This is a genomic window from Vibrio pacinii DSM 19139, assembly GCF_000711795.1.
Lineage (GTDB): Bacteria > Pseudomonadota > Gammaproteobacteria > Enterobacterales > Vibrionaceae > Vibrio > Vibrio pacinii.
On record NZ_JONH01000002.1, the window covers coordinates 1 to 57,671 of the forward strand.

General features: G+C 43.6%; 51 protein-coding genes, 1 other RNA gene and 1 pseudogene (1 of these 53 running past the window's edge). 13 read left to right on the forward strand and 40 right to left on the reverse strand.

What is annotated here, in order from left to right; genetic code table 11:
- Window positions 1-1,619: 1,619 nt before the first annotated feature.
- The 9 genes from BS19_RS02230 to BS19_RS02280 form a co-directional block, all read right to left on the reverse strand.
- Complete coding sequence (locus BS19_RS02230; protein ID WP_051686473.1) at window positions 1,620-2,321, reverse strand: abortive infection system antitoxin AbiGi family protein; 702 nt, start codon at window positions 2,319-2,321, stop codon at window positions 1,620-1,622.
- A 793-nt stretch (window positions 2,322-3,114) separates the two neighbouring features.
- Window positions 3,115-3,330, reverse strand: a complete 216-nt coding sequence (locus BS19_RS02235) for a TIGR02450 family Trp-rich protein (RefSeq protein WP_038173084.1) — start codon at window positions 3,328-3,330, stop codon at window positions 3,115-3,117.
- A 1,160-nt stretch (window positions 3,331-4,490) separates the two neighbouring features.
- Window positions 4,491-5,261: a hypothetical protein gene (locus BS19_RS02245; protein WP_038173085.1), complete on the reverse strand. Its 771-nt coding sequence runs from the start codon at window positions 5,259-5,261 to the stop codon at window positions 4,491-4,493.
- 168 nt (window positions 5,262-5,429) lie between these two features.
- A complete protein-coding gene (locus tag BS19_RS19590; protein ID WP_051686474.1) occupies window positions 5,430-5,927 on the reverse strand; it encodes a superinfection exclusion B family protein in 498 nt (165 codons plus the stop codon).
- A 1,067-nt stretch (window positions 5,928-6,994) separates the two neighbouring features.
- Window positions 6,995-7,318, reverse strand: a complete 324-nt coding sequence (locus BS19_RS20350; protein ID WP_169738999.1) for a hypothetical protein — start codon at window positions 7,316-7,318, stop codon at window positions 6,995-6,997.
- Between the two features lie 276 nt (window positions 7,319-7,594).
- Complete coding sequence (locus BS19_RS02265) at window positions 7,595-8,248, reverse strand: GIY-YIG nuclease family protein (protein WP_038173087.1); 654 nt, start codon at window positions 8,246-8,248, stop codon at window positions 7,595-7,597.
- A gap of 418 nt (window positions 8,249-8,666) precedes the next feature.
- An RNA gene (locus BS19_RS19720) (hammerhead ribozyme type II) lies at window positions 8,667-8,727 on the reverse strand.
- Window positions 8,728-8,873: 146 nt separating this feature from the next.
- Entirely contained in the window at window positions 8,874-9,527 is a 654-nt protein-coding gene (locus BS19_RS02275; RefSeq protein ID WP_038173091.1) for a hypothetical protein, read from the reverse strand.
- A 594-nt stretch (window positions 9,528-10,121) separates the two neighbouring features.
- Window positions 10,122-10,481 carry a VOC family protein gene (locus BS19_RS02280; protein ID WP_038173092.1) on the reverse strand — a complete coding sequence of 120 codons (360 nt, stop codon included), beginning with the start codon at window positions 10,479-10,481 and terminating at the stop codon, window positions 10,122-10,124.
- Window positions 10,482-10,729: 248 nt separating this feature from the next.
- Here BS19_RS02280 and BS19_RS02285 point away from each other — a divergent pair, with 248 nt between their 5' ends.
- On the forward strand, window positions 10,730-10,972 hold the full coding sequence (locus BS19_RS02285; RefSeq protein ID WP_038173093.1) for a type II toxin-antitoxin system Phd/YefM family antitoxin: 243 nt from the start codon (window positions 10,730-10,732) through the stop codon (window positions 10,970-10,972).
- Window positions 10,973-10,980: 8 nt separating this feature from the next.
- Entirely contained in the window at window positions 10,981-11,280 is a 300-nt protein-coding gene (locus BS19_RS02290) for a type II toxin-antitoxin system RelE/ParE family toxin (protein ID WP_038173094.1), read from the forward strand.
- Between the two features lie 138 nt (window positions 11,281-11,418).
- Here BS19_RS02290 and BS19_RS19595 read toward each other — a convergent pair whose 3' ends face one another.
- From BS19_RS19595 to BS19_RS02305, 3 genes are all read right to left on the reverse strand, one after another.
- On the reverse strand, window positions 11,419-12,207 hold the full coding sequence (locus BS19_RS19595; protein WP_051686475.1) for a hypothetical protein: 789 nt from the start codon (window positions 12,205-12,207) through the stop codon (window positions 11,419-11,421).
- Complete coding sequence (locus BS19_RS02300; protein WP_038173095.1) at window positions 12,207-12,386, reverse strand: hypothetical protein; 180 nt, start codon at window positions 12,384-12,386, stop codon at window positions 12,207-12,209. Before BS19_RS02300 ends, BS19_RS19595 begins: the two co-directional genes overlap by 1 nt.
- Before the next feature lie 658 nt (window positions 12,387-13,044).
- Window positions 13,045-13,875: a hypothetical protein gene (locus tag BS19_RS02305; protein WP_038173096.1), complete on the reverse strand. Its 831-nt coding sequence runs from the start codon at window positions 13,873-13,875 to the stop codon at window positions 13,045-13,047.
- Between the two features lie 250 nt (window positions 13,876-14,125).
- On the opposite strand from BS19_RS02305, the gene BS19_RS02310 reads away from it, so the two are divergent.
- Window positions 14,126-15,088, forward strand: coding sequence for an integron integrase (locus tag BS19_RS02310; RefSeq protein ID WP_038173097.1), 963 nt, complete (start codon window positions 14,126-14,128; stop codon window positions 15,086-15,088).
- A 61-nt stretch (window positions 15,089-15,149) separates the two neighbouring features.
- Here the strand turns inward: BS19_RS02310 and rplT are convergent, their stop codons facing one another.
- The 8 genes from rplT to BS19_RS02350 all read right to left on the reverse strand — a co-directional run bounded on the left by rplT (window position 15,150) and on the right by BS19_RS02350 (window position 22,319).
- Window positions 15,150-15,503 (reverse strand): 50S ribosomal protein L20, encoded by a 354-nt coding sequence (rplT, locus tag BS19_RS02315; RefSeq protein WP_009602381.1) that lies wholly within the window; start codon window positions 15,501-15,503, stop codon window positions 15,150-15,152.
- 41 nt (window positions 15,504-15,544) lie between these two features.
- Window positions 15,545-15,739 (reverse strand): 50S ribosomal protein L35, encoded by a 195-nt coding sequence (gene rpmI / locus BS19_RS02320; protein ID WP_038173098.1) that lies wholly within the window; start codon window positions 15,737-15,739, stop codon window positions 15,545-15,547.
- A gap of 116 nt (window positions 15,740-15,855) precedes the next feature.
- A complete protein-coding gene (infC, locus tag BS19_RS02325) occupies window positions 15,856-16,407 on the reverse strand; it encodes a translation initiation factor IF-3 (RefSeq protein WP_084185927.1) in 552 nt (183 codons plus the stop codon).
- Between the two features lie 3 nt (window positions 16,408-16,410).
- The gene (thrS, locus tag BS19_RS02330) at window positions 16,411-18,339 is read right to left on the reverse strand and encodes a threonine--tRNA ligase (protein ID WP_038173101.1); all 1,929 of its coding nucleotides are present in this window, start codon (window positions 18,337-18,339) and stop codon (window positions 16,411-16,413) included.
- 226 nt (window positions 18,340-18,565) lie between these two features.
- Entirely contained in the window at window positions 18,566-20,071 is a 1,506-nt protein-coding gene (locus BS19_RS02335; protein ID WP_038173102.1) for a bifunctional ADP-dependent NAD(P)H-hydrate dehydratase/NAD(P)H-hydrate epimerase, read from the reverse strand.
- 93 nt (window positions 20,072-20,164) lie between these two features.
- The gene (locus BS19_RS02340; RefSeq protein WP_038173103.1) at window positions 20,165-20,605 is read right to left on the reverse strand and encodes a PAS domain-containing protein; all 441 of its coding nucleotides are present in this window, start codon (window positions 20,603-20,605) and stop codon (window positions 20,165-20,167) included.
- Complete coding sequence (locus BS19_RS02345; protein WP_038173105.1) at window positions 20,605-21,609, reverse strand: response regulator; 1,005 nt, start codon at window positions 21,607-21,609, stop codon at window positions 20,605-20,607. The genes BS19_RS02340 and BS19_RS02345 overlap by 1 nt, the downstream gene beginning before the upstream one ends.
- A 248-nt stretch (window positions 21,610-21,857) precedes the next feature.
- Window positions 21,858-22,319, reverse strand: coding sequence for a TetR/AcrR family transcriptional regulator (locus tag BS19_RS02350; protein WP_038173106.1), 462 nt, complete (start codon window positions 22,317-22,319; stop codon window positions 21,858-21,860).
- A 492-nt stretch (window positions 22,320-22,811) separates the two neighbouring features.
- Between BS19_RS02350 and BS19_RS02355 the strand changes: the two genes are divergently transcribed.
- Window positions 22,812-23,105, forward strand: coding sequence for a YfcZ/YiiS family protein (locus BS19_RS02355; RefSeq protein WP_038173107.1), 294 nt, complete (start codon window positions 22,812-22,814; stop codon window positions 23,103-23,105).
- A 124-nt stretch (window positions 23,106-23,229) separates the two neighbouring features.
- Complete coding sequence (locus tag BS19_RS02360; RefSeq protein ID WP_038173108.1) at window positions 23,230-23,829, forward strand: hypothetical protein; 600 nt, start codon at window positions 23,230-23,232, stop codon at window positions 23,827-23,829.
- A 76-nt stretch (window positions 23,830-23,905) separates the two neighbouring features.
- On the opposite strand, the gene BS19_RS02365 is transcribed toward BS19_RS02360, so the two are convergent.
- Window positions 23,906-25,006 (reverse strand): lysophospholipid acyltransferase family protein, encoded by a 1,101-nt coding sequence (locus BS19_RS02365; RefSeq protein WP_038173109.1) that lies wholly within the window; start codon window positions 25,004-25,006, stop codon window positions 23,906-23,908.
- A gap of 188 nt (window positions 25,007-25,194) precedes the next feature.
- Here BS19_RS02365 and BS19_RS02370 point away from each other — a divergent pair, with 188 nt between their 5' ends.
- On the forward strand, window positions 25,195-25,812 hold the full coding sequence (locus tag BS19_RS02370; RefSeq protein ID WP_038173110.1) for a hypothetical protein: 618 nt from the start codon (window positions 25,195-25,197) through the stop codon (window positions 25,810-25,812).
- A gap of 96 nt (window positions 25,813-25,908) precedes the next feature.
- Window positions 25,909-27,777, forward strand: a complete 1,869-nt coding sequence (locus BS19_RS02375; protein ID WP_038173111.1) for a methyl-accepting chemotaxis protein — start codon at window positions 25,909-25,911, stop codon at window positions 27,775-27,777.
- Between the two features lie 48 nt (window positions 27,778-27,825).
- Here BS19_RS02375 and BS19_RS02380 read toward each other — a convergent pair whose 3' ends face one another.
- Window positions 27,826-29,178, reverse strand: a complete 1,353-nt coding sequence (locus BS19_RS02380; RefSeq protein WP_038173112.1) for an alpha-amylase family protein — start codon at window positions 29,176-29,178, stop codon at window positions 27,826-27,828.
- A gap of 210 nt (window positions 29,179-29,388) precedes the next feature.
- On the opposite strand from BS19_RS02380, the gene BS19_RS02385 reads away from it, so the two are divergent.
- Window positions 29,389-30,036: a DsbA family oxidoreductase gene (locus BS19_RS02385; protein WP_038173113.1), complete on the forward strand. Its 648-nt coding sequence runs from the start codon at window positions 29,389-29,391 to the stop codon at window positions 30,034-30,036.
- 71 nt (window positions 30,037-30,107) lie between these two features.
- Here BS19_RS02385 and BS19_RS02390 read toward each other — a convergent pair whose 3' ends face one another.
- The gene (locus BS19_RS02390; protein WP_038173114.1) at window positions 30,108-31,013 is read right to left on the reverse strand and encodes a DUF808 domain-containing protein; all 906 of its coding nucleotides are present in this window, start codon (window positions 31,011-31,013) and stop codon (window positions 30,108-30,110) included.
- 175 nt (window positions 31,014-31,188) lie between these two features.
- On the opposite strand from BS19_RS02390, the gene BS19_RS02395 reads away from it, so the two are divergent.
- Complete coding sequence (locus BS19_RS02395) at window positions 31,189-32,118, forward strand: M14 family metallopeptidase (RefSeq protein ID WP_038173115.1); 930 nt, start codon at window positions 31,189-31,191, stop codon at window positions 32,116-32,118.
- Between the two features lie 124 nt (window positions 32,119-32,242).
- Here the strand turns inward: BS19_RS02395 and BS19_RS02400 are convergent, their stop codons facing one another.
- The 7 genes from BS19_RS02400 to BS19_RS02430 all read right to left on the reverse strand — a co-directional run bounded on the left by BS19_RS02400 (window position 32,243) and on the right by BS19_RS02430 (window position 39,435).
- Window positions 32,243-33,304, reverse strand: coding sequence for a YjhT family mutarotase (locus BS19_RS02400; protein ID WP_038173117.1), 1,062 nt, complete (start codon window positions 33,302-33,304; stop codon window positions 32,243-32,245).
- A gap of 14 nt (window positions 33,305-33,318) precedes the next feature.
- Complete coding sequence (locus BS19_RS02405; RefSeq protein WP_038173118.1) at window positions 33,319-34,479, reverse strand: N-acetylneuraminate epimerase; 1,161 nt, start codon at window positions 34,477-34,479, stop codon at window positions 33,319-33,321.
- Window positions 34,480-34,683: 204 nt separating this feature from the next.
- On the reverse strand, window positions 34,684-35,520 hold the full coding sequence (locus tag BS19_RS02410; RefSeq protein WP_038173119.1) for a MurR/RpiR family transcriptional regulator: 837 nt from the start codon (window positions 35,518-35,520) through the stop codon (window positions 34,684-34,686).
- Window positions 35,521-35,632: 112 nt separating this feature from the next.
- The gene (locus tag BS19_RS02415; RefSeq protein ID WP_038173120.1) at window positions 35,633-36,523 is read right to left on the reverse strand and encodes a dihydrodipicolinate synthase family protein; all 891 of its coding nucleotides are present in this window, start codon (window positions 36,521-36,523) and stop codon (window positions 35,633-35,635) included.
- 81 nt (window positions 36,524-36,604) lie between these two features.
- Entirely contained in the window at window positions 36,605-37,888 is a 1,284-nt protein-coding gene (locus BS19_RS02420) for a TRAP transporter large permease (protein ID WP_038173121.1), read from the reverse strand.
- A 9-nt stretch (window positions 37,889-37,897) separates the two neighbouring features.
- The gene (locus BS19_RS02425; protein WP_038173122.1) at window positions 37,898-38,407 is read right to left on the reverse strand and encodes a TRAP transporter small permease; all 510 of its coding nucleotides are present in this window, start codon (window positions 38,405-38,407) and stop codon (window positions 37,898-37,900) included.
- 62 nt (window positions 38,408-38,469) lie between these two features.
- Window positions 38,470-39,435, reverse strand: a complete 966-nt coding sequence (locus BS19_RS02430) for a sialic acid TRAP transporter substrate-binding protein SiaP (RefSeq protein WP_038173123.1) — start codon at window positions 39,433-39,435, stop codon at window positions 38,470-38,472.
- A gap of 226 nt (window positions 39,436-39,661) precedes the next feature.
- Here BS19_RS02430 and BS19_RS02435 point away from each other — a divergent pair, with 226 nt between their 5' ends.
- Window positions 39,662-40,375 carry an N-acetylmannosamine-6-phosphate 2-epimerase gene (locus BS19_RS02435; RefSeq protein ID WP_157631119.1) on the forward strand — a complete coding sequence of 238 codons (714 nt, stop codon included), beginning with the start codon at window positions 39,662-39,664 and terminating at the stop codon, window positions 40,373-40,375.
- Window positions 40,372-41,235, forward strand: a complete 864-nt coding sequence (locus BS19_RS02440; RefSeq protein WP_038173126.1) for an N-acetylmannosamine kinase — start codon at window positions 40,372-40,374, stop codon at window positions 41,233-41,235. The genes BS19_RS02435 and BS19_RS02440 overlap by 4 nt, the downstream gene beginning before the upstream one ends.
- Window positions 41,236-41,606: 371 nt before the next feature.
- On the opposite strand, the pseudogene BS19_RS02445 reads toward BS19_RS02440, so the two are convergent.
- A pseudogene (locus BS19_RS02445) lies at window positions 41,607-42,272 on the reverse strand (tryptophan--tRNA ligase); the annotation flags it as partial.
- Between the two features lie 615 nt (window positions 42,273-42,887).
- On the opposite strand from BS19_RS02445, the gene BS19_RS02450 reads away from it, so the two are divergent.
- Both BS19_RS02450 and BS19_RS02455 read left to right on the forward strand, forming a co-directional pair.
- Window positions 42,888-43,829, forward strand: coding sequence for an SMP-30/gluconolactonase/LRE family protein (locus BS19_RS02450; RefSeq protein ID WP_038173127.1), 942 nt, complete (start codon window positions 42,888-42,890; stop codon window positions 43,827-43,829).
- Between the two features lie 70 nt (window positions 43,830-43,899).
- A complete protein-coding gene (locus BS19_RS02455) occupies window positions 43,900-44,685 on the forward strand; it encodes an IclR family transcriptional regulator (protein WP_051686491.1) in 786 nt (261 codons plus the stop codon).
- A 22-nt stretch (window positions 44,686-44,707) separates the two neighbouring features.
- Here BS19_RS02455 and BS19_RS02460 read toward each other — a convergent pair whose 3' ends face one another.
- The 9 genes from BS19_RS02460 to BS19_RS02495 form a co-directional block, all read right to left on the reverse strand.
- Window positions 44,708-45,493 (reverse strand): IclR family transcriptional regulator, encoded by a 786-nt coding sequence (locus BS19_RS02460; protein WP_038173129.1) that lies wholly within the window; start codon window positions 45,491-45,493, stop codon window positions 44,708-44,710.
- Window positions 45,494-45,676: 183 nt separating this feature from the next.
- Entirely contained in the window at window positions 45,677-48,376 is a 2,700-nt protein-coding gene (locus BS19_RS20530) for an NPCBM/NEW2 domain-containing protein (RefSeq protein WP_245609248.1), read from the reverse strand.
- Window positions 48,376-50,241, reverse strand: a complete 1,866-nt coding sequence (locus BS19_RS20535; protein WP_245609249.1) for an Ig-like domain-containing protein — start codon at window positions 50,239-50,241, stop codon at window positions 48,376-48,378. Before BS19_RS20535 ends, BS19_RS20530 begins: the two co-directional genes overlap by 1 nt.
- A gap of 162 nt (window positions 50,242-50,403) precedes the next feature.
- Window positions 50,404-51,927 carry a CoA-acylating methylmalonate-semialdehyde dehydrogenase gene (locus BS19_RS02470; RefSeq protein WP_038173130.1) on the reverse strand — a complete coding sequence of 508 codons (1,524 nt, stop codon included), beginning with the start codon at window positions 51,925-51,927 and terminating at the stop codon, window positions 50,404-50,406.
- A 60-nt stretch (window positions 51,928-51,987) separates the two neighbouring features.
- Window positions 51,988-53,145, reverse strand: coding sequence for an iron-containing alcohol dehydrogenase (locus tag BS19_RS02475; RefSeq protein WP_038173131.1), 1,158 nt, complete (start codon window positions 53,143-53,145; stop codon window positions 51,988-51,990).
- Window positions 53,146-53,259: 114 nt separating this feature from the next.
- Window positions 53,260-54,741, reverse strand: a complete 1,482-nt coding sequence (locus tag BS19_RS02480; RefSeq protein WP_038173132.1) for an FGGY-family carbohydrate kinase — start codon at window positions 54,739-54,741, stop codon at window positions 53,260-53,262.
- Window positions 54,742-54,756: 15 nt separating this feature from the next.
- The gene (locus BS19_RS02485; protein WP_038173133.1) at window positions 54,757-55,602 is read right to left on the reverse strand and encodes a class I fructose-bisphosphate aldolase; all 846 of its coding nucleotides are present in this window, start codon (window positions 55,600-55,602) and stop codon (window positions 54,757-54,759) included.
- Complete coding sequence (locus tag BS19_RS02490; protein ID WP_038173134.1) at window positions 55,586-57,358, reverse strand: glycerol-3-phosphate dehydrogenase/oxidase; 1,773 nt, start codon at window positions 57,356-57,358, stop codon at window positions 55,586-55,588. Before BS19_RS02490 ends, BS19_RS02485 begins: the two co-directional genes overlap by 17 nt.
- 44 nt (window positions 57,359-57,402) lie before the next feature.
- On the reverse strand, window positions 57,403-57,671 hold the 3' portion of the coding sequence (locus BS19_RS02495) for an aldo/keto reductase (protein WP_038173135.1). 718 nt of this gene lie beyond the right edge of the window; the window shows 269 of its 987 coding nt (coding positions 719-987); the start codon falls outside the window, past its right edge; it ends in the stop codon at window positions 57,403-57,405.

The window sequence follows — 57,671 nt, forward strand, 5'->3', positions numbered from 1 at the left end:
TTCCGCATGACGCCGTAAACACGAAATTCAACGCAAACCAAAAGTGCTAAGCGTTGAGGGTCTGCTTGAATTGTTTGTTATGTTTTACCACAAATGACTGATTTATTTGGCAAAGAACTACATTATTGACCGCATTTCAAGAACCGAATCACAAGCCAAAACTCACTTGGCAGCCAAAGGCACGAAACACAAAGCACGTAAGTCCACTTCCCTGCACAATGAGGCAACCCGACAAAGGTTCAACAAGCGCCCTCTCTTTCCAACCACAGCGCAGAACAATGGCAAATTGCCGAGGCAACTGCCAAGCCGACATGCTACTTGGCAAATACGCTGAAAGCGCCTTAAAGCCAGTGAAACTTAAAACCAGCCACCACGACCTGCAAATGAAGCAACCCACGAATATTGGCATGTTTTACGGGCTAAGAAATTCAAGAATTTAGGCCGACAATGTAGATTTGCTGAGGTAACTCGAACGAATGGCTAAAGGGACAAAGAACATAGATCGAAGAAGCTTTAAGCCACTGAAATACAAGTAAACATAACGCCGCGTTAAGTAGTGAGCAACACTGCCACCTAACCTAAACCATTGTGCCGTAAACACTAAATTCAACGCAAACCAAAAATGCCTAGCGTTGCGAATCTGCCTTAAACGCCTTGTTAGTTGCCATTCTAAACCTTTGATTTTCAGTTCATTACCACTTTGCCAACACCGTTTTTGATGCGCTTTGAAAACTCAAATCAGGCGCAGTTTTAAAGCGCCTGTCACTGAAACCACTTGGAACTAGCAACGGCGTAGAAAACTGGCTAAAAAGCACCAAAATACCTTTTGGGAAGGTAATGTCACAAAGCTGACTTTCAACGAGTACATTCGCGTCTGAAACGGCAAAACAAAACCACAATGTTAAAAATCGAACGCAATTCTAGCAAGCTACACCAAAGTACAAAACCGAGCAAAATCACACGATTCATTAGCCCGAAACTTTCTGCTTTAGCCGCATTTTTACCGCTGGCAACTAACGCTGCGTTAAGTAGTGAGCAACATTGCCACTTAACCTAAACCATTGTGCCGTAAACACTAAATTCGAAGCAAACCGAAAATGCCTAGCGTTGCGAATCTGCCTTAAACGCCTTGTTAGTTGCCATTCTAAACCTTTGATTACCAGTTTATTTCCACTTTGCCAACACCGTTTTTGAGCGCTTTGAAAAACTCAAATCAGGCGCAGTTTCAAAGCACTTGTCACTGAAACCACTTGGAAGTAGCAACGCCGTAGAAAGCTAGCTAAAAGCACCAAATAGACCTTTTGGAAAGACAATGTCACAAAGCTGACTTTCAACGAGTACATTCGCGTCTGAAACGGCAAAACAAAACCACAACATTCAAAATCGAACACAATTTCAGCAAACCACACCCGGACACAAAACCGAGTACAATTGCACGATTCATTAGCCCTAAATATTCTGATTTAGCTGCGTTTTTACCGCTGGCAACTAACGCTGCATTAAGTGGTGAACAACGCGACCACCCAACCTTAAACCTTGCCACATTCAGCACTGAAGCCGACCTAGACTGAAATTGCCTAGCGTTGAGAATCCATCTTAAATGCTTTGTTAGCATTGTACTAAAAATCTCGCGATAGTTTAGAGAGCGTAAACAATTTTGTTTTTAAAACATCCATTTGTGACGGTAAATACTTACCAGACGCAGCCATCGAATTTAGAAAATCTAATATCGACTGTATCGCACGATCATCTTCAACAAAGATATACTCTATGTCATCTAACGTAAATTTTAAGAGGCAATTTTCATATGTGTAGCTATTATATTCATCCCTTTCACTTCGAAATTTCTGTGATGGTATGCAGATTCGCCCTTCAGATAAGCGCGGCACAAAACGCCACTCATTTTCAAGATAGAAGTCCTTCGCCGTTAGATAAGGTGGTGAACCAATTTCCATATAACCATCTAAAGGTTTAATCATAGATATTAAATTAAGTAATGAGTCAATATGAGTAGCTTTAGCACTTTCATCGACGAACTTTGGTTCACCTGGTTGACTTAATCGAGCTAAATTAAGTACCTTTCCCTTTAACGGAGACTGTTCGGTCAAGTACATCACTGGGTTTAACCCCGATTGTATAGCCCATTCTCGCTTCATACCTATTCCGAAGCGTCCATAGAAACTCGTATGTTCGATAATTCTTGTAAGCGGAATATCGCAAAAGCAAACCATCGGGTAAGCAACGTTTTCAAGCTGTGGGTTGTACCACCGGAAATCTTCTAGGCAATATCTTGGCCAAAAGCCAACTTGAATAATTTTCATGAGGCTATCTAAACTAGATGTAAAATGAAATAAAGTATGTGATTTTGGGTTCAAACGACCTCCAAAAATGCTAACGCCCAATTAAGGGGTGAACAACGCCTTCTCCCAAACCTAAAGCATTGTGCCATAAACACTAAATTTGAAGTAGAAGCAAAAATGCCGAGCGTTGTGAATCCCTCTTAAATTGCTTGTTATGTTTTACCACAAACACATGATTTACTTGAGAAAGAACTGCCATTTCTGACTAGTTTTCTGAACTAAACCACAAGGTAAGAACCGACTTGGCCACCAAAGGCGACCAACCAGAAACGAATAATTCCACTTCCCTGCCCAATGAGGCAACCCGACTAAGCTCCAACAAGTGCCCTTTCTTTCCAACAAAAGCGCAAAACAATATTGAATTGCCGAGGCAACTGCCAAACCGAAATGCTAATTGGCTAAGGACCTAGAAGCGACTTTGATCCAGTTAAACCCGAAGCCAATCGCCACGACCTGACAATGAAGCAACCCACGAACATTGGCATATTTTACGGGCTGAGAGATTCACGAATTTAGGCCGACAATGCGGATTTGCTGAGACAGTTCGAACGACCTGCCAAAGGGGCAAAGAACATAGATCGAAGAAGCTTTAAGCCACTGAAATACAAGTAAACATAACGCCCAATTAAGTAGCCCGAAACGCACTGGCTCGCTTTCCGCATTGCTCGGCAACGCAAAACCCGATGCAAACCAAAATCGCCGAGCGTTGAGGGTCTGCTTGAATTGCTTGTTAGGTGTGTAGCCCGAGAGTTCATCATTTCCAGCCTTGGAGCCATTTACTTTGATCTTTAAGCTCTACCCAGTTAATTGAGTACTCATTATTTGAGAGCACCGCTTCAACTTTACACACCAAAACTGAACCATCTTCATCAAACTCTACCTCTGACACAAGGAAGTGCTTTTCTCGGTTGAGAGGGCTCACCGCTGTCCACTTACTGTTGTACAACTTAGCAGGGTTAATTCTATTCATAGTTACTCCATAAAACTCTGACTTTGCCCGATTTTTACGATGTGACAATTAAGCGAGTTCACTAATCTATGATTTCTAAGAAAAAACACCTAACGCCGCGTTAAGTAGTGAGCAACACTGCCACCTGACCTAAACCATTGTGCCGTAAACACTAATTTCAAAGCAAACCGAAAATGCTAAGCGTTGCGAATCTGCCTTAAACGCCTTGTTAGTTGCCATTCTAAACCTATGATTTCCAGTTCATTTCCACTTTGCCAACACCGCTTTTGACGCGCTTTGAAAAACTCAAATCAGGCGCCGCTTCAAAGCGCCTGTCACTGAAACCACTTGGAACTTACAACGCCGTAGAATGCTGACTGAAAGCACCAAAAATACCTTTTGGAAAGGCAATGTCACAAAGCTGACTTTCAACAAGTGAATTAGCGTCTGAAACGGCAAAACAAAACCACAACATTCAAAATCGAACGCAATTCTAGCAAGCTACACCAAAGCACAAAACCGAGCAAAATTGCATTATTCATTAGCCCGAAATTTTCTGCTTTAGCTGCGTTTTTCTCACTGGCAACTAACGCCGCGTTAAGTAGTGAGCAACGCTACCACCTAACCTAAACCATTGTGCCGTAAACACTAAAGCCGATTCAAACCAAAATTGCCAAGCGTTGCGAATCTGCCTTAAACGCCTTGTTAGTTGCCATTCTAAACCTTTGATTTCCAATCCATTACCACTTTGCCAACACCGTTCTTGAGCGTTTTAAAAACTCAAATCAGGCGCAGTTTCAAAGCGACTGTCACTGAAACCACTTGGAACTAGCAACGCCGCAGAAAGCTGGCTGAAAGCCCCCAAAAAGACCTTTTGGAAAGGCAATGCCACAAAGCTGACTTTCAACGAGTAAATTAGCGTCTGAAACGGCAAAACAAAACCACAACATTAAAAATCGATCACAACTTCAGCAAACCACACTCAGATACAAAACTGAGCACAATTGCACAATTCATTAGCCTTAATTTTTCTGCTTTAGCTGCGTTTTTTCCACTGGCAACTAACGCCGCATTAAGGTGTGAGCAACGCTACCACAAAACCTAACCTTACCACAGTAAACACGAAACCCAACGATGGAATGAAAAATGCCATGCGTTGGGAATCACTCTTAAATGCTTTGTTATACAGTTTCTACTTTAATTTCTTTCAACAGTTCTTCTAAAACTTCATGGCTACTAATATGCCAAACTCGACTTGACCCACTACCCTTCATCATCTTTTGAAATGGGTCTAGTTTATTGTCGTCAACTTCAACACCTAAACTATGCAATACAAAAGATAAGAACTCCTTAATATACCAATGCATGACTCTAGTAAAAAAAGCCATATAGTGGTCAATATAAATCAAGTTGCTTTCTCTTTTGAAGTATCCATGATCTTGTCGTATTCTCTCATTTAAGTTCAAGTCATAAGCTTGAAAAAGAAAACGATTATTTTCTCTGAATGTCTTAATGCTATATCCACCGTGAATGATACGATTTCTAACTTCATTAATTTCTTTGTACCATAAGTAATTCAAACTTGATTCTGTTTCCTCAGTGTACTTTTTAAAGCCATCATCCAACCTCGTGAACTTCTTCTTTTTATCCGGATTATCATCCAAATAATCATATATCTGATAGCAAAGTTCAAAAATTGTATTTACTTTTATAAAAAAATACTCGACCGAGTTAGTAGTAAACATCTGGGTATTCAATGTGTTTGGTTTAGAACTCTCTTCAGCGTAGTCATTCTGTATTTGGACCACATTCAATGTGCAGGAAAATAGCTTGTAGAAGTTCGCTTGTAAATTTTTTGTCATCCATATGAATTCATCATTCGATGCTCGCTCTAAAGGAACATGGTAGTTAAAGTCATTCATCGGATTCTCGATCCCATCACTATTAAACATCAAACTTTCTCTCTATTTATTAACTAATGTTCGATTAAACTGTATAACGCCCAATTAAGTAGCCCGAAACGCCCTGGCTCACTTTCCGCATTCCTCGGTAACACAAAACCCGACGCAAACCAAAAGAGCTGAGCGTTGAGGGTCTGCTTGAATTGTTTGTTAGGCATTTTAGTTAAGTAGCTCGGGATGCTTTGATAAATAGTCCCATGCCCAAGGCTGAATATTAAAAGGGAAAACATCGTGGTAATGTGCCAAGTTAGAGGCTCTCCGTATTATCATTGCTGACTCAAGTTCATTGGCAATGCCATCCGAATAATTCAAAGAAATCGTGCGTGTATTTCCACGAATATACTGTGATAAGACTTGTTTCTCGCCTACGGTGAGTTGATGAAGCCTTTTCTGGTAACCCTTGAGATTAAAATACCAAGTGGCGTGCTTTGATATGAAACCATAAATAGGAAAGACAATCTCTGCCGCTAGAGTTGCAACTGAAACTAACCACACCAAGCCAATCCAAATTTGCAACGAGTTAATTGCTTCTGAAACACCTAGCTTTCCAAGAATTTCGTCACTAGCAAACAGTAAAATACTTGTAATAACGCTTAGTATAAATGCCTGCTTGCCTGACAACTTTACCCAGTCAAATATCTGCTTAGGATCAAACATAGTACCTCCAAATGCCTAACGCCCAATTAAGTAGCCCGAAACGCACTGACTAACCTTCCGCATTGCGCCCTAAACACAAAATTTAACGCAAACCAAAAGTGCTAAGCGTTGAGGGTCTGCTTGAATTGTTTGTTATGTTTTACCACAAATGACTGATTTATTTGGCAAAGAACTGCATTATTGACCGTGTTTTCTGAGCCTAATCACACGCCAAAACTCACTTGACCGCCAGATGCACGAAACACCAAGCGCGTAAGTCCACTTCCCTGCCCAATGAGGCAACCCGACAAAGGTTCAACAAGCGCCCTCTCTTTCCAACCACAGCGCAGAACAATGGCAAATTGCCGAGGCTACTGCCAAGCCGACTGTTACTTGGCAAATACGCTAAAAGCGCTCTAAAGCCAGCGAAACCTAAAACCAACCGACCCGATTTGCAAATGAAGCAACCCACGAATATTGGCATGTTTTACGGGCTGAGTGATTCATGAACTTAGACCGACAATGCGGATTTGCTGAAGTACTCGAACGAACTGCCCAAGGGACAAAGAAAATAGATCGAAGAAGCTTTAAGCCACTGAAATAAAAAGTAAACATAACGCCGCGTTAAGTAGTGAGCAACATCACCACCTGACCTAAGCCATTGTGCCATAAACACTAAATTCAAAGAAAACCAAAAATGCCTAGCGTTGCGAATCTGCCTTAAACGCCTTGTTAGTTGCCATTCTAAATCATTGATTTCCTGTCCATTTCTACTTTGCCAACACCGTTATTGAGCGTGTTGAAAAACTTAAGTCAGGCGCAGTTTTAAAGCGCCTGTCACTGAAACCACTTGGAACTAGCAACGCCGTAGAAAGCTGGCTGAAAGCACCAAATAAACCTTTTGGAAAGGTAATGTCACAAAGCTCACTTTCAACGAGTGCATTCGCGTCTGAAACGGCAAAACAAAACCACAACATTAAAAATCGAACACAACTTCAGCAAACCACACCCACATACAAAACCGAGCACAATTGCACAGTTCATTAGCCCTAAATTTTCTGCTTTAGCTACGTTTTTTCCGCTGGCAACTAACGCCGCGTTAAGTAGTGAGCAACATTACCACCTAACCTAAACCATTGTGCCGTAAACACTAAATTCAAAGCAAACTGAAAATGCCTAGCGTTGCGAATCTGCCTTAAACGCCTTGTTAGTTGCCATTCTAAACCTTTGATTTCGAATCCATTTCCACTTTGCCAACTCCGTTTTTGAGCGCTTTGAAAACTCAAATCAGGCGCAGTTTCAAAGCGCCTATCACTGAAACCACTTGGAACTTGCAACGCCGCAGAAAGCTGGCTAAAAAGCACCAAAAAGACCTTTTGGAAAGGTAATGTCACAAAGCTGACTTTCAACAAGTTAATTAGCGCCTGAAACGGCAAAACGAAACCACAACATTTAAATCGCACAAAACTTCAGCAAACTACACCAAAGCACAAAACTGAACAACGTTACACAATTCAGTTGCCTTAAACTTTCTGCTTTAGCTGCATTTTTTCCGCTGGCAACTAACGCCCAATTAAGGGGTGAACAACGCCGCCACCCAAACCTAAAGCATTGTGCCATAACACTAAATTTGAAGTAGAAGCAAAAATGCTAAGCGTTGAGAATCCCTCTTAAATTGATTGTTAACACTATTTCTTGCTTGGTTTTGCCAATGAGCTATACACCAAATCTACAAACGTTACCCCATGCCAATCCTCATCAAGTGATGGATTAATCGTGTCAGGAGTTTTGCCGAGTAACTTCTTAACGTGCTTATATGCGTTAATACGCTCCGCCAACCTAAGCATTTCGTGCTGGTGCTCAGGTGGTAACATTTTGTTTCGATACCAAGTATTAAAAATATGATCACATAGCTCTTGGTTACAAGAGAACCATTCACCTTGGCGTCGTAACCTTGCAAACTTTTTATGTAATTCAGCTTCTCGCTTGGAGCCACCAGGTTCAAGCGCACCAATTACCAACTGACCAAAAGTACCGGTTTGTAAGTTTCTCAATCGCGTCAATACATTTTTTGAGCGCCCGATTTTGACGAACAGCCCTTGGAATGGATGGGCATTTTCATATGGTCCAGCCCATGTATCAGGGACTTGAATTATGTAGTAAATACTATCAATCGTGCCAAGGCACACCTGATTAGCCCAATCTGACCAAGTTGAAATCCAGTTTTCGGCAAGCTCATAAGTCTCAAATTCTTGAGTCGTGAAATAGTATTCTCCACTGTCATAGTAAACATCAGCGACAAACTTACCATTCTGATTCTTTTTGATATTCTGAACGTTCAACGTTACTCCTAATAGTGCTAACGCCCAATTAAGGGGTGAACAACGCTACCACTCAACCTAAACCATTGTGCCATAAACACTAAATTTAAAGTAGAAGCAAAAATGCCAAGCGTTGTGAATCCCTCTTAAATTGATTGTTATATTTCAGTGCGCTATAGGTAATTTGGGCTATCCGCACCTACTCATTTGCTCTTTTCACTGGAGTCTCACCAGATCATCAGTAAGTTAAACTTAAAAGAGCGGTGGTTCTCCCAAAACATGGCAACACATTTTGAAAGTTGCTTAAATTTACTACTCATTTTGTTGATAATTTTCATACCCATAAGCTCTCCCTCCTTAGTCTGACTAGTTAAAAACCCCACAATTTCCACTAAGAGAAACTGCACCACAAAAACAGGTGGATTTGACGCAAAGTAAATCGAGGCTGCCATCATCAGTCTCAGGAGACCACCACTGAGAGACGTATTCACGTTTCGGCTTTCGACTGGAGTTTTGATATTATAACGTACTGAACTGAAAAGAAATATAACGCCGCATTAAGGTGTGAGCTGCGTTTGGCTATACTTGAGCGAAGCGAAACTGCCAAGCGTTGCGAATCACTCTTAAATGCTTTGTTAGCCTAACGTTACCACAGCTTCTTAGTTAGAAGTTTATAAGTCGGCATTGGCTCTTCAAATGTCGATGCAACAATACCGTCAAGCCGATTCTGTATTGATTGTAACTGCTTTCTAATTACATCATCTTCTTCCCAAGTGTCCCAGAAGACATCCTCGTGCTTTTGCATGCCTTCTAAATGTTTCTCGAATTCATCTTCTGACATTTGAACCCTGCCTTGGCGCTGCCAATACCGAGTGGCTAAAAGGCGAGCCGAACTAAAGATACTGTTTACAGTTTTATTCGTATCTTTAAATATCGCTTCACTATCTTCACCGTAAGTCGCCATGAATTTATACTTTAAAGTTTCAAATTTAATGAAGACTTCTCGCTTCTTTTCATAGCGCTCAAAAACAATATGCCCTCGATTAAGAAGTTCTGCTTCTTCAGGTTTTTCTCGTTCACCGACGACACGGCTTTCACCTTCACCAACAGATGCGAATGGACTACGAATAAACGCAATTGCATCCTTAATTTCAAAAAATGCAGCCAAGGTTTCTTCAGCAAGCTCGATCCTTCGCTTTCCAATAAACTCTCTTTTCCACGCCCCAACGCCTGAGACAATAGCCCAACAAGCTGAAATAACAGCTATCGTCTTACCCAATAGGGTTATTACTTCTAACATTATTATCTAAACTCCAATAGGTAGGCTAACGCCCAATTAAGGGGTGAACAACGCCTCCACCCAAACCTAAAGCATTGTGCCATAAACACTAAATTTGAAGTAGAAGCAAAAATGCCAAGCGTTGTGAATCCCTCTTAAATTGCTTGTTAACTGACTTTGGCGGAAACTTATTCTTGGTAGAAGCTTACAGAGGATGGGAGTTTACTTAGGTCAACCCGGTCATTGTGTTGGCCACTACGCCGCCTGAAATACCGATTAGGGCGGAAGATAGATGAGAATTTAGTGAGCCGGTTGTAGTGTTGGCTTTTTTCATTGTAGTCACCTTTGAAGTTGAAGTTGATAGGAAAAACACGAGTGTTATAGCCAATAATAAACAAACAACAGCGACTAGTGGACCAATTACAACAGAACCGATGGAGACCCCAGCGATAGCTGACCTAAGTAAACTCTTCACAATGTAACATAAACAACTGTTTTTGAATAGTTAATTCTAGCACGCAGTCAGTTAACGCTGCGTTAAGGTGTGACAAGCGCTTGCCATACTGTGAGCGAAGCGAAACCGGCAAGCGTTTGGAATCACCCTTAAACGCTTTGTTATACGCGTACTTCCGACCAAACTGCGAACTCATTACCGCTTGGCTCGATAAAGTGAAAACGACAGCCACCGGGAAATTCAAATATAGGACGAACGATTTCACCGCCACTTTGAACAACTTTATCCAATGTAGATTCTATATCCGCACTGTAGAAGACCAAAAGAGCACCACCAGTCTGTGTCTGGCTGCAAGAGTCTGATTTAAAGAAACCACCGCCTAAACCCTGATTGGAAAATGCTGTATATTCAGGACCATAATCAACGAAATCCCAACCAAAAACTAAAGAGAAGAATGATTTTGTTGATTCCAAATCCTTTGCGCCAAATTCAACATAATTTAGCTTTTCATGCTGATTCATTTCCTGCCCCTTTCTCATTTTACCGAAAAGCGTATAACGCCAAATTAAGGTGTGAACAACGTAAGCACCTTACCTAAACCATTGTGCCATAAACACTAAACTTACTTGAAGTGAGGGCGCCAAGCGTTGTGAATCACTCTTAAATTTCTTGTTAGTTTAACTTTTGCTCAAATAGCACGATTTAATTAAATTGAACATTTCGCACAATAAATTATACTCTTACTAGTAACCAAGTTTGGAGCTTTAACATGCATACATTAACAGCAAACGACGCTAAACGTAATTTTGGCGAACTACTTCTAAGTGCTCAACGAGAGCCAGTTAAGATCAGCAAAAACAGTAAAGATGCTGTCGTTGTAATGTCCATTCAAGATTACGAAGAGCTTGAAGCAATGAAAGCTGGTTACATTAAACATTGCTTTGAGGCTGCAAAACAAGATCTCTCGCAGGGTAATGTAGTTGATGGCGAAACATTCTTGAAGAGCCTGTAACCTAAAGTATGCAAACGAACAAATATAAGCTAAGTAAATTGGCGCAAAGCCATTTGCGCAAAATTAAAAGCTACACCGTTGCAAACTTTTCCGAATCACAATGGAATCGCTACAGAGACAACCTACTAACTGCTTTTCAAATGCTTGCTGACAATCCAGCAGTTGGCAGAAGCTGTGATGAGTTATACCCAAGCGGCTTCTACTTCCCTGTTGGCAAGCACACTGCCTACTTTACCAAAGAAGATGGCTTTATTCTGATCGTTGCCGTTCTTAGTCAATCGCAGTTGCCCCAGAATCATTTGAAATAATATCCACACCCTAGCAATTACAGTTAGGGTGCTGAACCTGATTGGTAAACTAACGCCGCATTAAGGTGTGACGCACGCTTGGCTATACTTGAGCGAAGCGAAAATGCCAAGCGTAAGGAATCACTCTTAAATGCTTTGTTAGCAGTATTTTAGGCTTGAAACTTTCGATTTCTTAGGTTGGTTGAACATACTATAGTATGTGGGATCGAAAAGACTTATTGATTCAATTTCATCTTTGAATAAAGTGATATTAAATTTCTCTAGTACTTTTTCTGGTGCAGAACTAATGTCTTCATTTTGCTCATAATGATCAAAGTAGTTTGTAGTGAAATTTAGCTTCAGATTATCTGCATCTCTATAACCACTTAAAACAGGAGTCAGCCGAATGATAGAAATATGCCCGTGCTCAAATGAAACCGAATTACAAACGCCAACATAAACCTTTCTAGATTTCAAATTAATAGACAGATATGAAAGATTTTCACCAATCTTTTTCTTCTTGTTTTTTAAGATATTTTCATAGATAACACTATCCAGCGCGTCTGACTTTAGTAGTCTCTTGGTATGCCAAGAAACTAAACTGGGAAAAGCAATGTGAATTAACTTTGATGTGCAACCAAGAAAAACAGAAAGTGCTAGTGATAGTAAAGACCAACAAAGCAGCTTTAGCTGATTAACCTCAAATCCCCACTCTTTGATGTGACGCCATTTAACATCAAAAAACTTTGTAACCTCAACTCCATAGTCTTGCATGTCAAACCATAACAAAAACGGGAATAATACAGCAAAAAAGAAGAAGCCTACCGTCGCAGTTAAGAAATATGCAACCCATCCTTCGGCTCTATTGATTCGGTATTTAAGTGGGTAATGTAACTGAGAAAAAATGAAACCTGTTGCCAGTATAAATGCAATGTAAACAACGCCCATTATGTGATTTTAATACCTCTAAACGCATCTGCCTGTGCAATGAACTTTCTCGCAGTTTCTCTATCTGATAAGTCAAAATACGGACGACCGTTGCTATCAATGCCAACCTTAAGTCCCATACTCTTCTTTTTGTCTTTATTTTCCTTTTCAGGTGCTTGAGCACTATTCGGATAGTTCATACACAATCTCCTTTACATTTATTGCTCATTTTAACACACTTCCCGAAATCTCGACACTTTCATACTGCTAACGCTGCGTTAAGTAGTGAGCAACATTACCACTTAACCTAAATCATTGTGCCGTAAACACTAAATTCAAAGCAAAACGAAAATGCCTAGCGTTGCGAATCTGCCTTAAACGCCTTGTTAGTTGCCATTCTAACCCTCTGATTTTCTATTCATTTCCACTTTGCCAACACCGTTTTTGAGCGCGTTAAAAAACTCAAATCAGGCGCAGTTTCAAAGCGCCTGTCACTGAAACCACTTGGAACTAGCAACGCCGTAGAAAGCTGGCTGAAAGCACCCAAAAAAAACCTTTTGGAAAGGCAATGTCACAAAGCTGACTTTCAACAAGTGAATTAGCGTCTGAAACGGCAAAACAAAACCACAAGATTAAAATCGAACACAATTTCAGCAAACGATACCCAGAAACAAAACCGAGCAAAATTGCACAATTCATTATCCCTAAGTTTTCTGATTTAGCTGCGTTTTATCGTTGGCAACTAACGCCCAATTAAGTTGTGAGCAACGCTGCCACCCAACTAAAACACTTCACCTTAATCACCAAACTAACTGAAACCGAAAGCGCCGAGCGTTGTGAATCAGCTTAAATTGTTTGTTAGCTTTTTTCACAAGTACCTAAGTCAAACGATGGTTTATCATTTAAGTAGGTCAGTACTATCGTTTTATTATTATGTACAAGGTACCCTTGCCATAGTTCTAGATTTTTACAATCTTTGCCATTGTAAAATGATGACCATGCAATAATTTCTGCTTTAACAGACTGAAGAGTAATCTGCTTGTAGCTAGGTGGAGACACAAGAAACGCAACGAATACGATCATAGAAATAACTGCAGCCATAGGGCGATTATCGGAATCAAACCCAAGGATTTTAGCCAATTTCAATAGGAAGCCTACCTTTGCAGTCCCAATTAATATACGGCTTAAAGGATAGCGATTGAGACTGCGAAGCAACCCTATTAACAACTGCCCTGTCATCGAAATCAGTGACATAGCCATTGCGATTAAGGTTAAAGTCGTCACCAACAAGAAAGGAATATTCACGATAGCGATAAGCAATTGAGCTTCCGTAAGCTCAATTAAGTTAAATCCCGTAATTACGTATATGTCCTTTTTTGCCAATACATTTGCAGTAACCACCAATGCCGAGAAACTTAGCGCAAATAACCACCTGAAAATAATGTATTTGTAAAGTGTCTTACCTAAAGCGTATAAATCGGTTAGAAAGCCACAAATAATGCAAACGACACTTACACCTAAAGTGTACTTCAATGCACCAATGTTAAGTCCCATTTTTTGAGTAGATGCCATTGCGAAGAAAGTAATCATCAAAAGGGACAACCCAAAGTAATACATTCTTTCAGCTACAGGCTGTTTATAAAAGCGCCTTCTTACTTTGAACCAAAACTTATGAACTTTATTAGCCACTGATTACTCCCTTGAAAAAGCTAACGCTATCTATACAACTCCAAGTAGCTCGATCCCGATTAGAACCGTTCTCTTTGTTGTATTGCACAATTTTAATGTTATCACATAAGCATATGAAACACTTACGTATAGCGGATGAGTTCATGACTGGCAGCCCACAATTAGATTGCAAAGTGTCGACTAATTCTTGAAATTAACGCTCAATCATTTAACTGTTAATTTATACAGTATAAATTACATAGAGAAAATGATGAAAAATCAGTTTATTTTGAGTGTAAAGGAACACATGCGGGTTCGCCATTATGCGAGTAAAACGATCGATGCTTATATTAGTTGGATAGTTCGCTTTATCAGCTTCAATGACAATCAGCATCCCTCTAAGTTAAATGAGGACAACGTTGAGGCCTTTCTTACTCACCTAGCCATTCATGATAAAGTCGCGGCTAAGACACAAGCTCTGGCTCTTAATGCGGTGAATTTTCTATATCGAGAGTATTTACGTACGCCTTTGAACAACGAAATGAAATTCCAGAAATCGTTGTTAGACCGCAAACTACCTGTTGTTCTGACCAAAGATGAAATGCGGCGCTTTGTTACTCACATTGATCCAAAGTACAAACTGCATATTATGCTGTTGTATGGTTCCGGATTGCGGGTCATGGAAGCGGTTCGATTAAGAGTGCATGATATCGATTACCACTACTACGCGATTAGAATTTGGCAAGGTAAAGGTGGGAAAAACAGAACAGTGACCTTAGCCAAAGAGCTCATTCCCTTGCTAAAGGAACAACAAGAGATGGCACTTCGCTACTATAAGAAAGATATCAACACATCCGGTTATGCTGGTGTTTGGCTTAATGAATCACTGCAGCGTAAGTACCAGGGATGCGAGCTTGAGTTCAACTGGCACTACCTATTTCCATCAGCTAAACTGTCTGTCGATCCTGAATCTAGCTTACTTCGCCGTCACCATATTAATGAGATAGCACTGCAGCGAGCAGTCAAACGCGCCGCCAAAGAAGCGAACATCAATAAACACGTGACGTGTCATACACTCAGACACAGCTTTGCTACGCATCTTCTAGAGTCTGGGGCAGATATCAGGACAGTACAGGAGCAGTTAGGTCACAGTGATGTTCGAACAACGCAAATTTACACACATGTGATTGATAGAGGCGCCAGTGGAGTGCTTAGCCCACTGTCGAACTTATAATAAATTTTAGGCATAAAAAAGGAGAGCCTAAGCTCTCCTTTCCTTAATCCTAAACTGCTATTTAAAGAGCAGTTTTCGCTTTTTCAACTAGAACTGCAAATGCAGCTTTGTCGAATACCGCGATGTCAGCAAGGATCTTACGGTCGATCTCGATAGATGCTTTCTTAAGACCGTTAATGAAACGGCTGTAAGATAGACCATTTTGACGAGATGCCGCGTTGATACGTGCAATCCATAGTTGACGGAATTGACGTTTCTTGTTGCGACGGTCACGGTAAGCGTATTGACCAGCTTTGGTAACTGCTTGGAAAGCTACGCGGTAAACACGTGAACGTGCTCCGTAGTAACCTTTAGCTTGTTTTAGAACTTTCTTATGACGTGCACGAGCTTGTACACCACGTTTTACGCGAGGCATTATGCTTCTCCTAAACTAAACGATTGATAAACTAAAAAGAATTAAGCGTATGGCAACATACGAGCAACTGCAGCCACTTCACAACGAGGAAGGATTGCATTTGGACGTAGTTGACGCTTGTTCTTAGTAGTACGCTTAGTCAGAATGTGACGTTTAGTAGCGTGCTTAAACTTAATACCACCAGCAGTTTTCTTAAAACGCTTAGCAGCACCTTTGTTGGTTTTCATCTTAGGCATGATGAATAACTCCGCATTGTAGAGGTTTAATAAACAACGTAATCAGGGCGAATCAAACCCCACCGCTTTCTCTTTACAAAAAGAACGGCGAGGTTAAATTACTTGCAAGCCACTAATTACTTCTTTTTAGGGGCTAACACCATGATCATCTGGCGACCTTCAATACGGCTTGGGAATGATTCAACCACAGCAAGTTCTGCAGTATCTTCTTTCAAGCGTTTTAGAACGTCGACACCGATGTCTTGGTGTGCCATTTCGCGGCCACGGAAGCGAATTGTTACCTTCACTTTGTTGCCTTCTTCAAGGAAACGCGTCAGGTTGCGTAGTTTTACCTGATAGTCTCCAATATCAGTTCCAGGACGGAATTTTACTTCCTTAATCTGAACCTGTTTTTGCTTTTTCTTCTGCTCTTTAGCAGATTTGCTCTTTTCAAAGAGGAATTTGCCGTAGTCCATCACTCGACAGACTGGCGGCTCAGCGTTTGGACTGATCTCTACAAGATCCATGCCTGCTTCTTCAGCCGCTGTGATCGCTTCTTGGATCGATACAACACCAACTGATTCACCGTCAGCGCCTGTTAATCGAACTTCACGAACGCCACGAATTTCACCGTTTAAACGGTGCGGGTTTTGTTTTACCGGCTGTTGGCCGCGTCTTCCGCCTTTAATAGCTTATTCCTCCAGATTGAGCTTACGGCTTGAAATCTCGTCTTGGATGTAAGAAATAAAATCATCCACTTTAAACTTGCCGAGATCCTTGCCTTTACGAGTTCGTACTGCAATTTCGCCAGCGTCCATCTCTTGGTCGCCACAAACGAGCATATACGGTACACGCTTCAAAGTATGTTCGCGGATTTTAAAGCCAATCTTCTCATTTCTCAAGTCTGCTTTAGCTCTAATTCCACATTTTTGTAGTTTTTGTGCAACTTCCTGAACATAATCTGACTGTTTGTCAGTGATATTCATGATTACAGCCTGTTCTGGCGATAACCAAGTTGGGAAGAAGCCATAGTACTCTTCAATTAGAATACCAATAAATCGTTCTAGTGAGCCCAGAATCGCACGGTGAATCATAACGGGCACTTGACGCTCGTTATTTTCATCAACGTAAGTGGCACCTAGACGACCTGGTAGGTTGAAATCTAACTGAACCGTACCACATTGCCATGCGCGATCAAGACAATCGTGCAGGGTAAACTCGATTTTAGGACCGTAGAACGCACCTTCACCCTCTTGAATCTCGTATGGAATGTCCATCGCTTCAAGAGATTGTTTCAATGCTTCTTCTGATTGGTCCCAGATTTCATCACTACCAACGCGCTTTTCAGGGCGAGTTGACAGTTTAACAACGATATTATCGAAACCAAAAGTTTGGTACGTATCGTAAACCATTTTAATACAGCTGGTCACTTCGTCTTGAATTTGGCTCTCAGTACAGAAGATGTGTGCATCATCTTGAGTAAAGCCACGTACGCGCATGATACCGTGTAACGCGCCTGAAGGCTCGTTACGGTGACATGAACCAAATTCTGCCATACGAAGTGGCAGGTCACGGTACGATTTCAGACCTTGATTAAAGATCTGAACATGACCAGGACAGTTCATTGGCTTTAACGCGTAGTCACGGTTCTCAGAGGCAGTGGTAAACATTGCATCTGCATACTTATCCCAGTGACCAGAACGTTCCCAAAGAACGCGATCCATAATAAGTGGACCTTTTACTTCCTGATAGTCGTATTCTGTCAGTTTCTCACGCACGAATACTTCTAGATCACGGAAGATTGACCAACCGTTATGATGCCAGAATACCATACCTGGTGCTTCTTGCTGCATGTGGAAGAGGTCAAGTTGCTTACCGATCTTACGGTGATCACGCTTGGCCGCTTCTTCTAAACGAGTTAGGTGCGCTTTTAATGCTTTTTTGTCGTGGAAAGCCGTACCGTAGATACGCTGCAACATTTTATTGTCACTGTTACCGCGCCAGTAAGCACCCGCCACGTTTAATAACGTAAAATTCTGACAAAAACCCATATGTGGTACGTGTGGTCCACGACACATATCGATGTATTCTTCATGATGATAAAGACCCGGACGATCGTCGCGTGCAACGTTCTCGTCGAGAATTTCAATCTTATAAGTTTCACCGCGAGCTTCAAATGCATCGCGTGCTTCCTGCCAGCTTACCTTTTTCTTGATAACCTGGTATTTCGTCTTAGCCAGCTCTTTCATACGCTTTTCGATCTTTTCTAGATCTTCTTGCGTTAGAGAGTGCTCAAGGTCGATGTCGTAGTAAAAACCACTATCGATGGTTGGACCAATCGCCATTTTCGCTTCAGGAAAAAGTTGCTTGATCGCGTGACCGAGCAAGTGCGCACAAGAGTGGCGAACGATTTCAAGACCATCAACCTCGTCTTTTACTGTGATGATTTCAAGACTTGCATCTTGTTCAATCAAATCACAGGCATCAACACGAGTGCCATCTACACGACCAGCGATGGTTGCTTTCGCAAGACCTGGGCCGATAGATTGAGCGACTTCAAGAGTTGAAACTGGGTTGTCATATTGACGCTGACTGCCGTCAGGAAGAGTAATAATAGGCATTTAACTGTCCTTTACAGTGGTGTTGCATACCAAGCAACACGTGTATTTAAAACGTATCTTTAACATTAAAAACAATGCGTTAAAGATAAGAAACGGTGTCCTTTTCTATGCAAATACGGATGCACAACTGAGGAACGAGCACGTATTGTAACGGATTAGTCTGAAATAACAATCAAAGTCACAGAAATGAACTAAAAAAGTCTCTTTTCACCCTAGTGGGTTGACCTTACTCTTGATTCAACCACTGATTGAGCACAGTTCTTGCCCGTGGCAATAGATCCGAGGCGAGTAAGCCGACTGCGCCTTGTTCATTCACCAATTGATCAGCGGCCACACTGTGCAGATGCACGCCAACGGTAGCCGCTGCGCAAAGTGTCATGCCTTGTGCCAACAGCGCGGCAATCATTCCTGTCAAAACATCACCCATTCCGCCTGTTGCCATGCCGGGATTTCCCGCAGGACAGACGTATGTCATCTCACCGTCGCATATCAATGTACCTGCGCCTTTCAATACCGCTACCCCACCATATTGAGCTTGCAGTGAACGCACTGCCGTATAGCGATCGGCTTCTATCTCATTGACGGTACAGCCCAACAATCGCGCTGCTTCTCCAGGATGCGGTGTGATCACTCGTAAATGGTCTTGATTTGGCTGTTGAGCGAGTAGATTCAATCCATCAGCATCAATGACTTTGGGCTTTTCAATCTGGGCGCTCACTTGAAACAACTGCTGCGCCCAGGCATCTTGTCCAAGCCCCGGGCCTAACGCGATCACATCAGCCCAATTCAAACTTTGCTCAAGCGCTTTATCTTGTTGCGACCAGGCTTGAACCATAACCTCGGGAATCCTAACCTGTATTGCCAAAACAGAGCTTGAATGACATAAGGTTTTTACCAACCCCACTCCACTGCGCATCGCCGCGCTAGAGCATAAGCTAATCGCGCCCGCATAACCTTGATTACCCCCTAAACACAGCAATCGACCGTGATGGCCCTTATGAGCGGTGGCGATACGTCGTGGCAATGCAGATAGCCATTCATAGACATCAATAAGTTTGGCAGAAGGCGTAACGCACTGTTCAAACTGGTTACGAATGTCAAGGCCTGCAAAGTGCAGCTTGCCAGTATAGGCGCGCGCCTGCCCTGTCACCATGCCTTGTTTGATACCAATAAAAGTTACCGTGTGCGCCGCGACTACTGCCATGCCTAGCACTTGGCCTGTATTGCTGCATAGCCCTGAAGGGATATCAATGGCAACAACAGGGAGTTGGAGATGGTTAACCTGTTTGATCACACTGTAAAGTGGCTCTGTCACCTGTCCAGATAAACCTGTGCCAAGTAAGGCATCAACAATCACGTCGCACTTGATTTTCGGCCAATCAAGATCTGTCACTTGCTGAATTTCTCCACCCAGATTTTGCCATTCATTCTTGGCAGTGAGTGCGTCTCCCGTGAGTTGTTCTGGCTGACCATACAGCGCAAGGGTCACAGCCAATCCATCTTGCTGTGCAAGCTTGGCAACAACAAAGCCATCTCCGCCATTATTGCCACGACCACACAAGATCAGGAGATGTTTTGCACGAGGGTAGTTAGAGCGCAATATCTGATAGGCCGAACGACCCGCGTTTAACATCAGTTGATACATCTCAACCCCAGCGAGTTGTGCGGCTTGCCGCTCGCCCTGTTGGACTTGCTGAGCAGTAAAGAGTAACGAAGAGAAGGTGTTTGTCATAATGTGTCTCACCCTTGTTGAGCCTTACTAAAGCATAAACAATTACGCCAAGGATTACCTTGGCGTAATAAGCAAAATGGGGTTTCACAAAGATTATGCTGAGGTACGTGACACTAACGCTTCAGCCGTCGCATCTTGAATCGACAAAAACAATGACCGAATCTCACCCGTTGGCGTACGCATTGGGTTGAGTGTGATGTTTTGATACATAAAGTCTGCTTGCTGAGTGACGGGGCGAACATTGCGACACTTGAATAAATAAGGCCGTTGCTGCCAAGTAATGAAACTGCGACAACCTAAGTCGTACACAGGTTTCGTTTTCAGCTTAAACCACTCGCGGGGGATCTCGGGAAAGAGTTCAAACAGTGGTTTACCAATGGCGTCATGCGCTTGAATACCACTATGGTGAGTCATAAAGCCATTCCACACTTGCACATTGTGATCTCGATCTAGCACGACTAAACCTAAATCAACATTCTGCACCATATCCACCATCCAGTGGAACTGCTCAAACTCAGCAGGAAGATTAATCATTAGAAGTCCTCCATCAGATAGGCCAACTTGTTATCCAACAAAGGCAAAGATTCATCAACAAACATAAACAATAAATCACAACGAATAGACGTACCGTCAATGTTGTAGCTTACCTCGAAAGTCATGGTTTTCTTAAACGAACCGGAAGTGGATGAAATCACCGAATCAATCGAAATATGCTGGCCAAGCAACACCGGCGAGCTCTGGAAGAAGCGGACTTCTGATTGCTCCCCTAAGCCATTTAAAAACGAACCGACCAAAATATTCGACACATCCATAAGTAGTTCAAGCTCTTCAAGCTCTTCGCTATCGGCAGGTACTTTCATCAATTTTTTTAAATCACTGACACTGGAATCGCTCAGTAATACTAATGCTTCCCCTGCGATCCCCTCGCCACTAAAACCTTGGCAGACGCCTGAGACTTGATCGTTTTCGGCCAAATCACGCAGCGCCATGTGCAGCTCACTGACCTCAAATATATTCACGTTCGGCAACGGAAGGTGAACAAAAACATCGAAATGCCTCGCCAAAGCATCCGCGGCTCGCCCGATGGATACGTTGGCGACCTCCATATAGACGTCACGACGACGCAATATCGGTAATTCAAGACTGGTCGGGGTAATGATTTGTGGCTGAGTAACAGGTTCGATCAATTCTTTGAGCGTCTTGTTGAGTAGCTCTTTGTCAATCGGCTTCTGGATGAAAGCTTTTGCCCCTAACTCCATCACACGTTGTTTGGCTTTGGGCTGAATATCGCCAGAAACAACGATGACCGGAATGTCGATTCCCTTGTTACCAATCGCCTCTAGGGTACCAAAACCGTCAAGTTCAGGCATAGTCAGATCAAGAAACAGCAGTTTGAAGGTATGATTTTCTAGCTGTTCGAGTGCATCAAGCCCATGTACGGCAAAGGTAATATCGGCATTTAGCGAAGCGGGTATTGAGCGCGCCATCTGCTTTCTAGCTAAAGCGGAGTCATCGCATATAAGTACTGGAAATGACATGCGTACGTCTACTCCTCTTGGGGTAAAGGGTGAGTGAATAAAAAGAAGCACAAATACCCGGACATTTTGTCTCGACAATCATTGGCTCTTCTATATCAATGTAGCAGATCAAGAACAGGCTGGTAGCTTTACCCACCGTAATCACGATTACAATGGTTTAAATGAACAAAAAACGCGCAGTATAATGCATGGCGGTACAAAAAAGCCCTCGAACGAAGAGGGCTTTATTAGCAAGTGGATGTGAGTAATTAACTTGCCATACGCAAGAGGGATTTACCAATCAACCATTCAAGTTCTTTGCCACTTGATGGCCCAAACTTCGCCTCTGTAATCGTGTACAAACGTTCAACGCCATTACGGGCAAATTCGTGAGTACTCTTTGACGTTACGATATGATGGAAAAGCAAGCGCAAAATAGCGCAGAACTCTTCATTATCTAATGCCGCAACCCAACTTGCAGAAAACGCTTCAACGTCTTGCTCAAAGTCGACGTGCTCGACAAACATCTTGAAGATACGTTCATCGAGAGCGGCGGTAAAATCGGTTTTTTTAGGAAAGTGGTGGCTGATCCCGGTGCGCGAAATCCCCGTTTGCTGGCTGAGTGTTGTGTATGACATCTTGTCATAACCTAGACGCAAAAGTTGATCTACGACCGCATCCATGATTTTCTGAATCGTGATTTCGGTATCTTCTTTACTACGCTTTGGCATGTGCAGGCTCTTCTCTCTGTCGATCTGTGTAGCCCATTTACGGGCCAAAAAATTACGCCTTACAGAGCTTAGTGACTAGTGTAAAACCGAAACAACACAGGCGTAAAGCTAACGAGCAGCAACCCGAGAAATCGTTCCGTTCCGCAAAAAGTAGTCCAAGCTCTTACTAACTAAACACTCGATATGTTTCGCTAGGGTAACAAGGCATTTTGTTTTTATATATTTAATTATTGAGCCATCGATAATGTAATAAAATTTTGACCCTTACAACGAAAGGAACACCGTTCTGACGCAAAATAAATATGAATTTTCGTCATTTATTGACACAAGTCACAGTTAAATGATAATCGTTATCAATATTTTGCTTAATTAGCAATCGCTTGTTAACAATTATTCGCTATATGACGGAATTTTGTCGCTACGGTGATAGCGCTAGATCGCAAAGCGCATAATCGTTACTATAGCCACATAATTTGTAAGAGGATAGATGAGATGAGCACTGAACAAGATCAAGTCTGCGAAGCTTGTGGCTGCGCAGGTGAAATAGGCTTTATTATCAAAGAAGGCGATGAAGTCGCCGAAGTGATGATTTTCGCTGAAGGTAAAGAACTGCTTGAAACTGAGCTGAACAAATACATCGATTTGGCTAAGCAGGTATCTGCAACGGTCGAATACGACATCACCCCTATCGAACAAGGTTCGACTGAGCTAACAGCGCGCTTTAAGTTCGATGTGAGTGCTGAAAAACTCATTTTTGAACTCAAAACACGTTCACTGGCTCGCTAAAGGGGCTCAGTTATCGTCGACAAACGGGCGCTTGTGCCCGTTTTCTTTATCTCATTGATTATATTGTTTGACCTTCAGCAACGGGTCACTAAGATTAATTCATCTACCCCTACTTCTGCCTACTATGCGTTCTGTACTCTGCTCACTGATGTTATTGCTATTCAGCGCAAGCTCATATGCTCAACCGCTTGATCAATTTCGAATTCTCAATCATCTCGATAACTATGGCAATCTCGATCTGCGCAACAAACCTTACACTGAACTGCCTGCAGGCTTAGTCATCAAGGGCAATTTGAATATCGCAAAGACGCAAATAAAAACACTGCCGCAAGAGCTCGATATTCAAGGCAGTCTCAATGCCTCTAACAGTGGTCTTGCTCGGATATCTAAAGGGGTCAATATTAAAGGTTTTGCCAATCTCTTAGGCTCTCAAATTACTCGCTGGCCACGAGGTGTGAAAGTGGGAGGCTATATCAATCTTACCGATACTCCATTAACTAGCCTGCCAGCAAGACTGAGAGTCAAAGGCGATTTAAGCGTGATGAGAACCCCTCTCGAGAGCCTACCTGAAGGATTGATTGTTGAAGGCAGCTTGTTTATTGGGGGATCACAGATCCGCGAGTTCCCTGATACCATGACGGTCAATGGCAACATATTCCTTGGTGGTAACCGCATTTCGAAGTGGCCAACCAACTTAACACTCGGTGGCGCTGTCGCCCCTTAATCTTTGATGCCACATAGCAAAAAGCCTTACATGAGGGTAAGGCTTTTTGTGGATGGTGCGTTTATAAGCACTTCGCTTAAGGGCGGTTTTTCACTGGATTGGCATAGCTTGCCACCAAATAAGGCTGCACTTCTTGTGGCAGAGCGTTTAGCTTAGCAGCGAAATCCGCCTTCACCTGCTCATCAACCTGTTCATTACCTGCCGCCAACTCATTGATTGGGAATAGCTTGTAATTGGCGTGGATCTGGCGATCAATTTCTTGCGCGAGTTGTTCTGGCGTCTCGAAGTCTTGCTCAATGACATCACCAAACGCGACATGAACATGACCTTTGTCACCAATAATACCTTGGATGATACTTTGAATATCTTCAAACTCACCTTTTTCGTAGCGGCCTAACGACTCTTTAGCATGTAACTCGGTCGCTTTCGCCAAATCACAAGGGTCATTTTCATACGAAATGGCTACTGGCACTATCTTAAGTGTTTTAATGTAGTCAGAAAACGATGCTTTTTGTTTACGCCCTTCGACATGAAACATCTTTAAGATCGCGGGATCGGTAAAGTCATTGCCATCTTTTGCTCGCCCCTCTTTTTGCGCAATCCAGATTGAATGACCCGTGTCGAGTGAGTGTTTTATATAAGCAGAGAGCGTTCCCAATGCTTTCATCATCTCACGTGGGCCTTTCGCTGAACGCTTAACAATAAAGCTTTTGTTGAGCCTCATTAATTCGCTAGCACACGGCTTCTTGAGCAGGTTATCGCCAATCGCAATTCGCACAGTTTTGTGACCGCTTTTAAATAAGCCATAGTTAACCAGTGCTGGATCCATCGCAATATCACGGTGATTAGAGATAAAAAGATAGGCTTGATTCGGGTCGAGGTTGTCTAACCCGCTATAAGTGACGCCCTTAGTCGTAGTTTTTAGCGTTTGTTCAAGGTACTTCTTTACCTCAATCTGAATCGCTTCAACAGAGTTGAGCTTGGACCACTTCATTTTCAAATAAACTTTGACCATCGGCGACATCAATGTGCGAAACCAGCCTGAATGGTTAGAAAAACGGTGCTTCAAAATAGCGCTAATGAACTCTTCGTCATTAACAAGGCGGTCAATTGCCGCTGGAATTTCGTCGTCATTATAAGGACGAATCTCAATAAATGGATCGCTGTTTGTCGTCATTTTGTAATACATTAGGTAGAAATCGACCCCATTCTACGCATAGAAAGGCGTCTTGGCAGCTACCCTTTTCGCAGAATCGTTAAGGTCAGACCAGAAATATTATTAGAATTTGCGCGTCTAATGGCACAAAGTTGGCTTTTTTTCCAAGAAACGTTAATCTTAGCGCTCCAAAATAGACGAGCCTCGTTATGCACTACGCGATTTCCTATCAAACCGAAAACCATGATTTTTTGCTTTCCACACCGCGCCGAAAGTCGCTTAAACATCGTCTCTTTTTTGTCAAGCAGGGGTTGGTGCTGGTTAAATTAGGAAAACTCGAGTACGCCGTTGAATCAGGGCAAACATTTTGGCTGCCCTTCGACAGCTTAGTCTCCGTCACTTACACACCAAAAACTCAAGTCAGTAGTGTCGACGTTTCTTCACGCGTCACCACCGCGCTGCCCAAACAAGGGGGCTACGTGAAACTGAATGAGTTGATGATGGCGTTGATCAATCGATTAGAAACGCTGAACGAAAACCGTCAGCGTCAACAAGATATATTGACCGTACTTCGCGCTGAACTGAGCGAACTCAAGCCGGAACTCAAAGAGAGCAAACTGACCAAGCAGGTTAATCAATGGCAAGCCGACCAAGTCTCTTCGCTTAACAACGAATTACAGTTGGTACTGCGTTTTAGAGAAGCGAAAAAACAGATGCTATCGGGTAAAAACCGTGATCTGGTCGTTGATAACTTATTTGATGGCAACGATGCGATATTGATCAGTTTGGAGCATGCGCTACTCGGTGACTCGACTGATAACAGTTAGCACGAAAGTTTAACTATTTTCTGGCTGAATTGTCATTTTATAACTATAGATCTATTAATAAGAGCCTAATGCTTAACAATAGATAAGGAATGACAAATGAAATTCAGCCATAAAATTGTGGCGGCTTCGTCTGTTCTACTATTAGCGACCGTGACCCTGCTTACCCTTCAACAATATTTCACCGTCCAAAAAGAAATAAAGAGCCAAGTGACCTCTAGTGTTGCTGAAATTGTTGACGGAGTCCGAGATACAACCGCCGCCGAAATTAATGCCCGTAAAGCTATCGCTTCCTACGCCACTAGCATGCTTGAAGTGAACCTCTCAGCTGAAGCCATAACCGCTGTATTAACTCGGCCTGTGGTCAAGGAGACATTTTTGCTCGCCGGGCTCGGGTTTGAGAAAGACGGTTCGAACATCAATAACGACCCTTCCTGGAATCCTGGTCCAACTTGGGACCCACGCGTACGCCCTTGGTACATTGACGCTAAAAACTCCGGTAAACTGGTGATCACTGCGCCTTACGCAGATTCCGCAACGGGCGAAATTCTGGTGTCGATCGCCACACCGGTTCGTGACAACGGTCAGTTTATCGGCGCAATTTTTTACGATGTTAGTCTTGGCGCATTAGCCGAATTGGTCAACAAAGTGGAGCTATTTGACGCCGGTTACGTATTTATCGTTGCCGGAGATGGAACCACTATCGCTCATCCAGACACCAAACTGAACGGCAAGCCGATGCAAGACTTTTTAGGCAGTGCTGTGATTAATGACAATCCGCAACAAGCAACGATTGATAACAAAATTTACACTCTCGATTTTTCAAAGGTTCCGGGGGAGGATTGGTATGTCGGGGTGCTACTGGATGAAGAAATTGCCTATCAATCACTGGCCGATTTAAAAAACAGCTCGATTATCTACACCGTCGTCGCGTTGGTGATAAGTATTGTTGTTCTACTGGTACTAATCCGCACCTTGATGCGCCCTCTCGACACTTTAAATGATGCCATTCAAGACGTTGCTTCTGGTCAAGGCGACTTAACTAAACGTCTTGACACCAATACAGATAAAGAGTTCTCGATTCTCGCCTCTGGATTTAATGACTTTACGGGTAGCTTACAACAATTGATTAGCCAATCGAAAGCGATTGGCGAAGAGATTCTGCGGGGCTCAGAAATGACTTCTGCTGGCCTAGAAAACTCAGCCGCCGCAATGCAAGATCAATTGCACGAACTTGAGCAACTTGCCACTGCCATGCACGAAATGGCCACGACCTCAGGAGATGTCGCCAATAATGCGCAAGGCGCTGCTGCTGCTGCACGTGAAGCCGATGAAGCGACGGGTGTGGGTACCACAGTAGTCAGTGAAACCACCCTTGCCATCAACACGCTATCGCAAACCATCGACAATGCCGTTGATGAAGTTAAGGTACTTGAATCAGCCACCGATAATATCGAAACCATTTTGAAAGTGATCAACGACATTGCTGACCAAACCAATCTATTAGCGCTTAATGCCGCGATTGAAGCCGCACGGGCGGGTGAATCAGGCCGTGGATTTGCCGTTGTTGCCGATGAGGTACGCACCCTTGCTCAGCGCACTCAAGAGTCGACGACAGAAATCCGCAACATGATTGAACAACTTCAAGCAGGAGCAAAATCCGTCTCTAATGCAATGAACACCAGTAAGAGCACAGCGGGCACCGCCGTTGATAGGGCCAACGAAGCCAACGTAGCGTTGGAGCAAATTCGCAATGCCATCCAACGCATCAGTGATATGAATATTCAAATCGCCTCTGCTGCAGAAGAACAGAGTTTAGTTGCCGAAGAGATCAACAACAATACGGTCAAGATTAAAGATCTTTCGACTCAAGTGGCAGATTCGGCATCTAACGCTAGCATCGCCATGCAAGCACAAACCGAGAACATTCGCGAGCAAGATGCCATATTGAATAAATTCACAGTGTAGTTAGAGGCTTAATTGGTTAAAAGGCGCGTCATGCGCCTTTTCTCTGGCCTAAATCGCGACCAACATCATTGCTGAATGTGGCCTAACCTTGAGTAAACATCGACCATTTTTCGGCTCCATACTCTCTAAGCTCAGTAAATCTAGCCATTGAGATTTAGTGGTAAAGTCGACGCTTTGTGGCCGCTTAGATTTATTGATCACCACCATTCCTTCCTCGCCGCGAACGAAGACCAACAGATCGTCGGACGCTTCAAGTATTTTCATGTTGTTGCCATGCATGCGGTTATGGAAATCGATCGCGGCAACCATTTTTTCATCTTTCCAAGCATTTACCCAACGCGGCTCTCCCGCCTCATTGGTAATGCCACTGGTATCTAAGTCAGTGTAAACTAATGGCACACCACCATTGCGACCTAGCAAATAGCAATACGCCAACCACTCCTTTTCTTCGCTCATAACCAAGTTGGCGAACACATCGTTGTTGGGAATGTCGTGGGTAATTGCAAACGTAATTGCGCGCGTTTCCGATAACGCCTGACCAAAGCAGTAAGGATCGACCAAACTTTTTAGGCTTCCTTGGCTTTCAAGGGCATCAAAAAGGGTTTGAAACAACGGAAAGTCGTAGGCACCAAGACGTGTTTGAGCCAAGAATGGCTGCAAAAATAACTCGTATTCTGGTTGCGTGGCACCACCGCTAGTAATGATTTCGCCAAAAATATGCACGTCCTGACAAATCTCTTCACTCCACACCTGCTTAAGGTGTTCTAACGTCATATGTTTTGCAGCATCAATACGAAAACCCTTCACCCCCATCGCTTTTAAAGCATAAAGGTAGGCTTGTTGTTGTTCAATCACATGCGGGCAAACTCGCAGAGTAGGTAAACCAGGATCGCTAGGACCGCCAGTGATGCGTCCGTTTTGTACTTGCCAGCTATCTTGCCAATCTTCAATCCCAAAAGCCTCAACGAAATCATCACGATCAAACAGAGGTTGAGTGAGATCACCAAACAGGCGCTGCGCTTGATAATAGTCGCCGTGCGTTTGATAACGCTTAAGATCATCTTCGCTTGGGTACTGCAAATCGCTGCGAATTGATGACTCGTTGGCCATATGGTTAAACACCACATCGGCGTACACGTAAATACCGTATTGCTTTAAGGTTTCAAGCATACGTTTAAAATCGGTCGTATTACCAAGTTGATTGTCAATCACTCGATAATCTTGCGGCTGATAACGCTGCCACCACTGGGTGCCTGCTTCAGTCTTTAACGATTTCATTGGCGGTGAAACCAGCACGCACTTGTAGCCAGCTTGCTGAATTTGCCGTGCACGCTGTTCAACCATTGCATACGGCCAGTCAAATGCGTGTAAAATAACATCGGTCGTGTGAGACATATTCATCACGATTTCCTTTATCAGGGAGTCAACACTCACCCATGAGTGCGCCATTGTTCACTATATTATCAAACCGTGTGGCTGTCCCTCTTCACCCCTTAGCGATTAATTCACGTAGTAGTGAATAGGCGTAGATTAGTATAGAGTGACTCACTTCAATCAACCGTATTGATGACAACGCTATACTTGTCTACATAAGCAAATAAGGATCGCAATATGAATAACATTCGCATTGATATCGTTTCTGACGTGGTGTGCCCTTGGTGCATTATTGGCTACAAGCGTCTCGAGCAAGCGTTAGCGAGCCTCAGTGATAGCGTTCAAGCCGATATCCATTGGCATCCCTTTGAACTAAACCCCGCCATGGGTCCAGACGGACAAAACTTACGCGAACATATCCAAGAAAAGTATGGCACTAACGATGAAGCGAGTCTTTCAGCACGTAACACATTGACTCAACTTGGCCAAGAGGTCGGCTTTCTGTTTGAATTTAGTGATGAGATGCGTATCTATAACACACGTAAAGCCCATCAGCTATTACTATGGGCACAAAGTGAAAATAAACAGTTAGCCCTTGAACTGAGTTTGTTCGAGGCCTACTTTACCTACGGGCAAGATATCAGTGATGATAGTGTGTTAATTGAATGTGCCATTCAAGCGGAATTAGATCAGCAAGTGGCGCAACATATCATCAACGATAGTACTTGGGCTGAAACGGTGGCCTCAACCGAACAGCAGTGGCTTGAGGCGGGCATCAATGCCGTCCCTGCTATCATCATCAATCAGAAACATTTGATTTCTGGCGCACAAACCTCAGATCGACTGATCTCAGCCATTGAGCAAATTATTCAAGCCGAAGGGTAATGGCATCAATCAAGCGATGATTAGCTAAGGGGTAAACATGATTTACCCCTTATGCACTTGGGTGTAACACCTCAAGAAACGAGAGCTTTCACTCGCGCGCCTAACGTCACGATCAAGACGACCACCAGCCCGGCGAGCATTCCAATCAATCCGTTAAGTAGCGTCGGTAATATCGCTTTAGCTACAGAGATATTGGCCAGATTAAGAATGATCGGCTCAACCCAGTGATGAATCACTGGCACATTGTGTACCACGATACCACCACCGACCAAAAACATCGCCGCTGTTCCAACAACGGCAAGCACTTTCATTAATTTAGGCGCGAACGCGATAAGCGCTTGGCCCAATTTAAAGCGCAACCCGACCCCTTTAGACTGACGCTCCAAGTAAAAACCCAGATCGTCTAATTTAACGATTCCTGCCACCAGGCCATATACACCAATTGTCATGACCAAAGCGATTAAACTCACCACTAAAATTTGCGTCGACATCACTTGGCCTTGCACAGTCCCCAGAGCAATCACAATAATTTCAGCCGATAAAATGAAGTCAGTGCGAATCGCTCCAGCAATTTTTTTCTGCTCGTACTCTTCAACCGATAGGTCACTTAATTCACTCTCTGTCGCCGTGTCTTCAGCGGCGTGAAACAGCTTTTCAAGGATCTTCTCGGCACCTTCAAAACAGAGAAATAAGCCACCGAGTAACAAAAGCGGCATGATAAGCCAAGAGGTAAATGCACTCATCAAAAGCGCTGCTGGCACCAAAATTAGCTTATTGCGAAACGACCCCTTAGCGACACTCCATACCACCGGTATTTCGCGTTCAGCCCTAACCCCCGCGACTTGTTGCGCATTGAGTGCGAGATCATCGCCTAGTACCCCTGCGGTCTTCTTCGCTGCCATTTTCGACATGACGGCGACATCATCCAGTACCGTCGCAATATCATCCAACAAGGTTAATAAACTTGCCCCAGCCATAGGTTGACTCTCTTGATTGTTGGTTTCGATGTAAACAAATGTAACACCATCCCCTGTGCAGACAAACTGAAATAGTCACCCTGAGTTAAATGCACGCTTTTTGCTGGCAGTGATTGCTTGTGATGATGGCGCGCTCTATGCTATTGGCCTCTGCTAATAACAAAAAGGCAAAGTAATGCACAGTACTTATCCTATCGGCACGGCTGGTCAGAAATGGGGCGAGGCCGAACGACAAGCGTGGCGCGATCAAACCACCATCAAGCGTCATTACCAACACGAAGTCGTGGCTAAAATTAAGGCGCTCGGTGAGCAATTTGACGTCACGCAATATGGTGCACTTTCTTACGACCCGGACCGTTACCCGCTGTTTTGCATCAAGAGTAAAGCATGGCACTGTGACAAACCTGTCGTGCTGATCACCGGTGGCGTTCATGGTTATGAAACCAGTGGTGTCCATGGCGCACTGCAATTTGCTCAATCGGAGATGGCCCGCTACAGCAAGCACTTTAATATTATTGTCGCGCCATGTGTGAGCCCTTGGGGATATGAGACCATCAATCGTTGGAATCCACTGGCACTCGATCCGAACCGTTCGTTTTATGCCAACTCTCCTGCCGAAGAGTCTGCAAATCTCATCAAACTTGTCGCGTCATTAGGTGACAATGTCCTTGTTCATATCGATCTGCATGAAACCACCGACAGCGATGAAAGTGAGTTTCGTCCAGCACTTGCTGCCCGTGATGGTATTGAATACGAGGCAGGAATGATCCCAGACGGCTTTTACACTGTGGGCGATAGCGAAAATCCGCAGCCCGAGTTTCAAGCCGCAGTCATTGAGTCGGTAAGCAAAGTGACCCATATCGCCCCTGCGGATGACAAAGGTGAGATCATCGGCTCTGTGGTAGTACAAGATGGCGTGATCAATTATCCGATGGTCAAGCTTGGTTTGTGTGGCGGTGTCACTTCTTGTACTTATGGAACCACAACCGAAGTGTATCCAGATAGCCCCAAAGTCACTGACCAAGAGTGTAACGATGCCCAAGTGGCCGCGATTACTGGTGGTTTGGATTATGTATTAGGCTGTTTGCAAGGTCAGTCAGCTTAATCAGAATGAGCACTCTAGTGGATACGGTTCCATTTGTTGTTCCTCAAGCCGAACCCGATAAGTTAACACTGGGTTCGGCTTTTTACGCCTAAGTCTCCTAAAGAGGGGAAGCGGCCTATCGGTTTCAACCGAGCAAATAACAACTTTGTAATGCGTGGCCTTTTGCGTTTTCACCTCCAATGATAACTAGACCTTGTTCACTGGTAATTGAGATGCCATAAGCTTGGCCCACAGGCAATGTTCCTATCCGTTGCCATTGTTGATCTTCAAAGCACCAAATATCGTCAGCATAATGCTTACTCAACCCCTGATGGGTATACCATTGCTTTTCTCTTGCTTGTTTCTGGCTGCCCACAAAAAATGCACCACCAGCCACAACATATTGGCCTTTCACCAGTCCGGCATAAGCGCCAGCGAGTCCTTCGTGCTCTTGAGGTGAGTGTTCAATGCTCGGCAACGTATTGATCTTCACTTTGTCACCTGAGTGAAAGGTAAATTGTTTTATTTCTGTACTGCGCAAGCCGGGCTTGATTTCGCCATCCACCAATACTATCTGGTTATCATGTTGGATTAGGCTCGCACCACAATTCGCAGGGAATGGATTTGCCGTTAGAATTCGCCATTGCAACGTTTCGCAATCAAACAACCAAATATCCTGATTCCAACCGTATTGCTCGGGTCGCATTGACATAAACTCAACCAAAGTGGCTTGGTGTTTTTCGGGGTCGAGAGTGGCATCTATCTGGCCAATTTTTGCTAGAAAGTCATCGAACAGGGCTTTGTTGTACCCTCCCCAAAAAGCAATTTTCCCCGGTGCAATTTCACAACCACTAGCACCGAGTAAACCTACAGGGGTTTTTGATGATATTTTTTCCCACTGATTGTTCGTAACATCGAAACGATACACGTCTGTAAGCACTTGGGTGTATTCACTGTCTTCGTCTAAACCGGCGCCAGAGAACACCCAAATGCTGTTGCCACTTGCAACCATGACAGCATCATTTCTAATCACCCCGATAAACGGAGCCATTGATTGCCAACCAAGTTCAATCGAATTCAAATCAAGGCAGTAAAACTGTTTACCCGCAGTGCCTAATCCAGCGAAGATCCGGTCGTCTATTCGAGCCCCGACAGCGTTTTTAATCGCATCAGGGAAATCAGGATACGAAACCATAGAAAGTGGCATGATTAACTCCATTATTAATTGGTCACTTGAACGGCTTTGCCATCCCAAGAAAGTAAGTAGACTTCTTTGCGCGCTGCACGCTTGTCGTCTTCTCCACCCACAATCAATACACCTTTATCTGTAGTAAAAGATGCGCCATAAGCTAAACCGTAAGGTAAGTCAGTAGATTGAGACCAAAGTCCGCCTTTTAACACGTACGTTTCTGGATTAAACGCTTTGCCAAACCCGTTGTGCGCAAACATTTTTCCTTGCTCAAAGGCCTCTTTAGCGCCATGGAAATTCGCCCCACCCGCAACAATCATAACGCCGTTACTTTCTCCAGCAAATGCACCTGCGACACCTTCTTGTACTAACTGGTCAGCTGGCTTTGGTAAATCGTGCAGACTCATCCATGGCTGCTCCGCACCAAAAGAAAACTGCTTCACTTCCGACGTGCGTAATCCAGGTTTGATTTCGCCACTCACGAGGGTCGCCATCGCCCCTTTCTGAACTAACGCTGACCCACAATTTGGCATGAAAGGAGATACACCCAGCGTTTCCCATACCCCAGTTTCAGGCGTATAGCTAATGACATTTGAATTCCATTGGTAATCAAGGGGCTTCATACCCATGTAGTCATCAACAATTTTTTGCCATTTTTCTGGCTGATCTTTTTTGCTGGTTGCGTTGATATCGGCCAAGTACTGATCAAAGAAACCTTTGTTATAGCCACCAAAAAATAGAACTTGTTTGTTATCAGGAGAATAAGATGCCGACCCAAGCAAACCTACTGGAGTTTCGGTATTCACAAGAGCCCACTTATTGGCCTTTGCGTCATAGCGGTAAACCGTATCGAAAAGAATCGGCGTAGCATCACTCGAATGATTTTTACCTGAGCCACCGAAAACATAGATTTCCTCACCAACGACACTCGCTGTTGCGCCACTTCGAGCTGGACCTGCGAAGTCTGCTTTCTTTTGCCAGCCTTTTTTCATGTCAGCTAAATCCAACATGTAGAACTCTTGACCTGCAGAGCCTAAACCAACGTAAAGTTTGCTACCCACTTGAGCGCTAATTCCACTTTTCATACCTACAGGTAAATCAGGCCACTGCTCTTGTGCAAAAGTCGCAGTGCTTAGAAACAGTGAAGCTGTCAGAAAAGGCATGGCAAAGCTATTGAGGTATCGTTTATTCATTATCTTAATTTCCTTATTGAAATGGCCATAACCTGCCATTTAGTTAATGAGAATACGTATGAATCTCTCGTTTACAATTCATACATAGTATTGATCAAAGGAAATTATTTTTATAAGATCGAGTTAACAAAAAAATAATTTTTATTACAGGTAAAATAAAAGCCTGCGATTGCAGGCTTTAGGCTATTAAGAGTATTTGGTTTGCTATGAGGTCATTAACGGCATAACCACTTCTGCAGTCTCTAAAACGGAGTCTGAGTATTCCGGATACATATCTAGCAAACTGTTCACCAACACATCAACTAGCAACAAAGCACCGACTTTCGATGAGAAAGCACCGCCAGTTAGTGGACCTTCAGGCCTAGCTGCAACGAGCATTTCTGTAGAAATTGCCGACAAAGGGCTATGGCTAATATTGGTAAAAGAAACAACAGGCACTTGGCGTTTGTATGCTTGTGTCGCCGCATGAACCACTTCTTTGGTTGACCCTGAGCTTGAGACAGATATCCATAAGTCTCCTTCAGTACAGCGTGCTGCATTCATCGCAGCAAGATGAGTGTCCTCATACATTGTGACTTTTTTGCCGATTCTCAATAAACGAAATGAAAGATATCGCCCTACAATACTCGACGCTCCAACCCCAACACAGCTTATAAAACTGGAGTTATGGACCAACTTACAGATCCTCTCTAACGATTTCCTGTCAATGAGTTTGGCCGTATCATTCAAACTTGCCACCGCATTCTGAGCAGAAACATCACAAATATCACCTGCGACTTCGGGGGCATTCTGACTCGCGGTTTGGCTCAAATCTATTGCCAAACCCATACGGAAATCAGAATACCCTTTGTAACCAAGATCACGACACAAACGAACGACGGTCGCTTCACTGGTTTGAGTATTTTTAGCAAGCTCAGTGATCGTTTGAAATTGCACATCATGTGCATTTTCAATAATGTAGTTCGCCACAATGGTAAGTTTCTTACTCAAAGGTTCTATATTAGAACGCATTCTGACTAAAAGATTTTTAGGCGTATTCACATTGGCCCCTATAGATACATAACGCTTGAGTCAAAATAGCAGACTCAATAAAACAATGACATAGCATCCCATATTAAAGCGTAATATATGGGGATTTACCCCCCTTATATCGTTACAAAAAATCAGCGTCTCGCATTTTTGCTACAACGTCAGCTTTCTGTATTGCTGTCAATGGACGAATAGGTAAACGAGGGTTTCCAGCATCAATGCCATGTAACTCCATCGCGGCTTTGCCTGCTGCAACACCACCGTATTCCACCAAGACACGAATAATGGCAATAACTTTATCCATTAATGCTGCAACCTGGGTTTGGTCACCTTTATTAAATGCTTCAATAATCTTTAAGTACAATGGCGCAGCATAGTTGTAGGTGCTGCCTACTGCGCTTAATGCCCCTACAGCTAAACCAGCAGGCAAAAATTCGTCAACACCAAACGGAATATCAAACTTTCCATTAGCAACACGCACGCATCGTTGATATTCATAGAGATCAACGTTGTTAAATTTCGCACCGGATAGGTTAGGAATACGATCATTACCTTGAATTAGAAATTGCTCCAAATCGACGTTCACGCCAGACATCCCTGAATGGTAATAATAAAACCCTTTTGACGGTGCTGCCGCCGCGATCTGAGCGCAATATTCCACTAAGTCTTCAACATTGCCAGGTTTAAAGAAGCATGGACCAATCGCAGAGGTCGCAAGGATATCCAATTGCTCAGCGTGACGAGTAAGATCTAATGTATCTACAATACTTAACGCACCGGTGTGGATAATAAGGTCAAGTTTTCCATCTGCCGCTTTCACCCATTGCTCCGCGATAGCTTTACGTTCTTCAACCGAACAGTGAATGCCTTCTCCGGTTGTTCCACAAACATATGCGCCGGTAACTCCTTGCTCAACTAGCAACTCGGCGATTTGGTCAATTGCGCCAAAGTTCACTTTATTGGCGGCATCAAATGGGGTGTGAGGTGCAGCAATTAGCCCTAATAACTTTTTCATGTTCCTACCTTAAATCTTATTTTCTAATGGTGGAATAACCATTGTTCATTCCACTGCTTGATTTTTAACTCTGACCCACTGCTACTTTCCGTAATCAAGCATTAATTCTGGAAGGAACAGTGTGAATTGTGGGAAAACGGCAATAAGAGCTAGCACGATAAATAATGGTACCAGCAGTGGAATAACCCCTTTGGTTAAAGTGTGGAATGGTATATCCCCAACCTTCGAGACAACATACAAGGCCATGCCCATCGGAGGAGTCAAGATACCAATCATTAAGTTCAAAATAGCCATAACACCAAAGTGAACGGGATCAATACCTACCGCAGCAGCTACTGGCACAAGAAATGGCACTAGTAATAGAAGCAGTGCTAACGATTCAATGAATGTACCTAAAAATAGCAATAATAAGTTAATCAACAGCAGTAATATGAGAGGGTTTTCACTGATGGTCAAAAAGTAGTCTGCCATCATCTGTGGCAACTGCTCACGGGCGACTATCCACCCAAACACCGTCACACCCATGACCATTAATGCAACAACAGCCGTCGTATTAACCGTTTCTTTTAAGATACCTAAGAAGCTTGATAAAGTGACCTGACGATAAACCACTGTCCCCAAGAACAGCGCGTACAAAGAAGAAACCACGGCAGCTTCAGTGGGAGTAAATTTTCCAGAGAAGATGCCACCAATGATGATAACCGGAGTCAATAAAGACAAAAACGCTTCTTTTAATGATTTAAATCGCTCACCACGTGACGCTTTTGGCAGTGTCATATAACCGCGTTTTTTACAGATAAAGTAGCTCATTATCATCAGCGAAGCAGCGCACATTAAACCAGGAATCGCCCCCGCCAAAAATAGTGCGCCGATCGAAGTGTTTGATACCACGCCATAAATAACAAGCGGCACTGAAGGCGGAACTAATGGACCAATAATACATGACGCAGCGGTGAGGCCACCGGCAAAATCATCATCGTATTTGGCATCTCTCATCGATTTAATTTCAAGTTGTCCAAGCCCCCCCGCATCCGCCAGAGCCGAACCTGACATACCCGAGAACAGCAAACTCGCCATGATGTTCACATGACCAAGGCTACCGGTAATATGGCCTACCATGGATTTAGCAAAGTTAAAGATACGCTCGGTAATACCAGCACTATTCATCAAATGCCCCGTCAGGACAAAAAATGGTACTGAAAGTAAAGTGAAGTTATTGATACCACCCAACATTTGCTGAGCGGCGAAGTTAATCCCTGTGCTTTGAGTTATAAACAAAAACACAAGAGCAACAAAAATGAGTGAAAAGCCAACCGGCATCCCTGCAAATAGGAGTGCTAACCAGCCAAAAATTGAACCTGCCATAACGAACTCCTACCTAACGACTGTGTGAGATGATTGATTAGAGGCTGATACTGCGCTCTGGCGAAACTCACCCAACAACTGGACCATTTTTTCCAATTGACGTGCCACCATAAACAGACCACCAAGTGGCAAACTGTAATTCATCCATTTACTCGAAATTTCTAACGTTATCAGCTCAAAAAAAGCGGTACGTTGGACATGTTGGTAACCTAAATAGATGATGGTAAAAATCGATATGAGTACGGCTAACTCTAGGGCGAACGCTAACGAGAACCTTATTTTATGGGGTAGTTTGTCCGAGAAAAAAGTAATTTTGACGTGCGATCCCGTTTTGATTGCTAGCGCGCAGCCAATTAACGACATGTACATAAAAAGAACTCGAGCGAGCTCTTCGCTCCAAAGCGAAGGATCATTGAGCAACCAACGGGTTCCGATCTGCCAAGTCAGTACAGCTAGCAGAATTGCCATTAGAGGCACAGTGATGATTTCTTCGATATTATTAATAATCTTACGTAACATTTTTTAGCTCCAAGGCTGGCCTATAATGGCCAACCAAGCTTTTTACTACCAAAGGCGGTGGCTTACATACTCGCCAGTTTCTTCACAATTGGCTGACCAATTTTCTCTTCAAACTTAGTGTACAACGGCTCCATTGCTTGACGGAAAGGCGCAAGATCTGGATAAGTAACATTCACACCTTGAGATTCAAAAAATGCAACCAGCTCGGCTTCTTGTTGTTTCACCGAATTAGTATGCGCCGCTCCTGCTTTTGCTACAGCCGCGCTCACTATCTTACGCTCTTCCTCTGACAGTTTTTGCCAAGTTGTTTCAGAGATAATCACCATTTGATCGTTAACGATATGATTTGTAATAGCTAAGTTCTTTTGTACTTCATAGAACTTCATCGTTTTGATAGTAGGTAGTGGGTTTTCTTGACCGTCAACTGCGTTGGTTTGAAGTGCTAAATAGACTTCAGAGAACGCCATTGGTGTCGGTGATGCGCCAGATAATTTTGCATAGTTTAGGTTTGGTTTTGCATTTGGAACGCGAAGTTTCAAACCTTTAAAATCGGAAATTGATTCAAGAGGACGGTTAGACGTTGTTTCACGCGTTCCATTGTACCAAGTGTCTAGCGCTCGCCAGTTAAACTTCGTCAGCATTTCTTCGCGAATACCTTGGCCAAACTCAGACTCAAACATACGACGTAAATGCTCATAATCCTTTGCGACGTATGGCAATGTGACAGCTTCTGCACGAGGAATCCAAAGACCCATGCGGCCAAACTCTGCATAAGTGATATCCAAATCACCTAGGCTTAACTGCTGCAACATTGCTCTGTCATCTCCTAGTTGCGCACTAGGATAAAGTGACAATTTAATATCTCCATTACTCATCTCTTCAATGGTATCTGCTAACAGTTTTGCAGAAGTATATTCGACTGAACCCACCGATGCTTGCATGCCCATTTTAAGTGTCGTGGCCGCTTGTGCAGAAACTGCGAGTCCGAGAGTCAACATTGCAATAGTGATTTTGTTCATGGCTTTCATAGTATTCCCTTATATTTGTTTCTGGTCTGATTTCACCACTTTCAAAAAAAATAATTATTTTGTTTGAAAAAAATATTCGTTATGAATTATCATTTCGGTGAAGATTATTTTCAAACCTATATTTAACAAAATGTGATCACGGACGAATATTCAAACAAAATAGAACCACTACCGACCATTCACTGGCGTGATGCGTTCAATGCAACCGTGACAGTATTTACACATAATGAGGCGCATCGTGAAAAATAAAGCACTGAACATCAATGATTTAAAGGGTATTTTACGCGGTCAGACCATTGTCTCCATTCAACCAGTCGAAAGCAGTCCACTTGCCAAAACTGAAATTATTGTGGCAATGGCGCAAGCAGCTGAACAGGCAGGAGCGAAAGCTCTTCGTATTGAAAGTGTCAGAAATGTTAAAGCGGTTGCGGAAAAAGTTAGCATACCTATTATTGGTATTGTGAAGCGTGATTTAGACGATAGCCCTGTAAGAATCACACCTTACCGCCGTGATGTTGCTCAGCTAGCAGAGGCAGGGGCGACCATTATTGCATTTGATGCCACAGACAGAGTTAGACCTGAAAGTCGCGAGCTAATCGTAAACGCAATCAAAGAAACTGGCTGCTTTGCTATGGCCGACAGTTCATGTTTTGAAGATGGACTTTGGGCCCATGCACATGGTGTTGAGATTATTGGGTCGACGTTATCAGGTTACGTTGGAGAATTTGAACCGCTAGAGCCAGATTTTGAGCTAGTTAAGCAGTTTTCTAAAGCCGGTTTCTTTACAATGGCTGAAGGTAGATATAACACTCCTGAACTTGCAGCTAAGGCTATAGCCTGTGGCGCAACCGCAGTCACAGTTGGCTCTGCCTTAACGCGACTAGAGGTCGTAACAAATTGGTTTAATCAAGCAACTCAAGCAGTAGAGACTTTATCATGAACGTCCTTGCCATTGATATTGGCGGCACAAAAGTCGCGTTAGGGCTTGTCTCAAACGGCAAGCTTAGTGATCGAAAACAAATTCCGACGATTAATGTCACCTCCGTAAATCAATTCGCCAACCATATTTTGAAACATTGTCAATCTTGGTTAGCAGACGTAGACCGTATTGGTATCTCTAGCACTGGATTAGTGACTGAACACGGTATTAGCGCGATTAATCCAGAGACATTAGCATTCCCTACCCCATTTCCACTTCATACTGAAATGGAAAAGCTTACTGGTAAACCTGTTGCTATGTTAAACGATGCTCAAGCAGCAGCATGGTATGAATACCTGCATTTAGCTGAACAAGAAAAGAACATGGCTTATATCACTGTATCAACAGGTGTCGGTGGGGGCTTGGTTATTGATGGCAAACTTCATCGCGGACAGACCAATTTCGCGGGCCACATTGGCCATGTGGTCATTGATCCTAATGGCCCTATCTGTGGCTGTGGTCAGCAAGGCTGTGTCGAAGCGGTCGCCTCTGGAACGGCTATCAACAAATATGCTACACAAACTATTACAACGCCAATTAACAATATTGAGCTTTTCGATCAGGCACATCAAAATCCAGACGCGGAGCGAGTCATTCAACAAAGTGCCCAAGCCATTGCGACTTTGTGCTGCAACTTAAAGGCAAGTCTTGATTTAGATGTCATAGTGATTGGCGGTGGCATTGGGTTAGCCAAGGGTTATTTAGCAAGAGTGATTCTACACATTGAAAAGCGTCCGCTTCCCTTCCAAATAAAATTGGTACCTGCCAAAGGCAACTACGATGCTTGTCTTCTTGGGGCAGCTTACCTATTCGAGCACTGATGTCAGACAAGATTAAAAATATAAGCGCATATTAATGAACACGGATCTTAGTTGAAGAGCTAAAGAACTCATCGGAAGCAGAAGTAATTCATTACCCTTCATCGACAATAACTTCAGGCTTGATTGATCTGCAAGTAAATGAATTAGTGATAAACCGCAACGCCCCAGCCATATAGCAGGTTGGGGCTTTTAAAACCATCAAATAACAAATCAGTTTGCGATGACAGCTTTCGTTTCTGTGCGCTAACCATTTCGGTGAAACTCACATAATTTCAAGTATCTGAAATAGAGAAAACCGCTTCGAGAAGTTGATCGAATAATCTCGAAGCTAAATGTTGAAAACAAGTTATTCAGAGAATATTCAGCCCAAAGATATCTTTTTCGCTAGCCCCAAGATTGATGGCATTACCCATCGACTTTGACATCTTATTTTTTCCATCTGAACTAGGTAAACGTGATGCACGACTTAATAACGGTCTAGATTCGTTCAAAACAGTTCGCCCCGCTAGCGAGTTAATCTTTCTTACAATCTCATTCGACTGTTCAATCATTGGCAGCTGATCATCACCAACAGGAACTAGTGTTGCGTTAAAACCAGTTATATCTGCCGCTTGAGATATTGGATAGGTCAAAAAACCAGCAGGAATCGAACGTTCAAATCCTTTATTTTGAATCTCACTTTTGACAGTTGGGTTTCGCTCTAACCGACTTATGGTTACAAGATTGCTGTAATACATCGTCAACTCAGCAAGAGCGGGTAGTTGTGATTGAAGACAAATAGTTGTTTTTGAAGGATCTATACCAACAGCTAAGTAATCTGCAACGACATTTAGAATGTTGGATGCTACTTTTTTCGGATTGTGACCATTATCAGTAAGACCTTGCATATCAGCCACAAGGATCGTTTGCTCGTGAATTTCCTGTAAAGCTACACGCTGCTTTAAAGAGCCAATGTAATGCCCCAGATGCAACGGACCTGTAGCCCTATCACCGGTTAAAATAATTTCTTGTTTATCAGAATTTGGATTTGTATTCATGGGTATATCTCCTAGTTAAAATAGATCACTACTGGAGATATAAAAGAAATTACAGTCTTAGCTACCTTCCAGCAGCTTAAGAATGTAAGAATTCTGTGCCGCTCTAATTAGAGCGCCACCAGAAGAAGAATGATGTAGGCATTGGCATGTATTTCATTTAGATAATCTAACAACAATCCTTTTGAAGCTCAATCTTCTCGAGCGTAGTTTCACAATAGGAAAACCTATACAAAGGCACCGTCTCTAGAGAAAACCATCGATTTCATTTATCTACTTGAAAACTATAGTGGCTCCCCCGACGTTTTTTATCGGCTTGTACTTTCTGGTGGCAGCGGACAAGGGCTCTCCACCTCTAAGCCCCAGCTTTGCTTTCTCTTTCTGCTCACCGCGCTCGCGCTACAGTTTTTGCTCTATTCAAGACTCGTTGCTAGCTCAAATACTCGACGCTTGAGTACAAATGAACAGTCTAACCATCTGTAAAATTGATGCGCAGAAAGTACTAATCATTCTTTCGGCATATTATTACCAATATTTTGCACTTTAAGCTCGCATAGCTTTGCACTAACGTGAAAAATGGTTCATATTGAGACTAATTAAATCACTTTACGGATAAAAATGCGCCCATTAAAAAATATCGTATGCAATATTGGTGAGTCGCCTATTTGGGTACCAGAGCATAGAGAGCTGGTTTGGATAGACGCTGCTGGCAAATCCATTTACAGATTCAACTTGCGTTGGCACACCACTGAAACGTTCAACGTACCATTTGATATAACCGCTATAGCTCGATGTGATAACGATGGTTGGCTTTGTGCGAGCAAACAAGGCCTCTTCTACTGTAGCGCTTTGTTTGATGAATACTTCCCCGTAATCGATCCATGCGCTAAAACTCCCAATCTTCATCTGAACGATGCGGTTACCGATCCAAATGGAAAACTCTGGTTTGGTTCAATGAATGGTGTAGATCTAGAGTCTCCCGATGGGAAGCTCTTCCAGTTCGATAACGGGCTTGCAATTGAAATGGACGATAATTTTAGTGTTGCTAATGGAATAGCGTTCAATCCAGAGTTAAAGCGTGCATACTGCTCAAACATGTTTCAAAGAAAAGTTATTGAGTATCAACTCGATGAGTCGATGACGAAAATAATAAACAAAGCGGTCTTTGTTGAATTGACACCACAGCAAGGTTACCCTGACGGGCTAACCGTAGATAAATCAGGTAACTTATTTGTATGTCATTGGGATTGTGGCATTGTTTCATATTACTCTCCCGACAACACGAGGATCGGAAAACCTTCAAAACTCGGTGAAATAAAGTTGCCCGTAAAACACGCCACTCGATGCACCTTTGGCGATGGGAATTTTACGACTCTTTTTGTTGCAACCGCAGACTATGAGTTAACCTTAAAGGAAAAGGAGCGCTTTCCACAATCTGGCAATTTATTCATTTTAGATGCACCGACACAAGGTAGAGCTGAATCACTGGTTGATAGCACTAGCATTCCAATGTTAAGTCATACCAATGAATCACAGAGCTTATTGAAAGTCGCGAAATAGTTTGGGAATATAACGCTTTATGGTTTACAACTAACCAATTAGATGCGTGCTGTAATCAATGGGGTTCAAGGTGTCGGAAAAAATAAACTCAGTAGATCGTCTCATTGATGTTATCGAGAGAGTAGTTAAATCGAAGAGCACAGTATCGGCTTCCGACATCATTTTCGAATCGGGTATTCCGAAACCTACCTGCCATCGTCTACTCCATCAGCTAGAAGAGGCACAATATGTACAAACAGATGAGCGCGGACACTTCTATCCGGGTGCACAGCTTGTCTCGATCGCCTTAGACGTAAACTGGACAAATCAACACAAACTCCAGCGCCAAGCGATACTGCATGGCTTATCGAGAAAGTTAAAAGAGACTTGTGGACTTTCTTTAGCTAACGATATGCCAAATGACCACATGGTGTACTATGACCGAATCCAAACGAATTGGCCGTTACAAATTGTGATTCCTGTCGGTTTCCCGATTCCATTATGGGCTTCGGCAAGCGGTAAGCTGTTCTTAAGTACGCTTTCCACAACACAGTTGCGTCGTGTATTAAGTAAAATGGAGTTAACGCAACACGCTAAAAATACCATTACTGATATACAAACCCTCAAGAAAGAGCTCAGCTTAATAAAAAAAAGAGGCTACAGCATTGACGATGAAGAATTCATTGATGGGATGACTGCTATAGCACTACCACTCAATGACCTGAAAGGAAATTTTTTAGCCGCTCTGTTTTGTCATTGCCCTAAAAGCCGTAAGAGCGTATCAGAATTAGAAAATTATCTTCCTATCTTACGCTCGGCGCAGTTAAATCTAGAGTTAGTTTATCAAGACATGTTGGCCCAATTTCAAAAAAATTAAGCCACAAACAGAGAAGTTGGGGTTAGCCTAATCGTAATTCGTCGATAGTAAAACTCAATATCTCTTCGGCTGCAATTTGCATGCTAGGAATATAAGTTTTTAACTTTTCAAGTGATGTTCGAAAACTGGGTGCATGACAAAACAGGTAGCCAAAATCTACCCCGTTCGAGCTAATCGGAACTGATATGGCTACCATTCCGTCAATAAACTCTTCATTGTCCTCACCAAATCCTTGACTTTGAATTCTGCGAAGTTCCTCTAAAAACAATTTTTCGTTCGTAATGGTCTGTGGCGTGTACTCCATTAAACCCATATGTTGGATTACATTTTCTCTAATATTCTCATTGAGCGTTGCAAGATAAAGTTTTCCGGAGGCACTGGCAGCGACAGGCGCACTACTACCCTCAGCTAAGTTGATTTGTATTGGCCAATTACAGTTTACGCGTTCAAAGTAAATCATCTCAATTCCGTTTGGTACCGAGATGCCACAAGTTTCTCCTATCTTATCGGATAAATTGCGCAATACCGACGTGCGCATTTCAGAGAAACGTTGATTCTTAAGGATATCGTGTGCTAGTGCTTTTAACTTTGGACCCGCGATAACGTGATGGATAATGTTCTCTTGCAGGTAACCAAGCGAAACCAGCTGATCAATTAACTTATTTGCAGATGCAATAGGCATTGCAAGTTGATCTGCAATTGACTCTCTGTTCATTTGTCCGCGGCTCTTCGCGACAATCAGCAACACTTGAAGTACACGATCAAGAGTCGAACCTTTAGTAGAGTTGGGCGATTGAGTGGTGGACATAGAACGTCTTGCTTCCTGAAAAGTTTAATCTGGCTAAACGTAGACTATTGCTTTTAGTCAGTATGCGCAACTACATGACTTGAAATATATGTAAAGACAAAGGCTTACTTTATAGTAAGCCTTTTTAGTGGATGGAGTCTTTTATACCCTCAGGTGGCTCCGATTGAAACATTGATTTATAACTTAGTTAGTTCCTATATCTTCAGTCATAAACAAGTTTCCTGTCCCATTGTCTGATGGATGAATCCAATTAGTTCCACCATCTGGGTCAAACGCAAACGCAAACGCAAATCCATCATGGGCACCACTACCACCATTACCATTGCTTAATCTGAGTTCGAACTGATGCCAGCCCGGTGACAAATTGAGATTCGTGGTAGATACACGGTCATTCCAAAAATCACTACTTAATACAAGTTGTCCATCAATCCAAAGGCGAGTCTTGTCGTCATTGTTCTCACTGAACGAAATCTGCCCATCGTCATCATAAATATACCCTGAGTATACTTCCGTAGTGTTTCCGGCTATGGAGTCTTCCGTTTCACTTAAGCTGGTCGTGATTGACGTTTTAGGGTTTGGAGCTGTCTCGTTAATGTCACCTGAGAGGGTTCCGTAGAACAGCCCAGGAACCGCAGCAGAGCCTCCTTGACTTGGAGTGCGAAGTTTTGCATCTCCCCATGAAGCATGATCATTACCAACGCCATCACCTCCATCACTCACTACAAGTTTGAGCTCTTGCACGGTGTCACTGATATTGACTGAGATGAATTCCGCCACATCATTTCCTACTAACGTACCGCTCTGATGCGCCATTACATTATCTAACCAAACCTCAAACACCACAGAACCAGCACTACCAGTTTCATCATCCACGCCAATGAACGCAGTAAATTGGTCATAGTTCTCACCAGCTAAGTCATAAATCACTTCGGAATAAGCATGCACCCCAAGTCCCTTACTGAATTCACTCCCACCAATCGAGATGGTGCCCCCGTCTCCGGCAGCACTTTCACCTACACTGATGTCTTTCTCGATAGGTCCCCAACCATTGTTTGAATAGGTTTCATTTATATCACTAAGGTAAGTGTAACTCGTTGCTTGTGGTGGTTCGGCAACCACAATTTCAGGCCCCTCATATTCAATTTGCTCCAGATAAGCCACCAATGCAGCCCTCTCGGAACTATTAGAGACCGTATGCTGCGAACCTGTTTGTAGAACATCATCTAACGTAATGGCTTGCCCATTATGGAAGTAAGGTGCACTTGCCCAAACGCCAATCAAACTTGGCGTGTCGAACCCTACGCCAGATAAAGACGTACCGCCGCCCAAGCCAGAAGTCGCATCTATTGTTTCGACATCATGCCTCTGCATGTCAGTATAATAGACACCCACATGGCATGAATCGCACCCCTTGGCAGCAAATAGGGCTTGACCCGTTTGAGCTTCCACAGTTAAAGATCCCGTGTTGTCTCGATTTGGACTTTGTGGAAACTTGTTCAGACTACTTACATAGAATGCAAGATTGTCTAGGTCTTCACTTTTTCCAGATTTAGCCGTGCCTAATGGATCTTCAGACAAAGTGAACAGAGCATCGACCATAAAGCCGAGACCACCAAATGCATATCGAATATCGTTTTCAAAGTCCTGTATCTCATCAAAGTTTGCCGTCCAGTGAACTCGGCCGTTTCCTGTTCCTGTTTTACCTAACAATGAAATCGTATTTCTCAGCCCTTCACCACGGTCACTAAAGTCCCAGACCCGGTGGTCACTGTCACCATCAGCATGACAGCTCGCACATGAGATATAGCCATCTTGAGTCATTCGGGCATCAGCTGCATTGTAGAAAATCTGTTTTCCTTTCAAGACTCTAGGATGAAGTGCTTCATTCGCAACCACTGAAATTTGCGCCACCGTAGATATATTGCCTCCGCTCTGTAAGAATGCATCCACATCATGAACCGAGATCGTTCGGGACATAAAATTGTGCACAAATAAAGTACTGCCTGATAACACTAAACCACGAGGCGCTAACCCCGTGTCAAATATTTCACCTGCGCGGTTTAAATTGTAAGTATTTCGAATCTCGATACTATTTTGACCCTCTATTGCAATGAAAGCTAAATCACCAATATCACTAAACACGACGGCTTTAGGTTGTGCACGATTATCAACATCTAAAGCGTTTGGTTGTACGGTTTGAGCATTCAAATCTAACCGATTGACTACCGCTCGGATTGTGGTTTCGAAGGTGAGTTTTTGCCCATCATTTCCTTCCAAATAGGAGCCTCGATCCACATTGGCCTTATTTGACGGAATCCAAGCACTGTAACCATCTGGTGAAATCGCAATAGAACTTAGGTAGTTCGCCACGCCACGACTACGGTCTGGGCCATCAATGGTCGACGTATCTTTAGCGATTTGATAATTCGAGTCGATGGTCATACTAGCGGCATCAACAGCGACAACTTCAGCGTAAGATTGAGGAGAAACAAATCGCGTAACCAGTACCTGTGATGAAGCACTGTCTATTGCCAAGCCACGAGCGCTATACCCAACATCCGCCGTGGCCACAATACTTCTCGAACTAGGATCCATTTTCACTAACTGTCCACTCGCTTGCAATGAAACGAAGACGTGATTTCCATTGGGAGAAAAGGCAATACCATAAGGTTGTGAGGCTCTTGGAAGGTACACTGTCTCAACAAGTTGACCAAGGCTAGAGAGAATCGAAATAGTAGACTCAGCCTGATTCACAACCCACACGTTTCCATCTGGGGCAGCAGCTAAGGTTCTTGGTTGATCTCCTACCGCAGTTTCCCAAAGTTTGTTGTATGGCGCACTACTATTGATGGCACTGACTGAGTCGTTGTCTTCATTGACCACTATGACTTGACCGCCGGATTCAATGATTGTTGAAGATGCTGTCGCGCAACGGCCGTTGGTTGTCTATATACCGTTATTGGCGTCGATTTACTACTTTCAAACACACCATCGATTGTTGTTTCGCGTACTGTGACGACGGCAGACCAATTGTTTGGATCACTATAGATGTGACTTGTACTGCTATTAGATGAAAAAGGCGTTGAAGCACTACCATCACCGAAGTTCCAAGAGTACTCCATTGTGCCTCCTAACATTGGCGAACTAGAGGCGCTAACGTTAATACTGCTGCCCAATGTCACTTTATCACTTACGGTAACACTGATGTCATGCCCAGCTTGAGAACCCGTAGCAAATCGATACTCCGTTCGAGCCATTGGGTTTCCTGCGAAGTCCTCAATCCCCTCTAATGCCACATGATAAATACTGTCAGCTTCAAGATCTTGAGCAGGTGTGAAATGGATAAATCCAAGATTCACGCTGTACTCCCCTTGAAGTGGGGTACTGCTTCCCAATTTAGTAACCGTAAACGTAGTGCTGTTCACAGACTCCATCAACACACTGTCAGAAAGTGCAATACCCACACGTGTTGTCAGCGGTTGTAATGTAGATTCTATCGCTGGGTCGGTTGCAGAAATGTAAGGTGGAACCATATCTGGACTACTTTGGAGTGCAATAAGACCACTGCCTGAACCGTGGTCATTACCTACCCAAACTAAGTTACCGAACGGAAACACCTGACCATGATCGGTATTGGTACTGGTGGCGTTAAGAGAGCTTCTGCCGATCTCTTGGATATTGTTAATATCACTGACATCTAACACTGCGATATCGTCTTGGTTTCCCAAAAAGAGTTTATTGTCTTGCACATTACAATATAGATTCTCAAACCCTGTTAACGACTCATTAACCAGCATCATTGGCGTTGTTGTCGTATCGTATACCCTTAGTGAATCAATGGTACTTCGTGCGCCAAAATAAGCATATTTTCCATCCCAACATGACGCGTAGTACTTTTCAGGTAGGCTATTTACCGTTTTCACTAGAGTTGGATTAATGGGGTCATCAATATTAATCATCGAAAAACCAGCCGTTCCTTCCATGCTAGATATAAACATACGATTTCCGAGCGCAAATATTGGTCCTACATTAAAGCCACCAAGTGCTGAATTTGGAACCGTTTTAACCAGGATGGGAGTACTCATATCACTGGTATCGACAATGGATAAACCAGCATTGCCTCTTGCAACATACAAGTACGGAGCTTGCCAAAAGAGTTGCCAGGACACATTGTTATAATCACCGAAATTAACGCCGGAAATAGCGAGTTTAGACAAACGGATTGGATTGTTAACATCGGACCAATCCCAGATTTCAATACCCTTACCTGTCTGGATTGCAATGGTATTATTCTCGCCAAGACCAAACGAATGAGGTTCCCTAAACTCAGACGTTCTCAAGCCATCACCTGTCCGGTTGGTATTCGAAAGATCTGGCTCATAAACTGTTTTAACAAGTTGCATCGCGGTAGGGTTAGACACATCGACAGCAATCCATCCGCCAGGACCGCCTCCACTGTCAGGCGCAAAAACGCCCAACATGTAACCATTTAGCATGGTCATTACGTTTACGCCGTAATGTTTCGTGCTAGGGTAATCAGGAGGTAAGAAATTGGTTGAGTCATCAATTAAAGGACTGGATACGTGAGTAAAAGCTTCGCTTGAACTATAACTCAGGTTACCCAGACCAGGACCTTGCACAGCATACGCTGCAGTACTTAGCGAGACTCCACACATACCCGCTAAGATACTGTTAACAACAGGGCGACGCCAAGTCTCTAAGGACTGTATTAGGCTTGCGGCTTTCATCGCCTTCTCCTCGTTTTTTGTGGTAATGAAAAGTTCACTCCTCTAAGAGAAGTGAACCATTAAAAAACATGAAGAGGACAGGATCGCGTATCCAAATAGTCCCTAGGCTAAATGAACAGACATCGAAAACAAACCTACCACTTACCTCCTCACGTCAATGCATTATTTCATTGTTGGCATGACGAATTCGGCTTGTGATTGGGTACTTTCTCTATTATCGACTTTAACGCTCGATTCAGGCCAGCGGGTTGTGATGGTTTTCATTCTGGTAAAGAAACGAACTCCGTCTGGGCCATGCATATGAAGCGGTCCGAATAGTGAACGTTTCCAGCCGCCAAAGCTATGAAATGCCATTGGAACAGGAATAGGAACATTAACCCCGACCATGCCAATTTGAACATTGGTGGTAAAATCACGTGCGGTATCGCCGTCGGCGGTAAAAATCGCGGTACCATTGCCATATTCGTGTTGGTTAATGATGTCGAGCGCTTGTTGGTAACTATCAACCCTTACGATACACAGCACAGGGCCAAAGATTTCCTCTTTGTAGATGGTCATATCGGTTGTAACGTCGTCGAACAAAGTCGCACCGACAAAGTAGCCGTTGCTCGACTTGGCCAATTCAAGCTCTCTGCCGTCAACGAGAAGAGTAGCGCCTTGCTCCACACCTTTCTCAATGTAGCCACAAACCTTTTGCTTATGCTCTTTCGTAATCAACGGCCCCATGTCGTTTTCAATCGATTGGCCGTAACCTTGCCCAACTTTTAGTGTGGCTAACTTGTCTTGAAGCTGACGAGAAAGTGCATCAGCCGTGTCATCACCAACAGCAACGGCAACTGAAATCGCCATACAACGCTCTCCTGCCGCACCATAAGCAGCACCCATTAATGCATTGACTGCGCCATTAAGGTCAGCATCGGGCATGATCACCATATGGTTTTTAGCGCCACCAAGCGCCTGAACGCGTTTGCCATATTTAGCGCCTTCTGAATAAATGTATTCCGCAATGGGGGTTGAACCGACAAAACTTACCGCTTGAACCCTGTCGTCCTGTAACAAGGTATCGACCGCTTCTTTATCCCCCTGAACAACATTAAATACACCTTTTGGTAGACCGGCTTGTTTAAGTAAATCAGCGACAAATAGAGAAGCAGACGGGTTCTTTTCTGATGGTTTGAGAATGAATGTATTCCCCGTTGCAATCGCAAGCGGGAACATCCACATTGGCACCATGATTGGGAAATTGAATGGAGAAATCCCCGCAACCACACCCAATGGCATCATTTGTGAATTTGAGTCTACGCCAGAACCAACGTTTAAACTGTGCTCACCTTTTTGCAAATGCGGAATACCACAAGCGAATTCCACAACTTCTAGTCCGCGCGTTATTTCTCCTAATGCATCACTAAACACTTTGCCATGTTCACGACTAATGAGTTCGGCAAGCTCGCTGCGGTTTTCTTCCAGTAGCGCTTTGAATTTAAATAGAACGCGCGAACGATTCAGAGGTGTCGTCGCTGCCCAAGCAGGGAATGCGGTCTGAGCACATTCAATCGCCTTCTCAACTTCAGTGCTTATGGAAAGGATGACGTGATTCTGGATCTCCCCTGTCGCAGGGTCATAAACGGCTTGGCGCTTTTCAGAGATACTTTCTACGACTTCATTATTGATAAAATTGCTGATCATACTTTCTTCCTTGGATTATATTCAGGGCTGAATTTGCTTTAGTTGCGTTGCGGTTTATCGCTACCAAGCGACTTTATAAAGCTCAATTATGCTTTCCTTGTCCGGTATTCGGGGGTTGTTGTTAGGCGATCCAGAAGCCAGCGCTTGCTCGGACATGATTTCCAAACTCGACCAAAAGGCTTGTTTATCAATCCCAAACTCACTCATTGAAGGGACTGACAGGTCTTTATTAATTTGCTTAAGTTCATCAAGCAGTAACGCTACGGCACCATCATCACTCATGGATGCATCGGCAATACCCATCGCACGGGCGCAGTCAGCATATTTTTCCTTAGCCGCAGGTATCGAATATTCGGTCACCGTTGGCAAAAGCATCGCATTGCTCATCCCGTGAGGAACATGGAAATGCGCTCCAATTGGACGACTCATCCCATGAACGAGTGCCACGGAAGCATTGGAAAACGCCACTCCTGCTAACGTCGCGCCGAGCATCATCTGTTCTTTAGCCTGCTTGTTTTGTGGATTGTTTACCGCTTCACGAAGATTGGGGGCGATAAGCTTCATAGCCAGTAATGCTTGCTGGTCAGTGAATAGTCCGGATTTACCGCTCACATAGGCTTCAATAGCATGGGTCAGTGCATCAATACCTGTGTCAGCGGTGATCCGAGTCGGAGCGGTCATCGTTAATGCAAAGTCAATAATGGCAGCCGACGGGATCAATCCAGGCCCCATGCATAACAGCTTTTCATCATTAGATTCGTCAGTGATGATGGTCATTCGTGTTACTTCAGATCCCGTCCCCGCCGTGGTAGGGACAGCAATAAGCGGCATAATTGGTGAAGTGACGATGTTAGGAACGGAATAGTCGCGGATGCGACCTCGGTACTGGGCCAACAATGCGATGGCTTTAGCACTATCAATCACACTGCCCCCCCCAAGAGCAACGATCCCATCGTAGTGACCAGCTATTGCTTGTGTGACGGCTGGAAGGACCGACGTTTCAGTAGGCTCTGGCATTGTGTCAGTAAACACATCCACTTCTACCCCTGCTTGGCTGATGATCTCCCTAATATGGTCAACTTGCCCAAGCGACTCCATTACCCGATCTGACACTATCATTACCCGCTTGCAGCCGAGTTGAATGGCAATGTCCCCTACGCGATTGATTGCGCCTTCCCCAACTTCTAAAAACTTCGGTAAAACAATAGATTGACTCATAATTCACCTCGAAATTCATATCGATACAATTTGTATCAATATTTGAAATAATTAATTTTGCGCGCAGTTATCCAGCCACAGCTATGACATGGCAAGAAAAATTAAATAAACCGACTAAATCGTGTTTAGCGCATTCCTTACTGCACAGTACTTCTGAAAACGCTGTTTATAGTAGGATTTGTGATCGTCTACAGGAGCGAAAATTCTTTGGCTAACACATGGGTGTTTTTCGGGTTCATATCCGATTTGCACTGACTCCAATGCCAGCATAGCCACCCCTCTTGCGCCAATTTCTTTGCAGTTCATCGCAATGACCTTTACATCAAGCACATTCGCAAATAACTGGCACCAGTAGTCACTTCTCGATGCACCACCACTTATAGAGATGGTTTCGACCTTGTAACCAGACTCGCGCAAGCGTTGAACGTGTTCCAAATGGGCGAACACAATTCCTTCGTAAAACGCATAAACAATATGAATATCTTCATGCCAACCTTTAATGCCAACAAGGTTTGCCGCCGTTGAAGTTCGATCAGTCGTACCATAAAGGTAAGGAAGAAATATAGGCAGAGCATCTTGCCGTTGCACGTCTTCTAACCTGCGATTAAAGCTCTCAAATATATTGCCACCCTGCTTAGCCTCCAGCTGCTTTTGTGCAGAAAAAAAGCGTTGTACAAGCCATTCAAGGTTAGAAGCTGAGCAAGTACTGGATTCGATCGCCAAATAGCTCTGCTTGGAGAGTTTGCAAGCCATAAAAACTTGTTCTGGAGGCAGTGAATCCGTTACAACTTGGTTGATATTCCAAGTACCAGCCACAACAGAGACATCACCAAGATTCGTCGCTTCAGAACCATACGCCCCCGCAACAACATCAAACAAGCCTGCGATAACCGGCGTCCCTGTCGCTAATCCAGTCATTCTTGATGCTGCATCAGTTATTCCACCAATGACCCGATTACCTTCAACGATCGCGGGCAACTTGTTGCAAATATCGACTAGGTCATAGTGACGAAGTAGCTGTTCTGATACCTTGTCTTGCTCAAAATCAAACAGTCCCGAAGCCGAGATATCACTCCACTCTGTAAAAAGTTCTCCAGTGAGCTGAAAGTTAATGTAGTCCTTACAAAACAAAACTTGACCAATTCTTTCATAGAGTTGAGGGCTATTTTGTTTGAGCCACATCAGCAAAACCGCGCTTTGAGACGACCAAACACCTTGGCGATTTCTGCGCTTAAGATCAAAATAACCCTCTGATGACTCGATCGTTTGCACTTCACAAGCCGCGCGATTGTCAAGCGACTTGATAGCTAACAGAGGCGAACGCTTATTATCGAGCAGATACAAACCATTACCATGCCCGCTCACACCAATAGCTTTGATTTTCAAGCTATCAATGTTGGTTTTTCCGATAAGACTTTTGATTACATCAGCACATAACTGCCAACATTCATCCATGTCCGCTTCTGTATATTCAGGTTTGGGAATATGTGTCGGGAAATTGATCGCTACCGTATCAATTTCGGCTCCATGGCTATCAAACAAGGCAGCTTTTATTGCTGTATTGCCACAGTCAATCCCAAGTGCGTATGACATCATATTCCCCCTTGTTTTTTAACTTTCACCAAAGTAGATATTCATCGCGTCAGACGTAGACGCGCCGTTATGAATCATCGCCATTAACGCATCGACTACACGGCTTGGATTTGGGTGCTGATAAATATTGCGGCCATAAACCATACCCAAGGCACCTTGATCAAGCAGTGCTCTGGCTTTATTAAATACCGATTCAATATCTTCACGTCCGCCGCCGCGTACCAACACTGGGCAACGCGCTGCTTCTACAACTTTGTGGAAATCTTCAGCATCGGTGGTTGGGTCGGCTTTGATTATGTCAGCGCCTAGCTCACGAGCCATGCGAACCAATGTAACGATTTTCTGGTAATCCCCATCAACCATATAAGCTTGACCTTGTTTGTTTGGCTGCATCACCAACGGTTCTATCATCAAAGGCATACCGTACTTTTCGCACTCTGCTTTGACTCTACTGATATTGGCCACGCATTGCTTGAACAGCTCTGGCTCATCGGGCAGCATAAACAGATTGACCACCACACAGGCTGCATCCATTTGTAGAGCTTGAATAAGCGGTTGTTCAGCGTTTTGCAGCAATGACCACATATGACGATGTCGCTCTGCGTTGTAGGGATTGCCTAAGTCTATTCGCATAACCAGTGCTGGCTTATCTTTACCGTCTATAGTTTGTAGCAGATCGGCTTGTCCAGCATTCATTTGAACCGCGTCAGGTTTGGCGTGGACAAGTTGATTCACTACCGAAGCCATGTCCTCCAACCCATCTAAAAACATAGGTTCATTGCATACCCCATGATCGATAGCAACATCAAGGCATCGGCCTTGCCTAAACAGGCGTTTCATCCTGACTTTACTGGTTAAATACATACTGTTCTCCATTTAATAGTTGTTCACTTTCCGTAACTGTTGAATTTCGCATTAGTTGATTAACTGCAGGAGCAATATCGAGTTCCACACCGTGAAAACGCGATAGAACTTGCTTGGTATTGATTCGGTCTGATGTCTGCTCTGAATCGCTCCAATCAAAATGTTGAGCAACCAAAGTTGATATTTCTTCAAACACAAAATTACTGAGTTTGCCTTCAATCGCAATAGAGGTACGACGCAGTAGCACATCAAGCGTCGTTTGAACGTATTCATGTTCTATGATGTAGCTCAGCTCACCTTTGGTGTAATAGCTAAGTGACGGCAGTTCGAAGTCATGATAATCCACTAACCATTCAAGCAATGCTTCGCATTGAGTGCCGTAGCGAGTGAACCAGGCTTCTAATTGTGCCTTTGAATAAGTTGAATATTGATGAGCTAACTTTTCGATATACGCTTGGCGATCCGCTTTGCTCAAGGGGTATCCCACTCCACCACCAATTGGCTTCTGCTTTGTGCTGCAAGTTCTTTCCTTACCGAGAGAACTTAATATTTCGTCCGCTACTTCTTCACCGAAGGCTCGAAACGTCGTCCACTTGCCACCGATCAGCGAATAGATTTGTGTAGACTCAACACGATTTCGTTTAATTGAATGACTGCGAGGTATCTGGCCTGTTGTCGACGTATCAACGCAAGGCAAGGGCCTTACCCCGCAAAACTGATATACAATTTGATCTTCGTCTATTTCAAGACCCGGCAATATTCCTCGAAGAGACTCTAATAGGTACTGGATCTCTTCGTCCGTACAGTGAGCCGTCTCAGGATCACTGACAGGAATATCGGTTGAACCAATCAGCACCTTACCGAAGTACGGGAACAGTATGCAGACCCGACCTTCACTGTTCTCATAAAACAGCATGTTGCCATCTAACTCGGACAACAATTGTGCATTTTCCACAATGATGTGCGAACCCTTGGTTCCTTGCATGTATTGACTTGGTGCGGTTAATAAACCATTGGTGAAATCGACCCAGGCTCCAGTCGCATTGACAATATGTTGGGTTTTAACCCTGACTGCTTGCTCACTTATTTGGCTAACTAAGACCAATTCCCCATTATCGAGGTGAGTGACTTTGGTGTAATTCATAGCCACACCACCAGCGTTTACTCCCTCGCGAATCAGCTCCATCGCTAATCGTTCTGGAGAACTGATCCACGCATCAAAATAGGTTGCACTGTGTTTGACTTTATTTCCCATTAAAGGCCAGCGCTGATGCGTATCATGAGCCGAGTGCATTTTATGCTTTGGCATCATTTGATCACGCTTGGTAAACCAATCGTACAGGCTAAGACCAAGTTTTATTACCACAGAGCCACGCTGAGACGGACGATCTTTTAGACCAAGAAACTTAAACATGCCGTCGAAGAGCCCCGTCCAGGTGGAAAAAATAGGAATCGTTGTTTCAAGCGGTGCCACCAGGTGTGGTGCGTTACTTAATAAACGATTTCGCTCAAAAAGCGCTTCTTTTACTAATGCAAACTCACCATTTTCTAAGTAACGCAGCCCGCCATGAATCATACGTGAAGGCGCTGCGCTCGCTTTAGAGCAAAAGTCGTCCTTATCGATCAAGAGTACTTTCACACCTTGCAGGGCGAGTTCCCGAAAAACGCTAATACCATTGATTCCACCACCAATAACGACAACTTCGAAATCGTTTTGATTCTTGAGGTGTCCAAACCGTGTTGTGTGATTATCCATCCTTGCTCCCTGCCAGTCAGTTAACGCCTTCTTAATCCTACGGTTTACGCCAACTCTAATTGGCCAAAAAACTCACGAGACTTAGCATCAATGAAAGCAACATCTTCTTGTGATAACCGAACATTTCCTGCCGTAGCGTTTTCAATCGCTTGCTCACTATTACGTGCTCCACAAAGCGCATAGGTAATGCCCGGCTGCTGCAAGGTCGAGGCGATGACAAGTTGAGCAACCGTTATACCTTTTCGCTGTGCAATCGGCTCGATAGACTGACAGAACTTCTGAACCCATTGACGACTTTTAACCGTAAACATGG

Coding starts and splice junctions, on each gene's coding strand:
- BS19_RS02400 (WP_038173117.1), bottom strand. CDS start 33,304: ATGCCACTTTCTATGGTTTCGTATCCTGATTTCCCTGATGCGATTAAA.
- BS19_RS19590 (WP_051686474.1), bottom strand. CDS start 5,927: ATGTTTGATCCTAAGCAGATATTTGACTGGGTAAAGTTGTCAGGCAAG.
- BS19_RS02420 (WP_038173121.1), bottom strand. CDS start 37,888: ATGGCAGGTTCAATTTTTGGCTGGTTAGCACTCCTATTTGCAGGGATG.
- BS19_RS02405 (WP_038173118.1), bottom strand. CDS start 34,479: ATGAATAAACGATACCTCAATAGCTTTGCCATGCCTTTTCTGACAGCT.
- BS19_RS02395 (WP_038173115.1), top strand. CDS start 31,189: ATGCACAGTACTTATCCTATCGGCACGGCTGGTCAGAAATGGGGCGAG.
- BS19_RS02425 (WP_038173122.1), bottom strand. CDS start 38,407: ATGTTACGTAAGATTATTAATAATATCGAAGAAATCATCACTGTGCCT.
- BS19_RS02430 (WP_038173123.1), bottom strand. CDS start 39,435: ATGAAAGCCATGAACAAAATCACTATTGCAATGTTGACTCTCGGACTC.
- BS19_RS02460 (WP_038173129.1), bottom strand. CDS start 45,493: ATGTCCACCACTCAATCGCCCAACTCTACTAAAGGTTCGACTCTTGAT.
- rpmI (WP_038173098.1), bottom strand. CDS start 15,739: ATGCCTAAGATGAAAACCAACAAAGGTGCTGCTAAGCGTTTTAAGAAA.
- BS19_RS02385 (WP_038173113.1), top strand. CDS start 29,389: ATGAATAACATTCGCATTGATATCGTTTCTGACGTGGTGTGCCCTTGG.
- BS19_RS20535 (WP_245609249.1), bottom strand. CDS start 50,241: ATGAAAGCCGCAAGCCTAATACAGTCCTTAGAGACTTGGCGTCGCCCT.
- BS19_RS02475 (WP_038173131.1), bottom strand. CDS start 53,145: ATGAGTCAATCTATTGTTTTACCGAAGTTTTTAGAAGTTGGGGAAGGC.
- BS19_RS02375 (WP_038173111.1), top strand. CDS start 25,909: ATGAAATTCAGCCATAAAATTGTGGCGGCTTCGTCTGTTCTACTATTA.
- rplT (WP_009602381.1), bottom strand. CDS start 15,503: ATGCCTCGCGTAAAACGTGGTGTACAAGCTCGTGCACGTCATAAGAAA.
- BS19_RS02390 (WP_038173114.1), bottom strand. CDS start 31,013: ATGGCTGGGGCAAGTTTATTAACCTTGTTGGATGATATTGCGACGGTA.
- BS19_RS02280 (WP_038173092.1), bottom strand. CDS start 10,481: ATGAATCAGCATGAAAAGCTAAATTATGTTGAATTTGGCGCAAAGGAT.
- BS19_RS02490 (WP_038173134.1), bottom strand. CDS start 57,358: ATGGATAATCACACAACACGGTTTGGACACCTCAAGAATCAAAACGAT.
- BS19_RS02380 (WP_038173112.1), bottom strand. CDS start 29,178: ATGAATATGTCTCACACGACCGATGTTATTTTACACGCATTTGACTGG.
- BS19_RS02365 (WP_038173109.1), bottom strand. CDS start 25,006: ATGACGACAAACAGCGATCCATTTATTGAGATTCGTCCTTATAATGAC.
- BS19_RS02310 (WP_038173097.1), top strand. CDS start 14,126: ATGAAAAATCAGTTTATTTTGAGTGTAAAGGAACACATGCGGGTTCGC.
- BS19_RS02355 (WP_038173107.1), top strand. CDS start 22,812: ATGAGCACTGAACAAGATCAAGTCTGCGAAGCTTGTGGCTGCGCAGGT.
- BS19_RS02440 (WP_038173126.1), top strand. CDS start 40,372: ATGAACGTCCTTGCCATTGATATTGGCGGCACAAAAGTCGCGTTAGGG.
- BS19_RS02350 (WP_038173106.1), bottom strand. CDS start 22,319: ATGCCAAAGCGTAGTAAAGAAGATACCGAAATCACGATTCAGAAAATC.
- BS19_RS02345 (WP_038173105.1), bottom strand. CDS start 21,609: ATGTCATTTCCAGTACTTATATGCGATGACTCCGCTTTAGCTAGAAAG.
- BS19_RS19595 (WP_051686475.1), bottom strand. CDS start 12,207: ATGGGCGTTGTTTACATTGCATTTATACTGGCAACAGGTTTCATTTTT.
- BS19_RS02235 (WP_038173084.1), bottom strand. CDS start 3,330: ATGAATAGAATTAACCCTGCTAAGTTGTACAACAGTAAGTGGACAGCG.
- BS19_RS02300 (WP_038173095.1), bottom strand. CDS start 12,386: ATGAACTATCCGAATAGTGCTCAAGCACCTGAAAAGGAAAATAAAGAC.
- BS19_RS02340 (WP_038173103.1), bottom strand. CDS start 20,605: ATGATTAATCTTCCTGCTGAGTTTGAGCAGTTCCACTGGATGGTGGAT.
- BS19_RS02275 (WP_038173091.1), bottom strand. CDS start 9,527: ATGTTAGAAGTAATAACCCTATTGGGTAAGACGATAGCTGTTATTTCA.
- BS19_RS02360 (WP_038173108.1), top strand. CDS start 23,230: ATGCGTTCTGTACTCTGCTCACTGATGTTATTGCTATTCAGCGCAAGC.
- BS19_RS02230 (WP_051686473.1), bottom strand. CDS start 2,321: ATGAAAATTATTCAAGTTGGCTTTTGGCCAAGATATTGCCTAGAAGAT.
- BS19_RS02485 (WP_038173133.1), bottom strand. CDS start 55,602: ATGTATTTAACCAGTAAAGTCAGGATGAAACGCCTGTTTAGGCAAGGC.
- BS19_RS02470 (WP_038173130.1), bottom strand. CDS start 51,927: ATGATCAGCAATTTTATCAATAATGAAGTCGTAGAAAGTATCTCTGAA.
- BS19_RS02370 (WP_038173110.1), top strand. CDS start 25,195: ATGCACTACGCGATTTCCTATCAAACCGAAAACCATGATTTTTTGCTT.
- BS19_RS02285 (WP_038173093.1), top strand. CDS start 10,730: ATGCATACATTAACAGCAAACGACGCTAAACGTAATTTTGGCGAACTA.
- BS19_RS02450 (WP_038173127.1), top strand. CDS start 42,888: ATGCGCCCATTAAAAAATATCGTATGCAATATTGGTGAGTCGCCTATT.
- BS19_RS02245 (WP_038173085.1), bottom strand. CDS start 5,261: ATGTTTAATAGTGATGGGATCGAGAATCCGATGAATGACTTTAACTAC.
- thrS (WP_038173101.1), bottom strand. CDS start 18,339: ATGCCTATTATTACTCTTCCTGACGGCAGTCAGCGTCAATATGACAAC.
- BS19_RS02335 (WP_038173102.1), bottom strand. CDS start 20,071: ATGACAAACACCTTCTCTTCGTTACTCTTTACTGCTCAGCAAGTCCAA.
- BS19_RS02415 (WP_038173120.1), bottom strand. CDS start 36,523: ATGAAAAAGTTATTAGGGCTAATTGCTGCACCTCACACCCCATTTGAT.
- BS19_RS02290 (WP_038173094.1), top strand. CDS start 10,981: ATGCAAACGAACAAATATAAGCTAAGTAAATTGGCGCAAAGCCATTTG.
- BS19_RS02480 (WP_038173132.1), bottom strand. CDS start 54,741: ATGATGTCATACGCACTTGGGATTGACTGTGGCAATACAGCAATAAAA.
- BS19_RS02435 (WP_157631119.1), top strand. CDS start 39,662: ATGAGGCGCATCGTGAAAAATAAAGCACTGAACATCAATGATTTAAAG.